At 67.5% G+C, this 56,619-nt stretch carries 56 protein-coding genes, 7 tRNA genes and 1 pseudogene (2 of these 64 running past the window's edge); 56 read left to right on the top strand and 8 right to left on the bottom strand.

What is annotated here, in order from left to right:
* From E3O47_RS12025 to E3O47_RS12010, 4 genes are all read left to right on the top strand, one after another.
* Positions 1–449, top strand: partial view of a LuxR C-terminal-related transcriptional regulator gene (locus tag E3O47_RS12025; RefSeq protein ID WP_198418031.1) — the final stretch only. Its footprint begins 940 nt before the window's first position; the window shows 449 of its 1,389 coding nt (coding positions 941–1,389); its start codon lies off the left edge, out of view; its stop codon occupies positions 447–449.
* A gap of 132 nt (positions 450–581) precedes the next feature.
* On the top strand, positions 582–2,027 hold the full coding sequence (locus tag E3O47_RS12020) for an SPFH domain-containing protein (RefSeq protein ID WP_166785387.1): 1,446 nt from the start codon (positions 582–584) through the stop codon (positions 2,025–2,027).
* Between the two features lie 152 nt (positions 2,028–2,179).
* A complete protein-coding gene (locus tag E3O47_RS12015; protein WP_134371507.1) occupies positions 2,180–2,911 on the top strand; it encodes a DUF2071 domain-containing protein in 732 nt (243 codons plus the stop codon).
* A gap of 339 nt (positions 2,912–3,250) precedes the next feature.
* Entirely contained in the window at positions 3,251–3,448 is a 198-nt protein-coding gene (locus E3O47_RS12010; RefSeq protein ID WP_134420625.1) for a hypothetical protein, read from the top strand.
* A gap of 37 nt (positions 3,449–3,485) precedes the next feature.
* Here the strand turns inward: E3O47_RS12010 and E3O47_RS16035 are convergent, their stop codons facing one another.
* Complete coding sequence (locus E3O47_RS16035) at positions 3,486–3,641, bottom strand: hypothetical protein (protein ID WP_166784710.1); 156 nt, start codon at positions 3,639–3,641, stop codon at positions 3,486–3,488.
* A gap of 533 nt (positions 3,642–4,174) precedes the next feature.
* Here E3O47_RS16035 and E3O47_RS12005 point away from each other — a divergent pair.
* The gene (locus E3O47_RS12005; RefSeq protein ID WP_134420623.1) at positions 4,175–4,678 is read left to right on the top strand and encodes a GNAT family N-acetyltransferase; all 504 of its coding nucleotides are present in this window, start codon (positions 4,175–4,177) and stop codon (positions 4,676–4,678) included.
* 24 nt (positions 4,679–4,702) lie between these two features.
* Here the strand turns inward: E3O47_RS12005 and E3O47_RS12000 are convergent, their stop codons facing one another.
* A complete protein-coding gene (locus E3O47_RS12000) occupies positions 4,703–5,413 on the bottom strand; it encodes a M50 family metallopeptidase (protein ID WP_104100479.1) in 711 nt (236 codons plus the stop codon).
* Between the two features lie 78 nt (positions 5,414–5,491).
* Here E3O47_RS12000 and E3O47_RS11995 point away from each other — a divergent pair, with 78 nt between their 5' ends.
* Both E3O47_RS11995 and E3O47_RS11990 read left to right on the top strand, forming a co-directional pair.
* Positions 5,492–5,665: a CsbD family protein gene (locus E3O47_RS11995; protein ID WP_104100480.1), complete on the top strand. Its 174-nt coding sequence runs from the start codon at positions 5,492–5,494 to the stop codon at positions 5,663–5,665.
* A 61-nt stretch (positions 5,666–5,726) separates the two neighbouring features.
* Positions 5,727–5,888: a hypothetical protein gene (locus tag E3O47_RS11990; protein ID WP_134371589.1), complete on the top strand. Its 162-nt coding sequence runs from the start codon at positions 5,727–5,729 to the stop codon at positions 5,886–5,888.
* Between the two features lie 76 nt (positions 5,889–5,964).
* On the opposite strand, the gene E3O47_RS11985 is transcribed toward E3O47_RS11990, so the two are convergent.
* Positions 5,965–6,037, bottom strand: a tRNA-Val gene (locus E3O47_RS11985).
* Positions 6,038–6,192: 155 nt separating this feature from the next.
* On the opposite strand from E3O47_RS11985, the gene E3O47_RS11980 reads away from it, so the two are divergent.
* The 19 genes from E3O47_RS11980 (at position 6,193) to E3O47_RS11890 (ending at position 20,622) form a co-directional block, all read left to right on the top strand.
* A tRNA-Gly gene (locus E3O47_RS11980) sits at positions 6,193–6,264 on the top strand.
* 49 nt (positions 6,265–6,313) lie between these two features.
* Positions 6,314–6,387 (top strand) — tRNA-Cys (locus E3O47_RS11975).
* A gap of 39 nt (positions 6,388–6,426) precedes the next feature.
* Positions 6,427–6,498 (top strand) — tRNA-Val (locus E3O47_RS11970).
* A gap of 178 nt (positions 6,499–6,676) precedes the next feature.
* A tRNA-Gly gene (locus E3O47_RS11965) sits at positions 6,677–6,748 on the top strand.
* Between the two features lie 49 nt (positions 6,749–6,797).
* A tRNA-Cys gene (locus E3O47_RS11960) sits at positions 6,798–6,871 on the top strand.
* Positions 6,872–6,896: 25 nt separating this feature from the next.
* A tRNA-Val gene (locus tag E3O47_RS11955) sits at positions 6,897–6,968 on the top strand.
* 162 nt (positions 6,969–7,130) lie between these two features.
* Complete coding sequence (gene thrS / locus E3O47_RS11950) at positions 7,131–9,053, top strand: threonine--tRNA ligase (RefSeq protein WP_233191359.1); 1,923 nt, start codon at positions 7,131–7,133, stop codon at positions 9,051–9,053.
* Between the two features lies 1 nt (position 9,054).
* Positions 9,055–9,618, top strand: coding sequence for an HIT domain-containing protein (locus tag E3O47_RS11945; protein ID WP_104100482.1), 564 nt, complete (start codon positions 9,055–9,057; stop codon positions 9,616–9,618).
* A gap of 68 nt (positions 9,619–9,686) precedes the next feature.
* Positions 9,687–10,583, top strand: a complete 897-nt coding sequence (pdxS, locus tag E3O47_RS11940; protein ID WP_104100483.1) for a pyridoxal 5'-phosphate synthase lyase subunit PdxS — start codon at positions 9,687–9,689, stop codon at positions 10,581–10,583.
* 10 nt (positions 10,584–10,593) lie between these two features.
* Positions 10,594–11,187, top strand: coding sequence for a pyridoxal 5'-phosphate synthase glutaminase subunit PdxT (pdxT, locus tag E3O47_RS11935; protein WP_104100484.1), 594 nt, complete (start codon positions 10,594–10,596; stop codon positions 11,185–11,187).
* Between the two features lie 9 nt (positions 11,188–11,196).
* Complete coding sequence (locus tag E3O47_RS11930; protein WP_134420621.1) at positions 11,197–11,736, top strand: DUF1697 domain-containing protein; 540 nt, start codon at positions 11,197–11,199, stop codon at positions 11,734–11,736.
* Between the two features lie 150 nt (positions 11,737–11,886).
* Positions 11,887–12,651 carry a YebC/PmpR family DNA-binding transcriptional regulator gene (locus tag E3O47_RS11925; protein ID WP_104100486.1) on the top strand — a complete coding sequence of 255 codons (765 nt, stop codon included), beginning with the start codon at positions 11,887–11,889 and terminating at the stop codon, positions 12,649–12,651.
* A gap of 6 nt (positions 12,652–12,657) precedes the next feature.
* Positions 12,658–13,260: a crossover junction endodeoxyribonuclease RuvC gene (ruvC, locus tag E3O47_RS11920; protein ID WP_134400855.1), complete on the top strand. Its 603-nt coding sequence runs from the start codon at positions 12,658–12,660 to the stop codon at positions 13,258–13,260.
* Positions 13,257–13,880: a Holliday junction branch migration protein RuvA gene (gene ruvA / locus E3O47_RS11915; protein ID WP_104100488.1), complete on the top strand. Its 624-nt coding sequence runs from the start codon at positions 13,257–13,259 to the stop codon at positions 13,878–13,880. Before ruvC ends, ruvA begins: the two co-directional genes overlap by 4 nt.
* A gap of 32 nt (positions 13,881–13,912) precedes the next feature.
* Positions 13,913–14,944, top strand: a complete 1,032-nt coding sequence (ruvB, locus tag E3O47_RS11910; RefSeq protein WP_104100564.1) for a Holliday junction branch migration DNA helicase RuvB — start codon at positions 13,913–13,915, stop codon at positions 14,942–14,944.
* 118 nt (positions 14,945–15,062) lie between these two features.
* On the top strand, positions 15,063–15,428 hold the full coding sequence (gene yajC / locus E3O47_RS11905) for a preprotein translocase subunit YajC (RefSeq protein ID WP_241986188.1): 366 nt from the start codon (positions 15,063–15,065) through the stop codon (positions 15,426–15,428).
* Positions 15,429–15,495: 67 nt separating this feature from the next.
* Entirely contained in the window at positions 15,496–17,232 is a 1,737-nt protein-coding gene (gene secD / locus E3O47_RS11900; protein WP_104100490.1) for a protein translocase subunit SecD, read from the top strand.
* Positions 17,232–18,245 (top strand): protein translocase subunit SecF, encoded by a 1,014-nt coding sequence (secF, locus tag E3O47_RS11895; protein ID WP_134420617.1) that lies wholly within the window; start codon positions 17,232–17,234, stop codon positions 18,243–18,245. Before secD ends, secF begins: the two co-directional genes overlap by 1 nt.
* A 103-nt stretch (positions 18,246–18,348) precedes the next feature.
* Entirely contained in the window at positions 18,349–20,622 is a 2,274-nt protein-coding gene (locus E3O47_RS11890) for a bifunctional (p)ppGpp synthetase/guanosine-3',5'-bis(diphosphate) 3'-pyrophosphohydrolase (protein ID WP_104100492.1), read from the top strand.
* A 38-nt stretch (positions 20,623–20,660) separates the two neighbouring features.
* On the opposite strand, the gene E3O47_RS11885 is transcribed toward E3O47_RS11890, so the two are convergent.
* The 3 genes from E3O47_RS11885 to E3O47_RS11875 form a co-directional block, all read right to left on the bottom strand.
* A complete protein-coding gene (locus E3O47_RS11885; protein WP_104100493.1) occupies positions 20,661–21,239 on the bottom strand; it encodes a hypothetical protein in 579 nt (192 codons plus the stop codon).
* 105 nt (positions 21,240–21,344) lie between these two features.
* Positions 21,345–22,577, bottom strand: coding sequence for a DUF349 domain-containing protein (locus E3O47_RS11880; RefSeq protein ID WP_134420615.1), 1,233 nt, complete (start codon positions 22,575–22,577; stop codon positions 21,345–21,347).
* Positions 22,578–22,666: 89 nt separating this feature from the next.
* On the bottom strand, positions 22,667–23,467 hold the full coding sequence (locus tag E3O47_RS11875; protein WP_134342471.1) for a peptidylprolyl isomerase: 801 nt from the start codon (positions 23,465–23,467) through the stop codon (positions 22,667–22,669).
* A 175-nt stretch (positions 23,468–23,642) separates the two neighbouring features.
* Here E3O47_RS11875 and E3O47_RS11870 point away from each other — a divergent pair, with 175 nt between their 5' ends.
* From E3O47_RS11870 to E3O47_RS11810, 13 genes and pseudogenes are all read left to right on the top strand, one after another.
* The gene (locus tag E3O47_RS11870) at positions 23,643–24,983 is read left to right on the top strand and encodes a replication-associated recombination protein A (protein WP_104100496.1); all 1,341 of its coding nucleotides are present in this window, start codon (positions 23,643–23,645) and stop codon (positions 24,981–24,983) included.
* A gap of 218 nt (positions 24,984–25,201) precedes the next feature.
* A complete protein-coding gene (gene rpsD / locus E3O47_RS11865; protein ID WP_104100497.1) occupies positions 25,202–25,831 on the top strand; it encodes a 30S ribosomal protein S4 in 630 nt (209 codons plus the stop codon).
* Positions 25,832–25,965: 134 nt separating this feature from the next.
* Positions 25,966–26,343 (top strand): DUF948 domain-containing protein, encoded by a 378-nt coding sequence (locus E3O47_RS11860; RefSeq protein ID WP_134342470.1) that lies wholly within the window; start codon positions 25,966–25,968, stop codon positions 26,341–26,343.
* A gap of 131 nt (positions 26,344–26,474) precedes the next feature.
* Positions 26,475–26,705, top strand: a complete 231-nt coding sequence (locus E3O47_RS11855) for a hypothetical protein (RefSeq protein WP_104100499.1) — start codon at positions 26,475–26,477, stop codon at positions 26,703–26,705.
* Positions 26,706–26,777: 72 nt separating this feature from the next.
* Entirely contained in the window at positions 26,778–29,432 is a 2,655-nt protein-coding gene (alaS, locus tag E3O47_RS11850) for an alanine--tRNA ligase (RefSeq protein ID WP_134342469.1), read from the top strand.
* A 3-nt stretch (positions 29,433–29,435) separates the two neighbouring features.
* Positions 29,436–29,960, top strand: a complete 525-nt coding sequence (gene ruvX / locus E3O47_RS11845) for a Holliday junction resolvase RuvX (RefSeq protein ID WP_174722149.1) — start codon at positions 29,436–29,438, stop codon at positions 29,958–29,960.
* Positions 29,957–31,198, top strand: a complete 1,242-nt coding sequence (mltG, locus tag E3O47_RS11840; protein ID WP_134420613.1) for an endolytic transglycosylase MltG — start codon at positions 29,957–29,959, stop codon at positions 31,196–31,198. Before ruvX ends, mltG begins: the two co-directional genes overlap by 4 nt.
* Entirely contained in the window at positions 31,191–32,096 is a 906-nt protein-coding gene (locus tag E3O47_RS11835) for a shikimate dehydrogenase (protein ID WP_104100502.1), read from the top strand. The genes mltG and E3O47_RS11835 overlap by 8 nt, the downstream gene beginning before the upstream one ends.
* Positions 32,097–32,101: 5 nt before the next feature.
* Positions 32,102–33,307 (top strand): chorismate synthase, encoded by a 1,206-nt coding sequence (gene aroC, locus E3O47_RS11830; RefSeq protein WP_104171053.1) that lies wholly within the window; start codon positions 32,102–32,104, stop codon positions 33,305–33,307.
* 18 nt (positions 33,308–33,325) lie between these two features.
* Positions 33,326–33,841, top strand: coding sequence for a shikimate kinase (locus E3O47_RS11825; protein WP_174720172.1), 516 nt, complete (start codon positions 33,326–33,328; stop codon positions 33,839–33,841).
* A complete protein-coding gene (gene aroB / locus E3O47_RS11820) occupies positions 33,838–34,944 on the top strand; it encodes a 3-dehydroquinate synthase (RefSeq protein WP_104100503.1) in 1,107 nt (368 codons plus the stop codon). The genes E3O47_RS11825 and aroB overlap by 4 nt, the downstream gene beginning before the upstream one ends.
* Positions 34,945–36,263: 1,319 nt before the next feature.
* Positions 36,264–37,232 (top strand): annotated as a pseudogene (locus E3O47_RS16600) (aldehyde dehydrogenase family protein); the annotation flags it as partial.
* Between the two features lie 593 nt (positions 37,233–37,825).
* The gene (locus tag E3O47_RS11810) at positions 37,826–38,326 is read left to right on the top strand and encodes a histidine phosphatase family protein (protein ID WP_134420611.1); all 501 of its coding nucleotides are present in this window, start codon (positions 37,826–37,828) and stop codon (positions 38,324–38,326) included.
* 455 nt (positions 38,327–38,781) lie between these two features.
* Here the strand turns inward: E3O47_RS11810 and lepB are convergent, their stop codons facing one another.
* Together lepB and E3O47_RS16030 are read right to left on the bottom strand one after the other, a co-directional pair.
* Entirely contained in the window at positions 38,782–39,516 is a 735-nt protein-coding gene (gene lepB / locus E3O47_RS11805; protein WP_134400847.1) for a signal peptidase I, read from the bottom strand.
* A 128-nt stretch (positions 39,517–39,644) separates the two neighbouring features.
* A complete protein-coding gene (locus E3O47_RS16030; RefSeq protein WP_166785386.1) occupies positions 39,645–39,821 on the bottom strand; it encodes a DUF1508 domain-containing protein in 177 nt (58 codons plus the stop codon).
* A gap of 185 nt (positions 39,822–40,006) precedes the next feature.
* Here E3O47_RS16030 and cyoE point away from each other — a divergent pair, with 185 nt between their 5' ends.
* The 17 genes from cyoE to E3O47_RS11715 all read left to right on the top strand — a co-directional run.
* The gene (cyoE, locus tag E3O47_RS11795) at positions 40,007–40,957 is read left to right on the top strand and encodes a heme o synthase (RefSeq protein ID WP_166784712.1); all 951 of its coding nucleotides are present in this window, start codon (positions 40,007–40,009) and stop codon (positions 40,955–40,957) included.
* A gap of 46 nt (positions 40,958–41,003) precedes the next feature.
* Positions 41,004–41,453 (top strand): type II 3-dehydroquinate dehydratase, encoded by a 450-nt coding sequence (locus E3O47_RS11790; protein ID WP_104100508.1) that lies wholly within the window; start codon positions 41,004–41,006, stop codon positions 41,451–41,453.
* A 110-nt stretch (positions 41,454–41,563) separates the two neighbouring features.
* A complete protein-coding gene (gene efp, locus E3O47_RS11785; RefSeq protein ID WP_104100509.1) occupies positions 41,564–42,124 on the top strand; it encodes an elongation factor P in 561 nt (186 codons plus the stop codon).
* Entirely contained in the window at positions 42,124–42,543 is a 420-nt protein-coding gene (nusB, locus tag E3O47_RS11780; RefSeq protein WP_104100510.1) for a transcription antitermination factor NusB, read from the top strand. Before efp ends, nusB begins: the two co-directional genes overlap by 1 nt.
* Before the next feature lie 24 nt (positions 42,544–42,567).
* Positions 42,568–43,557, top strand: coding sequence for a DUF4190 domain-containing protein (locus E3O47_RS11775; protein WP_134420605.1), 990 nt, complete (start codon positions 42,568–42,570; stop codon positions 43,555–43,557).
* Between the two features lie 397 nt (positions 43,558–43,954).
* Positions 43,955–44,521 carry a bifunctional pyr operon transcriptional regulator/uracil phosphoribosyltransferase PyrR gene (pyrR, locus tag E3O47_RS11770; RefSeq protein WP_134371539.1) on the top strand — a complete coding sequence of 189 codons (567 nt, stop codon included), beginning with the start codon at positions 43,955–43,957 and terminating at the stop codon, positions 44,519–44,521.
* The gene (locus E3O47_RS11765; protein ID WP_104171013.1) at positions 44,521–45,471 is read left to right on the top strand and encodes an aspartate carbamoyltransferase catalytic subunit; all 951 of its coding nucleotides are present in this window, start codon (positions 44,521–44,523) and stop codon (positions 45,469–45,471) included. Before pyrR ends, E3O47_RS11765 begins: the two co-directional genes overlap by 1 nt.
* On the top strand, positions 45,472–46,821 hold the full coding sequence (locus E3O47_RS11760; RefSeq protein ID WP_134420603.1) for a dihydroorotase: 1,350 nt from the start codon (positions 45,472–45,474) through the stop codon (positions 46,819–46,821).
* On the top strand, positions 46,814–47,347 hold the full coding sequence (locus E3O47_RS11755) for a hypothetical protein (RefSeq protein ID WP_104194880.1): 534 nt from the start codon (positions 46,814–46,816) through the stop codon (positions 47,345–47,347). Before E3O47_RS11760 ends, E3O47_RS11755 begins: the two co-directional genes overlap by 8 nt.
* A 1-nt stretch (position 47,348) precedes the next feature.
* A complete protein-coding gene (carA, locus tag E3O47_RS11750; protein WP_233191353.1) occupies positions 47,349–48,524 on the top strand; it encodes a glutamine-hydrolyzing carbamoyl-phosphate synthase small subunit in 1,176 nt (391 codons plus the stop codon).
* Positions 48,524–51,811, top strand: coding sequence for a carbamoyl-phosphate synthase large subunit (gene carB, locus E3O47_RS11745; protein ID WP_104100517.1), 3,288 nt, complete (start codon positions 48,524–48,526; stop codon positions 51,809–51,811). Before carA ends, carB begins: the two co-directional genes overlap by 1 nt.
* Entirely contained in the window at positions 51,808–52,722 is a 915-nt protein-coding gene (pyrF, locus tag E3O47_RS11740; protein WP_198418030.1) for an orotidine-5'-phosphate decarboxylase, read from the top strand. The genes carB and pyrF overlap by 4 nt, the downstream gene beginning before the upstream one ends.
* On the top strand, positions 52,715–53,635 hold the full coding sequence (gene gmk, locus E3O47_RS11735; RefSeq protein ID WP_134342458.1) for a guanylate kinase: 921 nt from the start codon (positions 52,715–52,717) through the stop codon (positions 53,633–53,635). Before pyrF ends, gmk begins: the two co-directional genes overlap by 8 nt.
* A gap of 61 nt (positions 53,636–53,696) precedes the next feature.
* Positions 53,697–53,954, top strand: a complete 258-nt coding sequence (gene rpoZ / locus E3O47_RS11730; protein WP_104100518.1) for a DNA-directed RNA polymerase subunit omega — start codon at positions 53,697–53,699, stop codon at positions 53,952–53,954.
* Positions 53,955–53,974: 20 nt separating this feature from the next.
* On the top strand, positions 53,975–55,189 hold the full coding sequence (gene coaBC, locus E3O47_RS11725) for a bifunctional phosphopantothenoylcysteine decarboxylase/phosphopantothenate--cysteine ligase CoaBC (protein WP_104100519.1): 1,215 nt from the start codon (positions 53,975–53,977) through the stop codon (positions 55,187–55,189).
* A gap of 167 nt (positions 55,190–55,356) precedes the next feature.
* Entirely contained in the window at positions 55,357–56,550 is a 1,194-nt protein-coding gene (metK, locus tag E3O47_RS11720; RefSeq protein WP_104100520.1) for a methionine adenosyltransferase, read from the top strand.
* Between the two features lie 19 nt (positions 56,551–56,569).
* Positions 56,570–56,619, top strand: the 5' end (the start) of a protein-coding gene (locus E3O47_RS11715) for a primosomal protein N' (RefSeq protein WP_134420601.1). Its footprint extends 2,041 nt past the window's final position; 50 of the gene's 2,091 nt are visible here — the first part of the coding sequence; the start codon lies at positions 56,570–56,572; its stop codon lies off the right edge, out of view.

Raw genomic sequence — 56,619 nt, 5'->3', positions numbered from 1 at the left:
AAGCCGCCGCAACGCCGGCCGCCCGGTGTTGGCGCGGGTCCACGCTCGTGAGCGCCTGGATCGTGCTCGCCGGCATCGCTGAGGAGAGTGAACGATCTGCCGAAGCGGATGCCCGTCTGGCTCGGGCGCCGCGCCTGGCTGAGCAGCTGCGGGACCTCGACGGTTTCGCAAGCCGGATTGTGACTCGGTCCGCTCAGGCGCCGGGGGAGAATTGCCCAGCCCCAGCCCCAGCCCCAGCCCCGGCCCCGGCCCCGGTCGCACCGCTCACCGAGCGGGAGCGGGTGCTGCTGCGCGAGCTGCCCTTCCATCAATCCGTGGCGGACATCGACCGCAAGCACAATGTGAGCCCGAACACCGTCAAAACTTATCTGCGCAACATCTATCAGAAGCTTGAGGACACCGACCGCACCCGGGCCGTGACTATTGCTCAGGAGCGCGGCCTGCTCTGACCTGCACCCCCCGAATGGGAATGGTTCCGCCTGACCCAGACCACTAGGCTTCGAGGGTCTCGTGCCCGCGCGCGCCGCGCGAAGTGCCAGGCCACGTGCATGATCTTCGTGCCGGCGGAACGGAAGGACCCCATGTTTGAATTCCTGCTCAGCCCCATCCCCGGTCTCATCATGCTGGGTATCGTCGTCTTCCTGATCGGCCTGTTCTATGCCAAGAGCGTCTACAAGAACGCCGGGCCGGACGAAGCCCTGATCATCACCGGCAAGAAATCGAAGAAGACCATCGTCGACGGCGCCACGCTGGAGGAATCCGGGCAACGCGTCGTGCACGGCCAGGGCGTGTTCATCACCCCGTTCTTCCAGAAGGCGTTCAAGATCAGCCTGCGCAGCCGGGCGATCGAGATCACGGCCGTCGCCCAGGACCAGAACGGCGTCACCCTCACCGTGGAAGCAGTCGCCATTGTGAAGGTCGGCGACGACCCGGCCGCCATTCGTGCCGCCGCGCAGAGGTTTCTCGGCCAGGACAAGAACATCGACGGCTTCGCACAGGAAGTACTGTCGGGATCCCTGCGGTCGTCGATCGGTGGCACGAACGTGATGACCATCATCCAGAAGCGCGACGAGCTCGGCTCCTCGGTGCTGGCGACCGCCCGGGAGTCCCTGGCCAACCAGGGCGTCGACGTGGACTCGTTCGAGATTAAGGGCATCACTGACGAGAACGACTACATCCGGGACCTCGGACGCGCCGAGCAGGCCAAGGTGCGGCGCCAGGCCGAGGTTGCCGAGCACGCGGCCAACCGGGAGGCACAGGAGGCCGCCATTCTGGCCGAGCAGGCCATCGCCGAGGCCCAGAACACGCTCGCACTTCGAAAAGCGGCGCTGCAGCTGGACACCGACAAGGCCGCCGCCGAAGCCGCCGCGGCCAAGCCGCTGGCCGAGGCCAAGGCCCAGCAGGCCATCGTGCAGGAGCAGGAGCTCACCGCCCAGCGGCGCGCATCTCTCCGCAAGGCCGAGCTTGAGTCCGAGGTCAACGCGATCGCCGACGCCGAGGCGTACCGCATCCGGGTGACCGCCATCGCGGCGGCGGAGGCCGCCGTGGCCGGCGCGAACGCCGACCGCGACAGCCGCATCGCCAACGCCGAGGCCCTCCGCGCGGAGGGGCAGGCCGAGGCCGACGCCATCCTCGCCCGCGGTACCGCTGAGGCGACCGCTACCCGGCTGTCCGCCGAGGCCGTCGCCGAGCAGAGTGAGGCGCTGATCCAGCTTCGCATGGTGGAAATGCTGCCCGAGATCGCCCGCGAGCTGGCCGCTCCGATGTCGAACATCGACAACCTGACGGTCATCTCCACGGATGGCGCCAGCCAACTGACCAAGAATGTCGCTTCCGGTATCACCGAGGTCGACGGCGTGCTCAAGTCGACCATGGGTATCGGCATCCGGGAACTGCTCGGCAACCTCGTCAGTGGAGCCGCTGTCGGAGCGGCCGCGACCAAAACCGCCAAGCCACAGGCCTCACTCACGACCGCCCAGCAGGCCGACGTCGACAGCGCTCTGGCCGCGCCGGCCGTCGAGGCATAGCACGCAGTCAGGTCGGACGCTGATTCAGGCCTTCGCGCCTGGATCGCTCGCATTTCGAGGGCGTCGACCTGGTCCCGGTGCGAGTAGCGTTGATGTTCACAGAATGCCGCAGTCCGGTCCGCATGGGCTCGGGAACAAGGGGAGATTTCCAGATGACGGATGCCGCGATGGACCCGGTCTCGGCCGTTGCGCCCCTGCTGGCCGGGCGAGCGTCCTCGAGCCAGCGCTGGTCGAATCTGATATTCGTGCACTGGCGCGTGGACGCCGCTCTCGTGGCTCCGCTGCTGCCGGACGGTCTCGTGCCCGACGAATTCGACGGCGCTAGCTGGGTTGGGCTGATCCCGTTCGTGCTGGACCGGGCCACCGTCTTCGGCAGTCCGCCCATTCCCTACTTCGGCACCTTCGTTGAGGTGAACGTGCGCCTGTACGCGGTGGATGCGAACGGGCACCGCGGCGTGGTCTTCGTCTCGCTGGAGGCCTCCCGGCTGGCGGCTGTGCTGGCGGCCCGGGCATTGTTCTCGATCCCGTACATGTGGTCCCGCACCAAGCTTGAGGTCGGGGCGGGGGAATACCGCTACACCGCGCGCCGACACCTGGCCGCCGGGGCGCACACCGAGATCGTGGTGCGGCCGACTGCCCGCCCGGTCTTCGGCGACCCGCTCGCCGATTTCCTGACCGCCCGCTGGGCTCTATTCACCCGTACGCGTGGCCGCACGGTGCACCTGCGCAACCACCATGAGCCGTGGGAGCTCTTCGAGGCCGAACTGGTGAGCCTTGACGACACCCTGCTCGCCGTGGCGGGGTTCCCCGGGCTGGCCGGACGCGAGCCGGATTCCGTGCTGTATTCGCCCGGGGTCACCACCTGGTTCGGCGCCGCCGGCTGAGTCGCGGGCCGACGCTATCGAGGCAAGGTAGGACGGGGCGTTCGCTCGGCGGGCGGAACCGGTCGAGGCGCGCGTCGCTTCGGGCTGGCCCGCGCCGCGTTGGAGTCGGGTGAGATCAGTTGTCAGCATGCGAGGGTGGTGATCGTTCAGGCGTGGTCGGTGCCGACGAGGTGAGGCCGGCGTTCGAGGTGGAGGTTCTGCGTTCGGCAGGCAGGTTGCCGGCGTCGAAGTTGACGTACCAGGCCCCGCGGCATGGCGTCGCGGACGCTCTACGACCGTGCTGAGAAGGTGGCGCTGCGGTCCGATCGCCGCGGAGACGGCCCGGCGGATCGCGGTCGGGTGCCGAGCTTCACCCGGATTCTGGTGCGTCCGGAGGCGGGGGCGGTGCTCTTGGTCGGCCGCGACCGGTACATGGTGCCGGAAGACCCGAAACGGTTCCTGCGGGTGTGGGTCAAACCTGCCGGTTTCCAGGCTGCAAACGGTCGGTCGCAAACTGCGATATCGAGCATTCCCTGGATTGATAGTTCGATGGGCTGACCGCGCACGACAATCTGGCACGTCTGTCTGCGGGCTGTCATGCGCCGACGAGCGAGACCGGTTGGCGGGTGTTGAACCGCGGCGGCGGCTTACGTGAGTGGACGTCGCCGACGGGGCGCAGGCTCGTGAGCGAGCCGGCCAGGGTCATCCGCTCGGCTTCGACCGAACCGTCGACCTCCTGGTGCGCCACCATGCCACGATCATGAGCGTAGTGCTGCTGGTCATCGGCGCGGCCCTGATCGGAGGGGGCCGGTCCGATCGGGGAAGCCCCCGGCCCGACCGCCTGCGCGGAGGATGTCGCCTGGGTCGCACTCTCCCGGGTGCAGCCCCACGATCGACATCTCGTGCGCATGCTCGCGCATGGAGTCGACCGCAACCGTCAAGCCGCGTTACGCGGACTCAACGCGGTCTGACACAGCGCGGACTTCATGAGCGTTGTCGTCGGCAGCGTGAGAGCGGCAGGCTCTCCCGAACGAATTCGACGGAGATTTTGTCAAAATCGGCCCTAAATCGTTTGGAAATCCCGTTTTTCCGGAGAATCTCCGTCGAATTGGTTCCGGCTGCTCACCCAGCGAGACCCCATGGCACAATCATGGGCTGGGGCTGGGGCTGGGGCTGGGGCTGGGGCTGGGGCTGGGGCTGGGGCTCGGGCTGGGGCTCGGGCCCAGACCCGGGCCCAGCTCACCCGAGCACAGACGCGAAGGCGGTATTTGGGATACTCGGAGAATGGTCGACGTCACCCTCACCCTTCCCGCCGGCGCTGTGCTCCTTCGGCGCGCCCTGTCCCAGGATCTGTCTGCAATCGTGGGGCTTCTCGCCGACGACTCCATCAGCGCTTCCCGAGGCGACGCCGACCGGCCGGAAGATCGCGTCGCCTACGAACGGGCATTCGCCGCAATCGACGCAGATCCGGCCCAACAGTTGCTGGTCGCGACGTCGCTTTTGGGCGAGGTGCTGGCCACCATGCAGCTCACCGTCATCCCTGGGCTCGCCCGTGTCGGGTCCACCCGGTTGCAGATCGAGGCCGTCCGGGTTCGCTCGGATCAGAGGAGCCGCGGGCTCGGCGGAGCCATGATTCGGTGGGCCGTGCAGAATGCCCCGGCCTTCGGGGTTCAACTCGTCCAGCTCACGTCGGACGCAGCGCGCGTCGACGCGCACCGGTTCTATGAACGGCTGGGCTTCACCGCGTCCCACGTGGGCTTCAAACACGCCGTGCCGACGGTCTCCTGACGGCAGCACCCCCGCGGGGCAGGATCAGGCAAGCAGGCCGAGGAGCCGTCCGGCGAACCCTGCGCACGCGATCGTCGCGGTGAAGAACACGGCCACCCAGACCACGCCCGGGATGTGGGTCAGACGGGCCAGCTGGTCGGCGTCGGAGGCGGTACCGCGGCTCCGCGACCGGGACCGCTGGAGCTCGACCACGGTGCGGACAGCCCCGAGCAGCAGAAACGCCGTGATCAGCAGGGCGAAGACGCTCTGCACCGGAGGAGTGCCGAACCAGGTGATGCCGAAGACCAGTCCAGCGGTAACGAGGACGGACCACAGTCCGAACCAGTTGCGGATCTGCACGAGCAGCAGTGCCAGGGCCGCCAGCGACAGCCACAACAGGCCGATGTCGTAGCCGAGGCTGAGCATCCGTGCCGCGCCGAGCCCCAGCAGGGCAGGGGCGGTATAGCCGGCCAGCAGGGTCAGCACCATGCCGGGTCCGCGCGGGCGTCCGCTGCTGACGGTCAACCCCGAGGTGTCGGAATGCAGACGGATACCGCCGAGCCGGCGACCGCTCACCGTCGCGACCACCGCATGGCCGCCCTCGTGCGCGATCGTGATGACGTGGCGGGTGACCCGCCACGCGGCCGGCACCAGCACGAGCACGGCAGCGGCCGCGATGGTCAGCCAGGCCGTGATCGCGGGCAGAGGCTCGTTTCGGGCGGAGAGTTGCCCCCAGAGATCGACAAGCCCGTCCATGGATTTCAGCCTAGATTACCTTGGGCGGGAGCTTTATACTGATCGCAAAAGCTGGATACGAGTGAAAGGACGGTCCCCATGAGTGCTTCGGACAAGATGAAGAACTCGGCCGAGGAAGCCGTGGGCAAGGCAAAGGAGGCCGCCGGCAAATTGACCGACAACGAGCGGCTGGAAGCCGAGGGCAAGGCTGAACAGGCCAGGGCAAACCTCAAGCAGGCCGGTGAGAACGTCAAGGACGCCGTCACTGATTGAGTCGAATCCGCATCTCCACACCATCAGTGCACGTCAATCAAAAGAAAGGACGGCGAGCAGGATGAACGTACTCCTCGTCATTGTTGCCATCATCGCCATCGCGCTTCTGTTCACCGGAGGGTTCGTCGAGTCGCTCAACTTCCTAATCTGGGTCGGCATCGTGCTCGTCGTGATCGCGCTGATCGTCTGGCTTGCCCGGACGATCTCCGGGAAGCGGGCCTGACCGGGCCGCGCATGTGGTCTCCAACCCGTACCGAGAAAAAGAAAAAGCCCCGACTTTCGGGGCTTTTTCTTGGCTGTGGGCGATACCGGACTCGAACCGATGACCTCTTCCGTGTGAAGGAAGCGCGCTACCAACTGCGCCAATCGCCCCTGTGGCCTCGTACTGTAGCCACAAGTCTCGATACTAACCCAGACCGGGTGGAAGGCGCACATCGTGGGGGCCTCAACACGCCGGAACGACTCGGTTTGAATATGAACAGGACTATCGGCTAGAGTCTTCCAAGCGCGCAGAAATGCGGGCAGTTGCGGATGTGGCGCAGTGGTAGCGCATCACCTTGCCAAGGTGAGGGTCGCGAGTTCGAATCTCGTCATCCGCTCGAATGGGATCGGCCGCGAGGCCGGTTTCTTTCGGTACGAATCCCAAGTGGTGGGTTGGCCGAGAGGCGAGGCAACGGCCTGCAAAGCCGTGTACACGGGTTCGAATCCCGTATCCACCTCCAATCCCGGAAGTCGCAATGCAGGAATGATTTTCAGGAAATGGGCGATTGGCGCAGCGGTAGCGCGCTTCCCTGACACGGAAGAGGTCACTGGTTCGATCCCAGTATCGCCCACAGAGTTGGGAAACAGATAACCCCCGGTAAAGCGGGGGTTTTTTTGCCCGCACAGCACCGGAAATCCAGGTGCAGTCGGGCCTTCCTCGGGCTCGCCGCGATGAATCGCCGGGGAGGGTGCGGCGGGTTCGGCCGGAATCGGCTAGAGTCTTTCAAGTCAGCGGAAACGTTGATAAGTGCGGATGTGGCGCAGTGGTAGCGCATCACCTTGCCAAGGTGAGGGTCGCGAGTTCGAATCTCGTCATCCGCTCGAATGGAATCGGCCGCAAAGCCGGTTCTTTTTGGTACGAATCGTATGTGGTGGGTTGGCCGAGAGGCGAGGCAGCGGCCTGCAAAGCCGTGTACACGGGTTCGAATCCCGTATCCACCTCCACTTCTGGATTGTCTTTTCAGAGAATGGGCGATTGGCGCAGCGGTAGCGCGCTTCCCTGACACGGAAGAGGTCACTGGTTCGATCCCAGTATCGCCCACAGGCAAACCCCCGGTAACTCGGGGGTTTTTCTTTGCCCAAAATGGCCGTGCCCGTCGTGGTCGAGGCGCGCCGCTAAAGTTATTGGGGTTCGAACAATACTGAAGGAGTAATACACGTGGCTGACGGCTTTGAGCTATTCACCGACCGGTCCGTTGTCGCAATGCGCGTCAACGGCGAGCTCAAGGATCTCGCCACGACGGTGACTCCGACGGATGTCGTCGAACCGGTGACCATCGGCTCGCCCGACGGCCTCAGCATCCTGCGCCACTCGGCCGCGCACGTGCTCGCACAGGCCGTGCAGACCGTGAACCCGGCGGCGCGTCTGGGCATCGGCCCGCCCGTCACCGATGGTTTCTACTACGACTTCGACGTTGAAGAGGCATTCACCCCCGAGGACATCAAGTCGCTCGAGAAGGCCATGGACCGCATCATCCGCCAGGGCCAGCGGTTCGTGCGCCGCGTCGTCACCGACGACCAGGCCCGGGACGAACTCGCCGCCGAGCCGTACAAGCTCGAACTGATCGGGCTCAAGGGCGGGGCCGCCGAGACCGTCGACAACGAGTCGGTCGAGGTCGGCGGCGCCGAACTCACCATTTACGACAACGTGGACCCGAAGACGGGGGAGACGCTCTGGAAAGACCTCTGCCGCGGTCCCCACCTGCCGAACACACGCATGATCGGCAACGGCTACTCCCTGACCCGTCTGGCCGCCGCCTACTGGCGCGGGTCCGAGAAGAACCCGCAGCTGCAGCGCATTTACGGCACCGCCTGGGCCACCAAGGACGAACTGCGGGCCTACCAAGCCCGCCAGGAGGAGGCCGCCAAGCGCGACCATCGCAAGCTCGGCGCCGAACTCGACCTCTTCAGCTTCCCCGAGGAGATCGGCTCCGGCCTGCCCGTCTTCCACCCCAGGGGCGGCATCATCCGTCAGGAGATGGAGAACTACTCCCGCAAGCGCCACACCGAGGCCGGCTACGACTTCGTCTACACGCCGCACATCACCAAGTCGAACCTGTTCGAGACGTCCGGTCACCTCGACTGGTACGCCGATGGCATGTTCCCGCCGATGAAACTCGACGCGGAGTACGACGCCGACGGCCACATGACCCGTCAGGGCGTCGACTACTACCTCAAGCCGATGAACTGCCCGTTCCACAACCTGATCTTCCGCTCCAGCGGCCGCAGCTACCGCGACCTGCCCATGCGCCTGTTCGAATTCGGCTCGGTCTACCGCTACGAGAAGTCCGGCGTCGTGCACGGCCTCACCCGCGTGCGCGGAATGACCCAGGACGACGCGCACATCTACACGACCCGCGAAGGCATGAAAGAGGAGCTCACCAGCACCCTCAACTTCGTGCTCAAGCTGCTCGCCGACTACGGCCTCGAGGACTACTACCTCGAGCTCTCCACGAAGGACCCGAAGAAGTTCGTCGGCACCGACGAGGCCTGGGCGGAAGCGACCGACACCTTGCGCGAAGTCGCCGAAGCATCCGGTCTCGAACTCGTGGCCGACCCGGGCGGCGCCGCCTTCTACGGCCCGAAGATCTCCGTGCAGGCCCGCGACGCGATCGGCCGCACCTGGCAGATGTCCACCATCCAGCTGGACTTCAACCTGCCGGAACGGTTCGACCTCGAGTACACCGCCTCCGACGGCTCCCGCCAGCGCCCGGTGATGATCCACCGGGCCCTGTTCGGTTCGATCGAACGCTTCTTCGCCGTGCTCACCGAGCACTACGCCGGGGCGTTCCCGGTGTGGCTGTCCCCGGTGCAGGTCGTCGGCATCCCCGTGTCCGAGCAATACGGTCCATACCTCGACGAAATCATCGGCCGGCTCGAGACGGCAGGCGTGCGCGCCCAGGTCGACCACTCCGACGACCGCATGCAGAAGAAGATCCGCAACCACACCAAGGCGAAGGTGCCCTTCCAGCTGATCGTCGGCGAGGATGACCGCTCCAATCGCTCGGTGAGCTTCCGGTTCCGCGACGGCACCCAGGAGAACGGCGTACCGGCCGACGAGGCCATCCGTCGCATCATCGCCGCGATCCATGCGCGCGCGCAGGTCACGACCCAGGGCCAGGTCTGAGATGGACACGCACAGCGACGAGTTCGAGGGGCTCGAGCAGTCGTCCGAGTTCGCCGCGGTTCCGGATGCCTTCCAACGGCTATGGACCCCGCACCGCCTGGTCTACATCCAGGACGGCCAGCAGCCGCACCCGGATGACTGCCCCTTCTGCCTGGCCCCGAGCATGACCGACGAGAAGGCACTGATTGTGGCCCGCGGCACGCACGCCTACGTGTTGCTGAACCTGTTCCCGTATAACAGCGGGCATCTGCTGGTCTGTCCGTACCGGCACGTCGCGACTTACGATGAGGCCAGTCCGGAGGAGGTCGCCGAGATCGGCAGTCTCACCCAGGTGGCCATGCGTGTGCTCAAGGCGGTGTCGCACTGCGACGGCTTCAACATCGGCATGAACCAAGGCCGAATTGCCGGCGCGGGCATTGCCGAGCACCTACACCAGCACATCGTTCCCCGCTGGGCGCTCGACTCGAATTTCTTCCCGATCATCGCCGGAACGAAGGCGATTCCCCGTCTTCTGGGCGATGTGCGGCGCGAAGTCGCCGAGGGCTGGCCCCAGGATGGCAACTAGCCGTATATACCCCTCCACCGGCACCCGCCGGGCGGAATCGACACCACCCAAGGAATAGAATCAAAGCTATGACTGAAACCACTTCCGCCTTTGGTTCGAGCCGCGTCAAGCGTGGTCTCGCCGACATGATGAAGGGCGGCGTCATCATGGACGTCGTCAACGCCGAGCAGGCTCGCATCGCCGAGGACGCCGGTGCTGTCGCCGTCATGGCCCTTGAGCGCGTTCCCGCCGACATCCGTTCCCAGGGTGGCGTTGCCCGCATGAGCGACCCCGACCTGATCGACAGCATCATCGCCGAGGTATCCATCCCGGTGATGGCCAAGGCGCGCATCGGCCACTTCGTCGAAGCTCAAATCCTTCAGGCCCTGAACGTCGATTACATCGACGAGTCCGAGGTGCTGAGCCCGGCTGACTACGTCAACCACATCGACAAGTGGAACTTCACGGTCCCGTTCGTCTGTGGCGCGACCAACCTGGGTGAGGCGCTTCGCCGCATCAACGAGGGCGCGGCCATGATCAGGTCCAAGGGCGAAGCCGGCACCGGCGACGTCTCGGAGGCCATGAAGCACATCCGCACCATCAAGGGTGAGGTCGCCCGCCTGTCGGCTCTGACCAAGGACGAACTGTACGTCGCCGCGAAGGAACTGCAGGCGCCGTACGAACTCGTCGCCGAGATCGCCGCCACCGGCAAGCTCCCCGTCGTGCTCTTCGTCGCGGGTGGCGTGGCCACCCCCGCCGACGCGGCCCTGATGATGCAGATGGGTGCGGACGGTGTATTCGTCGGCTCCGGCATCTTCAAGTCGGGCAACCCGCAGGCCCGCGCCAACGCCATCGTCAAGGCCGTCACCTTCTACGACGACCCCAGCGTCATCGCATCCGTCTCGCGCGGACTCGGCGAGGCCATGGTCGGCATCAACGTGTCCGATCTGGCTGCGCCGCACCGCCTCTCAGAGCGCGGCTGGTAGATACCCGTTCGTGAGCGTTGGAGTTCTCGCCCTGCAGGGTGACTTTCGTGAGCACGCCGAGGTACTGCGGTCCCTCGGCGCCGAAGTCGAACTCATCCGCCGCCCAGAGGAACTGGACCGCATCAGCGGGCTCGTGATCCCCGGCGGCGAATCCAGCGTCATGGACAAACTGGCCCGCGCGTTCGGCGTGGCGGGACCGCTGGCCGAGGCCGTGCGGGCCGGCCTTCCCGTCTACGGCACCTGCGCGGGCCTGATCATGCTCGCCGACACCGTCATCGACGGGATCGAAGGGCAGCAGAGCATCGGCGGCTTCGACATCGCCGTGCGTCGCAACGCCTTCGGTTCGCAGACGCTCTCTTTCGAGACCGACCTCGACGTGCCGGTGCTCGGTGAGCCGCCGGTGCACGCCATTTTCATCCGCGCCCCCGTGGTGGAGTCCGTCGGGACCCGGGCCCGCGCGATAGCCACGCTCTCGGACGGGCGCTGCGTCGCGGTCGAGCAGGACAACCTGCTCGGAACCTCATTCCACCCCGAGATCACCGGGGAGCACCGGTTCCACGACTATTTCCTGCAGAAGGTGGCCGCCGCCGGCTTCCGCTACTAGGCTCCGGTCATGGCCGGCTGGGTGGCGCTCCTGCGCGGAATCAACGTCAACGGGATCACGATCACGATGGCGGACCTGCGGGCCGTGTTCCGCGGGCTCGGCTACACGGATGTCCGCACGGTTCTGGCGAGCGGTAACGTGCTCTTCACGGCGGGCGAAACGGATGCCGCGGCCCTCAAGGCCACAATCGAACGCGCTCTCTCCGACAACTTCGGTTATCAGGCGTGGATCGTGCTGCTCGGCGTTGACGCACTCGACAGGGTGGCGCGGGCGTTCCCATTCGATGCGGAGCGGGACGGATGGCATCCGTATGTCGTGTTCGGATCGGCGCGGACCGCGCTCGACGAACTGCTCGAGGCGGCTGGGGAACCGGACCCGGAAACGGAGCAGGTTCGGCCCGGAACCGGCGTGCTCTACTGGCAGGTGCGCCGAAGCATCGGAAACAGTCCGTTCAGCAAGCTGAGCGGCAAGGCCCGCTACCGGTCGACCACCACCACCCGCAACCTCCGCACCCTGAACAAACTGATCGCCGCGGCCCCGGGCGCGTGAAGCCCGGCCCATCAGGCATCGCGGGTTAGAATGAGGCGCACCCCACGGTGCAGCGACCAATGGCACCAGTAGTGCAGCGACCAGCACGGCGGCGGCACCCCCGCGCCAATCGACAGCCACGTCACGACAGCCAAAGACAACGGGAGACTCATGTCCGGACATTCCAAGTGGGCGACAACAAAGCACCAGAAGGCGGTCACCGACTCGCGTCGGGCCAAGGCCTTCGCCAAGTTGATCAAGAACATCGAAGTCGCGGCCCGCATGGGTGGCGCCGACCTGTCGGGCAACCCGACCCTGGTCGACGCGATCCAGAAAGCCAAGAAGACCTCTGTTCCCAACGACAACATTGACCGTGCCGTCAAGCGCGGCGCCGGCCTGTCCGGCGAAGTAGTCGACTACACCACCATCATGTATGAGGGCTACGCCGCGCACGGCGTCGCCGTCATGATCGAGTGTTTGACCGACAACAAGAACCGCGCGGCCGCCGAGGTGCGCACCACCATGTCCAGAAACGGCGGCAACATGGCCGACCCCGGCAGCGTCGCGTACAACTTCCACCGCAAGGGCATCGTCGTCGTGCCGAAGAGCAACGGCCTCAGCGAAGATGACGTGCTCCTCGCCGTGCTCGACGCGGGCGCCGAAGAGGTCGTCGACGACGGCGAGAAGTTCGAGGTTTTCAGCGAAGCGCACGATCTCGTCGCGACCCGGACCGCCCTGCAGACCGCCGGGATCGACTACGACTCCGCCGACATCGCGTTCGTGCCCCAGCTCAAGGTAGAGGTCGACGCCGAGACCGCCCGCAAGGTGTTCCGGCTGATCGACGCCCTCGAAGAGCTCGACGACGTGCAGAACATCTACAGTAACTACGACGTGTCGCCCGAGGTCATCGCGGAGCTTCAGGCCGAAGCCGAGTAGCGCGCTGTGTCGGTCCGGGTTCTGGGCATCGATCCCGGGCTGACCCGCTGCGGCGTCGGAATCGTAGACGTCGCCGCCAACCGATCCGCGTCCCTGGTCGACGTGACCGTGCTGCGCAGCTCGCCGGACTTGCCGCTCGAGCAGAGGCTCCTGCTGATCAGCCGGGGCCTGGAAGACCTGCTCGACCGGCACAAGCCGGCGGTCGTCGCCATCGAGAGGGTGTTCGCTCAGGACAATGTCAGCACCGTGATGGGCACCGCCCAGCTGAGCGGCGTCGCGCTGCTCCTGGCCGCTCAGCGTGGGCTGACGGTCACCCTGCACACCCCGAGCGAGGTCAAGGCAGCCATCACCGGCTACGGGTCCGCCGACAAAGCCCAGGTCGGCGCCATGGTGGCGCGGGTGCTGGGCCTGGCCGAGGTGCCCAAGCCCGCGGATGCCGCGGACGCGCTGGCCATCGCGATCTGCCATGCCTGGCGCACCGGGGCGGCCGGCGGCACCCTGCCCACCAGCGCCGACGTGGTCCCCGGCACCCTGACCCCGGCCCAGAAGGCGTGGCGCACCGCCGAGCGCAGCGCAGTGTCGCCGGTGCCCCGTAGTCTGAAGCGGTGATTGCTTCCGTTCGTGGCCTTGTCCTGTCTGCCGTGGGTTCCACGGCCGTGATCGAGGTCGGGGGAGTCGGTCTGGCCGTACAGGTCACCCCGGCCACTGCGCTCTCCCTGCGCGTCGGCACGGAGGCCCGGCTTTCGACCACCCTTATCGTGCGCGAGGACTCGCTCACCCTCTTCGGATTCCCGTCCGCCGACGAACTCGAGGTCTTCGAGCTTTTGGTCGGCGTCACCGGGGTCGGCCCGAAATCGGCCCTCGGCGTACTCGCGGTGCTCAGCCCCGTCCAGATCGCGCAGGCCGTCTCGGCAGAAGACGACGGCGCTTTCCGCAAGGTCAGCGGCATCGGCCCGAAAACGGCCAAACTGATCGTGCTCTCCCTGGCCGGCAAGGTGTTCGTGACCGTCACGGCCGCGGCATCCGCCCGCCCGGAGCCCACCAGCGCGTCGGCGAACGTGCAGGCCGCCCTGATCGGGCTCGGCTGGTCGGAGAAGGTGGCCGCCGAGGCCGTCGACGAGACCCTCGCGGAGACCGTCGAACCCGGGCAGGTCGGCGTCGCAGCGCTCCTTCGCCTCGTACTCGTCAGGCTCGGCCCGGCCCAGCAGGCATCGGAGCGTCGCCCGTGACCGGCGCACAGGGTCTGGCCGGAGATCCCGGCGTGGAGCTCACCAAGCCGGAACTCGGGGGCGACGCCGAACTCGCCTTCGAGGGTGCCCTCCGTCCGCGCAGCCTCGGCGAGTTCGTCGGCCAGCAGAAGGTTCGCGGGCAGCTGCAGCTGCTCCTGACCGCCGCTACCATGCAGAGCCGCACTCCCGACCACATCCTTCTGGCCGGCCCGCCCGGACTCGGCAAGACCACTTTGGCCATGATCATCGCCTACGAGGGCAACCGCCCGCTGCGGATGTCCAGCGGCCCGGCCATCCAGCACGCCGGTGATCTGGCGGCGGTACTCTCCTCGCTGGTGCCCGGCGAGGTGCTGTTCATCGACGAGATCCACCGCATGGCCCGCTCCGCCGAGGAGATGCTCTATCTGGCGATGGAGGACTTCCGCATCGACATCATGGTCGGCAAAGGCGCCGGCGCCACCTCGGTTCCCCTCGACCTGGCACCGTTCACCCTGGTTGGCGCCACGACCCGGTCCGGACTGCTGCCCAACCCACTGCGCGACCGGTTCGGCTTCACCGCCCACCTCGAGTTCTACACCGACGACGAACTCGAGCAGGTGCTCGGCCGGGCAGCCAAGCTGCTCGACCTGTCGATCGACACGGCCGCCACCGCCGAGATCGCCGGTCGGTGCCGCGGCACGCCCAGAATCGCCAACCGCCTGCTCCGGCGGGTGCGGGACTACGCGCTGGTGCACGGTGGAGACGCCGATGTGGCCGCGGTGCACGCGGCTCTCGAGCTGTACGACGTCGACGCCATCGGGCTCGACCGGCTCGACCGGGAGGTGATGCGCATCATCCTGACCCGTTTTGGGGGAGGGCCGGTGGGTCTGAACACGCTCGCGGTGTCCGTGGGGGAGGAGTCCGAGACCATCGAGGCCGTCGTGGAGCCGTTCCTGGTGCGGATCGGCTTCCTGATGCGCACCCCGCGCGGCCGGGTGGCGACCGCGGAAGCGTGGCGGCATTTCGGCCTGACGGCGCCTCTGGTGGGCGGGCCGCCAATCCCTCTTATGCTGGATGACCTATAATTCGAGTTGGTTCGCTTCGAACCACTCGTGCTGGTTCCCCCGAGCCAGACGCACAGACTTCGGCCCTCGCGCCGCAACCGGAAGGTCCCACAGTTTTATGGATCCGTTGACTCTCGTCATGCTCGCCGTTCTCGCGGCGCTCGTGTTCTTCATGTTCCGCAACAGCCGCAAACGCCAGAAGGACCTCGCTGCCCTGCAGGCCCAGATGGTCGTCGGCGCCGAGGTCATGACCAACTTCGGCATGTACGGAACCATTCTCGCGATTGACGAGGAGGCGAACAAGGTTGCCCTCGAGATCGCCCCCGGAACCGTCGTGCAGCTGCACCGTCAGACCATCGCCCGCGTGGTGGAACCGATCGTGGCCGAGCCCGAAGATGAGGGCGACGCCGAGTTGAACCAGGGCAGCGCCACCGTTATGGGCGAACCTGACTTCGGTCAGCGCGTCGCCGACACCGACGAAGAGCCTAAAAAGGGCGACGCCTAACCAATCCCTCTCCATGCCCGCGCCTCGGCGCGGGCATGAGCATGAGCATAGAAAGCTGAGTTCTCTGGTGGCAAAGTCGTCTCCGGCCAAGAAGGCCTGGCGTTCCCTCACGTGGCTGGGTGTGATCATCGTCGGCCTGATTGCGCTCAACACGGCCGGCGTGCTCACCGGCGGCGGATCCTGGACGCCCAAGCTGGCCCTGGACCTCGAGGGCGGCACGCAGATCATCCTCGCGCCGAAGCTCGAGTCCGGGCAGTCCGTCTCCTCGGAGCAGCTCAACGAGGCCGTGAAGATCATTCGGCAGCGCATCGACTCGGCAGGCGTCTCCGAGGCGGAGATCAACACCCAGGGCGGCCAGAACATCGTCGTGTCCATCCCCGGCGTGCCGGACGACGCGACGATAAACCGAATCGAGTCCTCAGCCAAGCTCGAGTTCCGACCGGTGCTCGTGGCCGGTGCCCCGTCCGCGGCCAGCGTCGGTGAAAACGTTGTCGGAGAGGACGGGGTCGCGACCCCGGTACCGACCCCCACGGTCGACCCGAGTCTGGAAAGCACCCCGACCGCGGTGCCCACCGACGGGAGCGACCTGAACTGGATCACCCCCGCGCTCCAGGCCCAGTACGAGGCCTTCGATTGCAGCAAGATCGATACCACCAATGTGGCACCGGCGGCGGAGCCGCTTGTCACCTGTGAGGCCGACGGCTCCATCAAGTACATCCTCGGCCCGGTCGAAGTCAGCGGCGAGAACGTCTCCGACGCGACCAACGGCCAGCAGACCACGCAGAGCGGCGCCACGACCGGTGAATGGGTCGTCAACATCACCTTCGACGGAACCGGAACCAAGGCCTTCGCCGACGTCAGCACCCGGCTGAACGCGCTCACCGCAGCGCAGAACCAGTTCGCGATCGTGCTCGACGGCAACGTCATCTCGGCCCCGCGCACCCTGGCGGCCATCACCGACGGCAACGCGCAGATCAGCGGTGACTTCGACCAGGACTCGTCGAAGGCCCTCGCCGACCAGCTCAAGTTCGGCGCCCTGCCGATCAGCTTCACCGTGCAGAGCCAGGACACCATCTCGGCGACCCTGGGCTCGAGCCAGCTCACCGGCGGCCTGATCGCAGGCCTGATCGGACTCGTACTGGTCGTGCTCTACTCGCTGATCCAGTATCGCCTGCTCGGCCTCGTCACCGTGGCGTCGCTCACGGTCGCCGCGATCATCACCTACCTGCTGATCACGATCCTGTCCTGGCGCGAGGGCTACCGGCTGTCGTTGGCCGGCGTCGCGGGTCTGATCGTCGCGATCGGCATCACCGCCGACTCCTTCATCGTCTACTTCGAGCGGGTGCGTGATGAGCTGCGGGACGGACGAGGGCTCGAATCCTCCGTCGAGGCCGGCTGGAAGCGCGCCCTGCGCACCATCCTCGCCTCCGACGCGGTCAACATCTTGGCCGCCGGCGTCCTGTTCATCGTCGCCGTCGGCAACGTCAAGGGCTTCGCCCTCACCCTGGGGCTGACCACCCTCGTCGACGTGCTCGTGGTCATGCTCTTCACCCACCCGATGCTCCAGCTGCTGGCGCGCACGAAGTTCTTCAGCGACGGACACAAGTTCAGCGGCCTCGACCCGCGGGCCCTGGGCGCGACCTACCGCGGGCGGGCGAAATTCCGTCCCTCGGATGACCTCCCTTCCGCCAAACTGTCCTCGGCCAGCCGTGAGGCAGCCAAGCGCCAGACCATCGCCGAGCGCAAGGCGTCAGAACTCGTCGGTTCCAGTGCGGATCGAACGACCGACGGGAAGGATTCCTAATGGCTAGCTTTTCCCAGTTCGGCAACGACCTGCACACCGGCAAGCGCTCGTTCGACATCGTCGGGCGGCGCAAGACCTGGTACCTGGTCGCGGTCGTGGCACTCTTCGTGGCCATCGTCGTTCCCCAGCTGCGTGGCGGCTTCGTCTTCGGCATCGAGTTCACGGGAGGCTCCGAGTTCAAGATCTCCCAGGTCGCCGACCAGGACCAGCGAGCTGCCGCCGATGCCGTGACCGAGGTCGTCCCGTTGGCGACGCCCAGGGTGTCGAGCGTCAGCACCACCGGCATCCGCGTGCAGACCGACCAGCTCACCAGCGACGAGACCCGGGAGATTCGCGCCGCGCTGGCGGATGCCTACGCCGTGCCGATCGAGCAGGTCACCGCGTCCTTCATCGGTCCGGTCTGGGGCCAGGACATCACCGGCCAGGCCGTGCGCGGACTCCTCATCTTCCTCGTGCTCGCCGCCATCGGCATGGCACTGTACTTCCGCACCTGGAAGATGTCGGTCGCGGCCATGACCGCGCTGATGCACGACCTCGTCATCACCGCCGGGATCTACGGCATCACCGGTTTCGAAATCACCCCGGCCGCCGTGATCGGATTTCTCACGATCCTCGGCTACTCGCTCTACGACACGGTCGTGGTCTTCGACAAGATCCGCGAGAACACCTCGGAGGCGGGCGCCGAGACGCGCACGTTGGCCGAATCCGTGAACCTGGCCGTCAACCAGACCCTGGTGCGCTCGATCAACACCTCCGTCGTCGCGGTGCTGCCGGTCGCCTCGATCCTCTTCATCGGAACGCTCGTGCTCGGGGCAGGAACCCTTCGCGACATCTCGTTGGCACTTCTGATCGGCATCGTCGCCGGCGCCTACTCGACGATCTTCATCGCGTCGCCGCTGTACGCTCAAATCCGCTCCGCGGAGCCGGCCGTGCGCCGGGCCGACCAGAAGGTTCTCGCCCAGCGGGCGAAGGCCGGCCCCGCGCTGAAGGTGGCCGCCGCAGTCAGCACCTAGTCGGCCCTGATCACCGCCGGAGGAGGCCCGCACCCGAGCCGGAAGTGGTACCCGATCCGGCTCGGGAGCAGTAATAATTGATTAAGCGGATGGAGGTGGCCAGATGACCGAACTGACGACTCCTCCTGCCTACCCGGCTCCGCTCCCGCCGGCATCCTTGCGGCGCCTCGTGCCTCGGATCTTTTCCCGGGCCCAGCCGGTCGGCGCGGTCGACACGCTGCTGAAGACCGTGCGGATGCACCATCCCAAGGTGGACCTCTCGATCATCGAGCGGGCCTACGTCACCGCGGAGCAGGCGCATGAGGGCCAATTTCGCCGCAGCGGAGAGCCGTACGTCACACATCCGGTCGCGGTCGCGCAGATCCTGGCGGATCTGGGCATCGGCCCCAAGACCGTCTCGGCGGCACTGCTGCACGACACCGTGGAGGACACCGAGTACACTCTCGACCAGCTGAGGCACGATTTCGGCGACGAGATCACCATGCTGGTCGACGGCGTCACCAAGCTGGACAAGGTCAAGTACGGCGACAGCACCCAGGCCGAGACCGTGCGCAAGATGATCGTGGCGATGTCTAAGGACATTCGTGTGCTGATCATCAAGCTCGCCGACCGGCTGCACAACGCGCGCACCTGGGGATTCGTGCCTGCCGAGTCCGCGGTTCGGAAGGCGACCGAGACGCTGGAGATTTACGCGCCGCTCGCGCATCGCCTGGGCATCCAGGCCATCAAGTGGGAGCTCGAAGACCTCTCGTTCGCGGTGCTGTACCCCAAGCTCTACGCCGAGATCGACAGTCTTGTCAAGCAGCGCACTCCGCAGCGCGAAGAGTTCGTGCAGCACGTCATCGACTCGATCGTCGACGACCTGAAGGCCGCCCGCATCCGGGGCAAGGTCGCCGGCCGGCCCAAGCAGTACTACTCGATCTACCAGAAGATGGTCGTGCGCGGGCGCGAGTTCGACGACATCTACGACCTGGTCGGCATTCGAGTTCTCGTCAACTCGGTGCGGGACTGCTACGCGGTTCTCGGCGCAATCCACGCCCGGTGGACGCCGCTTCCCGGCCGGTTCAAGGACTACATCGCCACCCCCAAATTCAACCTGTACCAGTCGCTGCACACCACGGTTCTCGGCCCGAGCGGGCGCGCCGTGGAGATCCAGATCCGCACCCAGGAAATGCACCAGCGCGCCGAATTCGGCGTGGCCTCGCACTGGAAGTACAAGGAGCAGACCACCGGCAAGAGTTCCGGTCCGGGCCCGCAGAGCGACACCGACATGGCTTGGCTCGCCCACATCTCCGACTGGCAGGCCGAAACGGCCGACCCGGGAGAGTTCCTCGACTCGCTGCGCTACGAGATCGGCGCCAAAGAGGTCTACGTCTTCACCCCCAAGGGCCGGGTGATCGGTCTGCCGGCCGACGCCACCCCGGTCGACTTCGCCTACGCCGTGCACACCGAGGTCGGCCATCGCACCATGGGCGCCAAGGTCAACGGGCGCCTCGTCCCGCTGGAGAGCCCTCTCGTCACCGGTGACGTCGTCGAGGTGTTCACGTCGAAGAATCCCGACTCCGGGCCGAGCAAGGACTGGCTGAACTTCGTCAAGAGCCCCAGGGCTCGCAACAAGATCCGCCAGTGGTTCACCAAGGAGCGCCGCGACGAGGCGATCGAGCAGGGCCGCGACGCCATCGCACGCGCTATGCGCAAGCAGAACCTGCCGCTGCAGAAACTGATGAACCAGGACTCCTTCGCCGAGGTTGCCGCGGTGATGAAGTATGAAGACGTCTCTGCGCTGTACGCCGCCGTCGGCGAGGGGCATGTGTCGACGCAGTCGGTGCTGGAGAAGGTGGTTGCCACCCTGCAGAGCGTCGAGGAGAGCGACGCCACGGACCTGCCGTTCGCGCCCCACGGCCGCACCCAGACGCTCCGCAACAGCGACTCGGGCATCCTCGTGCGCGGCGCCCCCGACATCCTGGTGAAGCTTGCCCGGTGCTGCACTCCCGTGCCGGGCGACAAAGTCGTGGGGTTTATCACGCGCGGCGCTGGGGTATCGGTGCACCAGGCATCCTGTCGCAACGTGCAGTCCCTGCTCAAGGAACCCGAGCGCATGATCGACGTCGATTGGGCGCCCACTTCCAAGAGCCTGTTCCTGGTGCAGATCCAGATCGAGGCTCTCGACCGCTCCGGGCTGCTCTCCGACGTCACCCGGGTGCTGTCGGAGCATCACGTCAACATCCTGTCGGCGACGGTGCACACCTCCTCCGACCGACTCGCGATCAGCCGGTTCGTCTTCGAGATGGGCGACACCACGCACCTCGATCGCGTGCTCAATGCGGTGCGCCGTATCGACGCCGTTTATGACGTCTATCGCGTCAACGAGGGCTGAGCGGCCATTCAGCTCGCATTGGCCTCCCGGTAGAGACATCAGGTGGGGCGCGGATGCTCGTCGAGGTACCGTTGCACCTCCCGCAGTCGGGTGAGGGCCGGAGCCTTGAACGGCAGGTTGGGTGCCGCGCATAGGCGACTCGCCGGGTCGGTGCTGGTGCAGCCGGCCAGGCGCAGCAGGGCGGCGATCAGGGCAACCCGGTCACCGTCGGTGGGCTCGTCGTGCCAGCGGACGAGGTCGACGGCGGTGCGCAGGGGCAGCGTGACCCGGAGGCCGGAGATCGCCTGAAGCTGGTCGGACGGGCAGCTCACCTCGCGGATCTGCATTCGGGGTGACGGGACCAGTTTCATTCGGGCGGAACTCTGCACGCAGAAGTGGTGGCGGCGAGGTTCCGGCGCCAGACCGTAGATCCAGGCAGCGGTCATCCGCTCGGCGATGGCCCTTGGGGACGCAAGCAGCAACCCGACGGCTCGGGCGCGTCGCACCCGGTCATCGACCTCGTCGACCGGGCACCAAAAGTCGCCCAGGGTGAAGAGTTCCCCGTCGAGACGGGCGCCGCACAGCTCCGCAAGCGGCAGGTCCTGGGCAGAGAGCACCACGGGAAGGCGTGAGTTCATCGATTGTGGGTTCATCGACTCAGCGTGCGCCGGGCGTGTTCTCCCGCCCACAAAAAGCGGGGATCTGTGGACAGATCCCCGCTGGTCGTGCTGTGGACGGCCGGGCTACTGGCCGATGGCCTTCAGCCACGCCTTGCGGGTCTCGAGAGCCTCGGTGGCTTCCGTGATCGCCGCGGCATCCCCGCCGGCTTGCGCCGCGGCCAGTTCGGCCTCGAGCTTGACGATGGCATCGTTCAGCTGACCGGCCAAACCCTCGGCGCGAGCCTTGGTCTCCGGGTTGTTGCGCTTCCAGTGGTCGTCGTCGAGCTTGCGCACGGCTGCCTCAACCTTGCGCATGCGGTCCTCGATGGACTTGACCGAGTCGCGCGGAACCTTGCCGATGGCGTCCCACCGGCGCTGGATGGAGCTCAGCGCGCTGCGCGCCTTGGCGCGGTCCGTCTCGGCCAGCAGAAGTTCGGCTTCGGTGAGCAGCTCGACCTTAAGAGTCAGGTTTCCCGCGAACTCCTCGTCGTCGTGCGCGTCGATTTCGGACTTGACCGAGTAAAGCACGTCGCCGGCTGCCTTGAACTTGGCCCACATGGCGTCGTCCTGCTTCTTGCCGCTGCGACCCGCGAGCTTCCACTCGTCGAGCAGATTGCGGTAGCCCGGGATGCCATCGGCGCCCTTGGGGGCGAGGGCCTCGGCCTGTTCGATCAGGTGTTGCTTGCGGTTGCGAACGTCCTTGTGGGCGCTGTCCAACTCGGCGAAGAATGCCTTGCGGTTCTGCTCGATCGTGGTGCGGGCCGCGCGGAACCGCTTCCAGAGGTCATTGGCCTCGCCCTTGGGAATGCGCGGAGCATCGTGCTGGTGGGCCTGCCATTTCGCGAACAGGGCTTCCAGAGCAGCGCTGGTCTGCTTCCACTGCGTCTTAGCCGGGTCTTCGGCGGCGAGAGCCTCGGCCTCGGCGACGATCGCGGCACGCTCGGCGACGGCGGCGGTCGCTGCGGCCTTCGCTTCGGCGCCCTGCTGCTCGGTGAGCTCGGTCACCGCGCCGCCGAGGGCACCCAGGCGGGTGGCCAGGGCTGCCAGGTTGCCGACCGCGTTGGCGTTCGCCACGGCCTCGGTCAGATGTTTGACGGACTTCGCGATATCTGCGGCAGGTGCGCCACCCTTGGCGCGCTGTTCGAGAAGCGTGACCTGGCCGTTGAGCTCAACGTATTTCCGTTCGAAGTAGGCAAGCGCCTCTTCCGGCGTCGCGTCGGGATACTGTCCCACGGCGCGCTCGCCTGTCGCTTCGCGCACGTAAACCGTGCCGGTTTCGTCTACGCGACCCCATGGTTGCTGATCTGTCGGAGTCAAGAGCCTCACCTTATCGATGTCGTTGTGTGCTCACAAGTGAGCCAATACCCGGTCAAGCCTATTGCAAGCCCGCGCGCTGTTCGTCTGTTCTACTGAACTGATACCTGAGTGATGCTGGTCGGCACCTGAGGGGTGCCGTCCGAAGAGCCGTCGGCGACGCCGGCAGCCGTGATCTGCGCTTTGATTTCGTCCAGTCCATCGGTCACCCGGCCGAGCACCGTGTAGCCGCCGACCGCGTCGGCGGGGATGGTCGTGTCGTCGTAGACGATGAAGAACTGGCTGCCCATACTGTAGGCGTTGCCGCCCTGGCGGGCCATGGCCAGTGTGCCAGCCGGGTACACATCGTCGGCCGGGGCGTTTTCAATCGGTCCATAACTGTAGCCGGGGCCACCCGATCCCGTTCCGGTCGGGTCCCCGCACTGCAGCACGAAGAAACCGCCGTCGGTGAGCCGGTGGCAGGTCACGTCCTGGTAGAAGCCGGTGGTGATCAGGTTGATGGTCGAGGACACCGCCTGAGGGGCGAGGGCTCCATCGAGCTCGATCTCGAGCGGAATGCCGTTGAGGGCCAGCGTGCCGGTCCAGGTGCGGTCTTCCGCCAGGGTGCTGGGCGGCACCTCGCCGCTGTTCGCGCTGTCGGACGGTGCGGCCGACGCGGAGGGGGAAGCGGTGTCGGCCACGGAGGGTGCCGGGCTGCCGGGGCCTCCGGTGAAGAACAGCACCTGGGCGCCGACGGCCAGCGCCACGACCACGGCCACGCTGACGCCGGCGATGAGGTTGTCCCGCCGGCGCCGCTTCACTTGGTGCGCATTCACCGAACGCCGGGCCTGAAAGGCGCGTACACGCACGCGCGCCTCGCGGGCTTCACGTTCTTGCTTCTTGTTCGGTACCACGTCGTAGCCTCCAGGCGGCCTCCATCGGAAGGCCCGATCGAACGGGGACGGCTCCAGCGTCTGGCGCCCGAACCATGTTGAACTCTACGCAACCCGGAGAGGGCAAACAAACATCCGCTCCGGGCAGCACCGGTTCAGGATCGGCCCGGTCACCGGCACAAACTACGCTGGACCCATGGTGGATTCACAACCGGGACTGCGCAGCGGGGCCACACCCCTCGCCGTACGGATGCGCCCGACGAGCCTCGAGGAGGTCGCCGGTCAGAAGCATCTGCTCACACCGGGCTCCCCGCTGGTCAGCCTGGCCAGTGACAAGACAGGGGAGCAGGGCGCGATCTCCGTCATCCTGTGGGGCCCGCCCGGCACCGGCAAGACCACCCTGGCCCAGGCCATCGCGCGCAGCTCGGGCCGCCGGTTCGTCGAGCTGTCCGCCGTGTCGGCCGGAGTGCGGGACGTGCGCCAGGTAATGGAAGAGGCGCGCACCAGCCGGGACCTCTACGGACTCTCCACCGTGCTCTTCCTGGACGAGATCCACCGGTTCAGCAAGGCGCAGCAGGACGCTCTCCTGCCCGGGGTGGAGAACGGGGTCATCATCCTCGTGGCCGCCACCACCGAGAACCCGTCCTTCTCCGTCATCTCGCCGCTGCTGTCCCGCTCCCTACTGCTCACCCTCGAAACGCTCAGCGACGACGACCTCGCTGTCGTTGTCGACCGGGCCGTGGTCGACCCGCGCGGCCTGGCCGACCGGTTCGTGCTCGACCCCGAAGCCAGGGCCGCGATCATCCGGCTCGCGTCCGGTGACGCCCGACGGGCGCTGACCGCCCTGGAAGCTGGGTCGGTGGCGGCGGCGTCCTCCGTCGACGCCGAGTCCGACGCGAAGCCGGTCATCACCACCGAGGTGGTCGCCCTCGCTGTCGACCGTGCGCTTCTGCGCTACGATCGCAACGGCGACGAGCACTACGACGTCATCAGCGCCTTCATCAAATCGGTACGCGGCTCGGATGTCGACGCGTCCCTCCACTATCTCGCGCGCATGATCGAGGCCGGCGAAGATCCCCGGTTCATCTGCCGCCGCATCATCGTGCTGGCCTCCGAAGACATCGGCATGGCCGACCCGCAGGCGCTGGTGATCGCCATCGCCGCCGCCGACGCCGTGCAATACATCGGCATGCCCGAGGGCCGCATCCCGCTCGCCCAGGCCGTCGTGCACCTGGCCACCGCACCCAAGTCCAACGCGGCCTACATGGCCCTGGATGCGGCGATCGCCGACGTGCGGAACGGCAAGACCGGCCGGGTGCCCAAACCGTTGCGGGATGCGCACTACCCAGGCGCCAAACGCCTCGGCCACGGCAAGGGCTACAAGTATCCCCACGACGACGCCCTCGGCGTGCTGGCCCAGCAGTACCCGCCGGACGAGCTCGCCGAGGTGCGCTATTACGAGCCCACCGAGCATGGCCACGAGCGCGAGGTCTCGGCCCGCCTCGCCAAGTTGCGCAAGATCATCCGTGCCCGCTGAACGGAACGGCCGAACAACCCGATGTGCTAACCTGAACGCTGCCTACAAATGGAATCGGCATGCGGCTGCGTCCGATTCCGGATTTGATGGTTTCGCCCTGTAGCCGGGCGTCCCGTGGCACCACCCCTCTGAACTCCCATGACGTTGAGCCCGTGCTGTCTCATCGCGCGGCCGCCGCCCTGGTTTCCCCTTGTTTGCAGTTCCATCGAAAGGACACCGTGTCTACCAAGTCACGTACCCGCAGTAAGACCCGCCTCTCGCGGGCCCTGGGCATCGCCCTGACCCCGAAGGCCGCGCGCTATCTGGAGAAGCGTCCGTACGCCCCGGGCGAGCACGGTCGCACCAAGCGCAAGACCGACTCCGACTACGCTGTCCGCCTCCGCGAAAAGCAGCGCTTACGCGCCCAGTACGGCATCCGCGAAGCCCAGCTCAAGATCGCGTTCGAGGAAGCTCGCCGCGCCCAGGGACTGACCGGTGAGAACCTCGTCGAGATCCTCGAGACCCGTCTCGACGCTCTTCTCGTTCGCTCCGCGATCGCCCGCACCACCGCCCAGGCCCGTCAGATGATCGTGCACCGTCACATCCTGATCGACGGCCAGCTGGTCGATCGTCCCTCCTTCCGCGTGAAGCCGGGACAGCTCATCCACGTCAAGCCCAAGAGCGAGGCCATGGAGCCGTTCCAGGTCGCAGCCGCCGGCGGTCACGTCGACGTTCTGCCCAAGCTCCCCGCCTACCTCGAGGTCGAGATCGACAAGCTGCAGGCCCGCCTCGTGCGCCGCCCGAAGCGCATCGAAATCCCCGTGACCTGTGAAGTCCAGCTCGTCGTCGAGTACTACGCGGCCCGCTAGGCTCCTTTTCACCCGCACCGCCGTCAGGCGCTGCAACTGAACTACGCTGGAGAGCGGATCACCCTGGGGTGGTCCGCTCTTTGCGTACGCGCACCAAGCTCGTGAATGTCGAATCTGGAATGGATGGTTGGTCAATGTCTGGTGGAGATATTGTCGGGCTCGTGTTCGCCGCTGCCTTCCTGATGTTGGTCGGGTTCCTGGCCCTGCCCCTGGTCAAGCTCGGCCGCGTCTTCGACGAGACGACGGTGGCCATCCGCGACCTGACCCACACCGTCACCCCACTGCTCGAGGAATCCACCAAGACCATTCAGGAGACCAACGCGCAGTTGGCCCGGGTGGACACCATCACCTCGAACGTGGCGGATGTCACGGGCAACGTCTCCGCCCTGGTCGCCCTCGTCGCGGCGACCGTCGGCGGCCCGCTGGTCAAACTGGCCGGCTTCTCCGCGGGGGTTCGCGCGGCGCTGAGGGCTGCCCGCCCGGGCGGCACCCGCCGCCGCCGCCACAGGTAGTCGGGTACTCTGGAACGGAGCCGGCCCGTCAGGGATTCGCCGGTCAGACGGTCGTTCCAGACGTTCAACCGCCGTGAACCGACCTTTTCACCACTTTTCAGGGTCTCCACACATATTCAGGGAGCATTGCTATGAAGAATTTCATCTGGTTTGTCGTCGGTGTCACCACGGGGCTGCTCATCGCCCGCGAAGCCGGCAAGACGCGTCAGGGGAAGCAATTCTTCGCCGATCTGGACACCAAAGCGCGCGAGTTCGGTGAGGCCATCTCGGACGGCTACCGCAAGCGTGAGGCCGAGCTGCGGGATGCCATCGGCGACATCGAGTCGGAGACCGAAATCACGATCGAAAAACTTGCCAAGTAAGTACTCGCCAAGTACGTGCTCGCCAGGTAGGTATAATCCATATCTTTTTCACTACAACGAACTACGGAACTAATGCAGACTGCTGAAATTCGCGGGCGCTGGCTCGACTTCTTTGCCGATCGCGGTCACACCGTCGTCCCCTCCGCTTCGCTTGTCAGCGACGACCCCACACTCCTGTTCACGGTGGCCGGGATGGTTCCGTTCGTACCGTATTTGACCGGTCTCGTGCCGCCCCCCTACCCGCGAGCGACGAGTGTTCAGAAATGCATCCGCACCAACGACATCGAAGAGGTCGGCAAGACCCCGCGTCACGGCACCTTCTTCCAGATGAACGGCAACTTCTCGTTCGGCGACTACTTCAAGGAACAGGCGATCGGTTACGCCTGGGAGCTACTCACCAGCTCGGATGCCGACGGCGGCTACGGCTTCGCCGAGAAGGACCTCTGGGTCACCGTCTACGAGGACGACGACGAGGCCTTTCGGTACTGGCGCGCCCTCGGCCTGCCCGAGCACCGCATCCAGCGTCTCGGCATGGACTCCAACTACTGGTCGACCGGTCAGCCCGGGCCCGCCGGACCCTGCTCCGAGATCTTCTTCGACCGCGGCCCGGCCTACGGCATCGACGGCGGCCCGGCCACCGACGACGACCGGTACGTCGAAATCTGGAACCTCGTCTTCATGCAGTACCTCCGCGGCGAGGGCACCAGCAAGAACGACTTTGTCATCCTCGGCGACCTGCCGAAGAAGAACATCGACACCGGCATGGGGCTCGAACGTGTCGCCTTCCTCAAACAGGGCGTTCAGAACATGTACGAGATCGACCAGGTGCGCCCGGTCCTCGACCGGGCCGCGGAACTGTCCGGTCGCCGCTACGGGGCCGTCCACGACGACGACGTGCGGATGCGCATCGTCGCCGACCATGTGCGGTCGTCCCTGATGCTGATGAGCGACGGAGTGATGCCGTCCAACGAGGGCCGCGGGTACATCCTGCGCCGCTTGATGCGCCGCAGCGTGCGCGCCATGCGCCTCCTCGGCGTCGACGCCGCGACCTTTCCCGAATTGTTTCCGGCCTCGCGCGACGCCATGGCCGGCGCGTACCCCGAGATCAAGGCGGACTACGCCCGCATCAGCCAGGCTGCGTATGCCGAAGAGGAGACCTTCCTGCGCACCCTCGCCAGTGGCAGCGCAGTGCTCGACCTCGCCGTCGCGAAGACCAAGAAGGCCGACAAGGTCGTTCTGCCGGGCGACACCGCGTTCCTCCTGCATGACACCTACGGCTTCCCGATCGAGATCACCCTCGAGATGGCCGAGGAGGCCGGGCTCAGCGTCAACCGCGAGGCCTTCGACACGCTGATGGCCAAGCAGCGCGCGATGGCCAAGGCCGACGCCAAGGCCAAGAAGACGCACCTCGCCGACCTGTCGGTCTACAGCGCATTCCGCGCGGCGGGGGAGACCGTCTTCACGGGCTACGACGCTCTGCAGACCGAATCCAGCGTGCTTGGGATCATCGTCAACGGTCTCTCCGTCGACCGCGCCGTCTCCGGTGACATCGCCGAGGTGATCCTCGCCGAGACGGCCCTGTACGCGGAGTCCGGCGGCCAGGAGGCCGATGCCGGTTTGATCGTGGGCACCGGCTACGAGCTCGAGGTGCTCGACGTGCAGAAGCCCGTCAAGGGCCTGATCAGTCACAAGGTTCAGGTGCGGACCGGCGAAGTCGGCGTCGGGGACTCCGCCACCAGCGTCGTCGACCCCGACTGGCGCCGCGGTGCCCGACAGGCGCACTCCGGCACACACGTGCTGCATGCCGCCCTCCGCCAGGTGCTCGGCCCGAACGCCCACCAGTCCGGCTCGTACAACAAGGCCGGCTTCTTCCGCCTCGACTTCTCCTGGAACCAGGCACTGTCCCCGGCGACCCGAAGCGAGATCGAAGAGATCTCCAACAACGCCATCCGGGACAACCTGCCCGTGCTCACCCGGGAGCTGCCCCTGGCCGAGGCGAAGGCGCTCGGCGCGATGGCCCTGTTCAGCGAGAAGTACGGCGACCGAGTGCGCGTCGTCGATATCGGCGGCCCCTGGTCTCGCGAACTCTGCGCGGGAACCCACGTCGCCTCCAGCGCCGAGATCGGCATGATCAACCTTGTCAGCGAGGGTTCTGTCGGTTCCACGAACCGCCGGGTGGAGTCGTTGGTCGGCCTCGAGGCCTTCCGCGACCTGGCCACCGAGCGCGCCCTCGTCTCCCAGCTGACCTCACACCTGAAGACGCCGCGGGAGCAGTTGCCAGAGCGCATCAACGAGCTCGTGCAGAGCCTCAAGGCCGCCGAGAAGAAGATCGCCGCGTTCGAGGCGCGGGCCCTCTCCGACAGGGTGCCGGCCCTCGTCGCCTCGGCAAAGCTGGCCGGTTCCGTCAATGTCGTGGCCGAGCAGGTCGGCACGCTGGGCTCCGCTGACGACCTGCGGATGCTGGTCATGGCCACCCGCACGCAGCTCGGCAGCACGCCGGCGGTCGTAGCCCTCGCGGCCGTGGTCGCCGACAAGCCCGTCGTCATCGTGGCCACCAACCCCGCGGCCCGGGAGGCCGGCCAGCGTGCGGGAGCCCTGGCGAAGCAGGTCGCCGGCATCCTCGGCGGCGGCGGCGGCGGCAAGGACGACCTCGCCCAGGGCGGCGGCACCGACGCAGCAGCCATCCCGAACGCCCTCGCGGCCGTTCGATCCGCCGTAGCAGGCTGAACCATGCGTCACGGTGTGCGGGTGGGAGTCGACGTCGGGAAAGCCCGGATCGGCCTGGCCCGCAGCGACGCGCACGGCCTGCTGGCAATCCCGGTCGAGACCGTGGGCCGCGACCACTCCGGCAGCCTGGACGTGGCCCGGATCGTGGCCGTGGTGGCCGAGCTCGACGCCGTTGAGGTGGTGGTCGGGCTGCCGCTCGCGCTCTCCGGCAACCGCACGGCGTCGACCAACGATGCGGTGGGGTTCGCCGAGCTGCTGGCCCGGTCCCTGACCGTTCCGGTTCGCCTGGTCGATGAGCGCCTTTCCACCGTCGCGGCGCAGTCGGCCCTGCGCTCCGCGGGGCGGAAGGCCAAAACCCAAAAACCCGTGATCGACCAAGTCGCCGCGGTCATCATCCTCCAGCATGCCCTCGACACCGAACGCACCCTGGGCACACCCGCCGGCACCGCCGTCGATCTCGTGCGCGACCAGTTTCCAGCCGGGTCCCCGCCAGCTGCCGCACCGAATGAAGGGCAGCCTCAACGATGACACCGCCTCCCGCCGACAGCACCGGAGCCCCGGCCGAGCCGGGCGACCCGACAAGCCCCATCGACCCGGCGGACCCCCTCAGTTCGCGTCGGGCCATCCGTGAGTCACGGGGCGAAGGCACCCGGTCCAGTCGTCGCGCCCTGCTGGACTCCGCTCCGGTGCCGCAGAAGAGGGGCCGCCGGGGCGCCTGGGGCTGCCTGATCGTCTTCCTGATCCTGGCCGGACTCGCCGGTGCCGCCGCCCTCCTGCTCCAGGAGCCGATCGGTACCGTGATCGGCATGGTGCAGGGCCCGGCGGACTACGACGGCGCCGGAGGCGACGAGGTCATCGTGATGATCCACGACGGTGAAACCGGTCAGGACGTCGCGAACTCCCTCCTCGCCCAGGACGTGGTGAAGAGCTACGACGCGTTCTACGAGGTGCTCCGCGCGGAGAGCCCGGCACCCGTCTTCCAGCCCGGCGCCTATCGTTTGGCCGGCAAGATGAGCGGCCGTGCCGCCCTCGACGCCCTGCTCGACCCGGAAAACAAGCTCGAACAGACCGTGGTGATACCCGAGGGAACCACGACCGCCTCGGTGCTCCAGCTGATCAGCGAGGGCACCAGCATTCCCTTGGTCGATCTCGAGGCCGCGGCCGCCGACGTCGAGCCCTACGGCCTGCCGGGCGAGGCAACCACCCTCGAGGGGTTCCTGTTCCCGGCCACCTACACGTTCCCCCCGGAGACCACGGCGCCCGAGGCCATCCGCACGCTCGTCGACCGACAGTTCGAGGCTCTCGACGCTGCCGAGGTCGCGCCCGAGAACCGCTGGAAGACCATCGTTGTCGCGGCCCTGATCCAACGCGAAGCGGGGCTCACGGAGGATTTCTACAAGGTTTCGCGCGTGTTCCTGAACCGGCTCGACCCGGCAAAGTGGCAGAGCGGGCTCCTGCAGTCCGACGCTACCGTGGCCTACGGGACCGGGGCGACCGACCGGGTGAAGACAACGGATGCCGAACGCGCCGACGCCGCCAACGCCTACAACACCTATGTGCACCCCGGGCTTCCCGTGGGGCCGATCTCGAACCCCGGCGACATCGCGATCGACGCCGCCGTGAACCCCGCCGACGGCACCTGGCTGTACTTCGTGTCCTGGAACCTCGACACGGGGGAGACGATCTTCTCCACCACGATCGCGGAGCACGACGCCGCCGTGAACAAATGGCTGGCCTGGATGGACGAGCACCCCGAATATGGTTGAGCCCGAAGCATCCGTGCCGGCCCCCGCCCGTGACTCTGCCCGCGTGCGCCGTCTCGCGGTGCTGGGCTCGCCCGTCGAGCATTCCCTCTCCCCGGCACTGCACCGGGCCGCGTACCAGGCGCTCGGCCTGGACTGGCGCTACGACGCCGTGCGGGTGCCGGCGGGCGGACTGCCGGACTTCCTCGCGTCCCGGGGCGCAGACTGGCGCGGCCTCTCCCTCACGATGCCCCTCAAGCACGAGGTCCAGGCGCAGCTCGACGGCATCGACCGGGTCGCCGCTCAGACCGGCTCCGTCAACACGGTGCTGTTCGGTGAAGCCGACGGCAGGCGAACGTTGCAGGGTTTCAACACGGACGTCACCGGCCTGGTGCGTGCCCTTGCCGAAGCCGGAGTGCGCCGCGCGGTGCACGTGTGCCTGCTCGGCGCCGGCGCCACCGCGGCATCCGCCCTGGTCGCCGCGGCTGAGCTGGGCGCGGAGCTGGTCGACGTGCTCGTGCGTACCCCGGCGAAGGCGGCCGATCTGGTCGAACTGGGGCAGAGCCTCGGGGTCGTGGTACGGGTATACCCGCTCACCGACCTGCCCGACCCTGCCCGCGTCAGCGAGCTGGTGATCAGCACCCTGCCCGGGGGCAGCGACCCGGGCGCCGAGTTTCCCGCCGGGCTGCGCCGGCAGGCGCTCCTGTTCGACGTCAGCTATTCCCCCTGGCCCAGCGCCCTCGCCCGGTCCTGGTCGTCGGTGGGCGGCACCGCGGTGTCCGGAGAGGGGATGCTGCTGCACCAGGCCCTGATCCAGGTGCGCATCTTCGTCTCCGGCAACCCGTTCGAGCCGCTCCCGAATGAGGACGTGGTGCTGCACGCCATGCGCGGCGCCCTGACCGGGAAGGCTGTGACAGGATAGTGGTCATGCTTCGTTGGCTCACCGCCGGAGAGTCCCACGGCCCCGAACTCATCGCCATTGTCGAGGGTTTGCCCGCTGGAATCCCGGTTACTCTAGATGCGATCCGCCTCGACTTGGCACGCCGCAAACTCGGCTACGGCCGAGGCGCGCGCCAGAAGTTCGAGCAGGACGAACTGAACATCTCGGGCGGCGTGCGCCACGGCCTCACCATGGGCGGACCGGTTGCCCTGCGGATCGGCAACACTGAATGGCCCAAGTGGGCCGAGGTGATGAGTCCCGCACCGGTGGAGACCACGTCCGCGCGCGGACGCGGCGCCCCCCTGACCCGTCCCCGGCCCGGCCACGCCGATCTGGTCGGCATGCAGAAGTACGGCTTCGGCGAGGCCCGCCCGGTACTGGAGCGCGCCAGCGCCCGGGAGACCGCGGCACGCGTCGCGCTCGGCGCCGTCGCCCGGTCGTTCCTGGCCGAGCTCGGCATCACCCTGGTCAGCCACACCCTGTCGATCGGGCCGGTTCGCGTGCCCGTCGACGCCCCGCTACCGCTACCCGGCGACGTCGACGCCCTCGACGCCGACCCGCTGCGCTGCTTCGACGCCGTCACCTCCGCCCGGATGGTGGCCGAGGTCGACCTGGCCCACAAGGAGGGCGACACCCTCGGCGGGGTCGTCGAGGTGCTGGCCTACAACCTTCCTCCCGGACTCGGTTCGTTCGTGCACTGGGATCGCCGCCTCGATTCGCAGCTGGCGGCCGCGCTGATGGGCATCCAGGCCATCAAGGGGGTCGAGGTCGGGGACGGTTTCCTGACCACCACCCGGCGCGGCTCGGAGGCGCACGACGAGCTTGTGCAGGCCGACGGTCGCATCCAGCGGGTCAGCGACCGGGCCGGCGGCACCGAAGGCGGCATGAGCACCGGAACCGTGTTGCGCGTGCGCGCCGGCATGAAGCCCATCTCCACGATCCCGCGCGCCCTCCGCACGGTTGACGTGGCCACGAGCGAGGCTGCCCCCGCGCACCACCAGCGGTCGGATGTCTGTGCCGTGCCGGCCGCCGGCGTGGTCGCGGAAGCCATGGTCGCTCTGGTGCTGGCCAACTCGGTCCTGGAGAAGTTCGGTGGTGACTCCATCGTGGAGACGCGCCGCAACCTGGATTCCTACCTGGCCGGAATGCCGGCGAATCTCCAGACGGGCGCGTCCAGCGACGCTTCCCTTTAGAGGCGCCGGAGAATCACAATGGCCGCGCCGACGCATCCGATCCTGCCCCTCGTCTTCATCGGTCCCATGGCCGCCGGCAAGACCAAGATCGGCCGGAAAGTGGCGAAGTCCCTCGATGTGCCGTTCATCGACACCGACCACCGGATCGTCGCCCTGCACGGGCCGATCACGGACCTCTTCGGGCAGCACGGTGAAGAGCACTTCCGGGTGCTCGAACGCCAGGCCGTGGTGCAGGCCCTCACCGAGCAGGCCGTGGTCTCGCTCGGCGGGGGAGCCGTGCTCGACGAGGAGACTCAGGCCGACCTTGCTGAGTGCTCCGTGGTGTACCTGAGCGTGTCTGCTCGAGCCGTCGGGGCCCGGATCGGCGGGGCGAAACGGCCGCTGCTCACGGGCGGAATCGCCGATTGGAAGCGCATCTACGCCCTCCGGCGCCCGATCTATGAGGCGCTGGCCGGCATCCGTTTCGACACCTCGCACCGTCCCCTGGGCGCCATCGCTGATGACGTCGTGAAATGGACCAAGAAAAGATCATGACCGGAGCACCTGTGCCTGATTCCACCGAGCCCGCCACCACCGTTATCACGGTTGCCGGCGCCGACAGCTACCCCGTTCTGATCGGTCGCGGCCTCGTCGACGACGTCGTCGAACAGCTCGGCCCGAAGGTGGCGAAGGTGCTCATCGTGCACACCTCACACCTGGGCGCCCGCGCCGTCGCCCTGCGCGAGAGCCTGCTCGGCAGATTCGAGGTGCTGATCGCCGAGGTGCCCGACGCCGAGGCTGCCAAGCGCGTCGAGGTGGCCGCGTTCTGCTGGCAGGTCATGGGTCAGGCCGACTTCAGTCGTACGGATGCCGTGATCGGCTTCGGCGGCGGCGCCGTCACCGACCTGGCCGGCTTCGTCGCCGCGACCTGGCTCCGTGGCGTGCGCCTGGTGCAGATCCCGACCAGCGTGCTCGGCATGGTCGACGCCGCCGTCGGCGGCAAGAACGGCATCAACACCGCCGAGGGCAAGAACCTTGTCGGCACCTTCTACGCGCCCGCCGCCGTCATCTGCGATTTGGACGTGCTCGACGACCTGCCGCGTAACGAGATCCTGGCCGGCTTCGCCGAGATCGTGAAGGCCGGGTTCATCCAGCTGCCCGAGATCCTGGACATCGTCGAAGCGGATGTCACGGCCGTCACCGACCCGCACACCCCGCAGTTCCGGCGCGTGCTCGAACTCGCGATCGGGATGAAGGCCCGGGTCGTGGGGGAAGACTTCAGGGAGTCCGGTCTGCGTGAGATTCTGAACTACGGGCACACCCTCGGCCACGCCGTCGAGCACGCCGAACGCTATGGCTGGCGGCACGGGGCGGCCGTTGCCGTCGGCATGATGTTCGCGGCGGAGGTCGCCCGGCTGAGCGGCCGGCTCTCGGACGAGGCCGTCGACCGGCACCGTCGCATCCTCGAATCGCTCACCCTGCCCACCACCTATCCGGTCGGCCGCTGGAGCACCCTGCTCGCCACCATGCAGCGCGACAAGAAGACCCGCAGCGGCATGCTGCGATTCATCGTGCTCGACGACATCGGGAAGCCGACCGTGCTCGAAGGACCGGACTCGTCGTTGTTGTTCGCCGCCTACCAGGAGATCGGCTCCTAACCATTCGCGCCGCATCCGTGGGCCCAGACTGATTCCCAGACCGGCGCAGCCGGTCGCCGCTGACCGAAGCTGTTCGGAGGCTTCAGGACGAGTCCGTGGATCGTCCGTGCGGCCGGCGAGAGCGGAGGCGGAGACTTCGCGGACCTGACGGCGGCCCAGGAGGCGGCAGTCACGGAACGGTTCGTCGGTCCGGGCGTGCGCAAGCTGGTGCAGGAGTCCTGGCAACGGTCGCTCGCCCTCAGCCTTGATTCGCTGAGGCTCGTTCACTAACACGAACTCAGCTCCGACGAGCTGCGCGACCGGCATCCGCTGGCCGCCGTGCTCCCGGTCGTGCACAACCTGCTCATCCGGCACGCCTTTCACTCCGGCCTGATCGTGGCCATCGGTGACGAGTTCGGTCGCCCGCTCTGGATCGACGGTGACCGAACCGTGCGGAGTAAGACGGAGGGGATGCTGTTCGTCGAGGGGTCGGACTGGTCCGAGCGCCGGGTCGGCACGAGCGCGCCGGGCACGGCCCTGGCCCTCGATCACGGAATCCAGATTCAGCGGGCCGAGTATTTCAACCAGTTGGCGCATCCGTGGAGTTGCACGGCCGTGCGCATCCCCGACCCGCATTCCGGCTCCATCCTCGGCGTCATCGACATCACGGGCGGCGACGAGGCGGTGGCCCCGCAGACTCTCCCGCTCGTGGCGGCGGCCGTCGCGGCCCTGGAAGCGGAACTGCGCATCCAACGACCGGCTCTCGCTGCTGCTCACCGACCAAACCAACGCGGTCGACAACCTGCGTGCCGAGATGGTGCGGCTGCGCGGGGTGCTGTAGCAGACCAGCCCCCGTGGCGGCATCGCCTCCCGGCCCTACCGGCTCGAGACATCCGTCGAACTGGACGCCCAGCGCGTGCTGGCATCCCTGGAGCCCGGCACGCACCGGGTGGCGTTGGGGGCCTACCGGGGGCCCGTGCTACCGAGCTCGACCGCGCCGGGAATCGTCCAGATCCGCGCCGGGATCTCTGCGCGACTGCGGCAGGCCATGCTCAGCGACGCGTCCGCCGAACTCCTGCTGGAGTACGCCCGCACCGACGAGGCGACCTACGACGCTGAGGTCTGGCGCGCGTGCCTCGAACTGCTGCCGGCGCGGTCGCCGAAGCGGGCATCCGTGGTCGCCCGGTTGAACCGGATCGCGGACGAGTTGCGCCGCGACGGCTCCGCGGCCCCGCCCGCAATATCCCGCAACGCTGAAGCAACGTTCTCCTTCCTCGGATCAAGGTCCAGGTCCGCGTCCCGCGGTTCCACACCGACGACGTCGTCGACGAGGAGACATCATGACCGTCTATTCCAACCCCGGAACACCGGGCGCCCTCGTCACCTTCAAGCCCCGCTACGAGAACTGGATCGGCGGCGAGTGGGTCAAGCCCGTCAGGGGCCAGCACTTCGAAGACATCTCACCCGTCAACCGGAAGCCGTTCGCCGAGGTGGCCCGCGGCACCGCGGAGGATATCGAACTGGCCCAGGACGCCGCGCATAGTGCAGCGCCGGTGTGGGGCAAGACCTCGTCGACCGAGCGCGCGGCCGTGCTCAAGAAGATCGCCGACATCATCGGTGCGAACCTCGACCTGCTCTCGGTCGACGAGACCTGGGAGAACGGCAAGCCGGTGCGCGAGACGTTGAACGCGGATATCCCGCTCTGTTCCGACGACTTCCGCTATTTCGCTGCCGCCATCCGCGCCTAGGATGGCGACCACGCCGAGCTGGGCGGCGACATGGTCTCCGACCAGTTCCACGAGCCGCTCGGCGTCGTCGGGCAGATCATCCCGTGGGACTTCCCACTCCTGATGGCCGTCTGGAAGCTGGCCCCGGCCCTGGCCGCCGGCAACGCGATCGTGCTGAAGCCGGCCGATCAGACCCCGGTGTCGATCCTCGTGCTGAACGAACTGATCGGCGATGTGCTGCCGACGGGAGGGCTCAACGTCGTCAACGGTTTCGGCATCGAGGCCGGCAAGCCGCTCGCGTCGTCCAACCGTATCCGCAAGATCGCGTTCATGGGAGAGACCTCGACCGGGCGTCGGATCATGCAGTACGCGAGCTCCAATATCATCCCGTCGACCATGAAGCTCGGCAGAAAGAGCCCCAACATCTTCTTCGGCGACGTCGCCCAAGAGAAGGATGCGTTCTACGACAAGGCCCTGGAAGGGTTCGTGCTCTTCGCGTTCAACCAGGGCGAGGTGTGCACCGCGCCCAGCCGGGCGGTGCTGCAGAAGCCGATCTACGATGACTCCCTGAGCGACGCCGTCGAGTTCACTCTCCTCCACCGCTCCCTCCCGAGCCCGGCCCTGTGGACGGGGACCGCGACGGATGTCCGCGCGTCCAGTCTGGGTGGCATGACAACCCCTCTGCGCGTCGAAGACGCTGCCCCAGTGACCACGACCGAGCAGGCGCGAGACCGGGTGGCCGACCTCGTCGGCCACGCGATTAGCCGCCAGCTCTGGTTCATGCTGCTCGACGCCTGCGGGCGGCAGATTCCCCTGCTGATTCCCGTCGACGACATCCCGCTCCGTCCGAAACCCGGCGGTGCCGCCGTCATGGCCGCGGCGGTCGGTCGGCTCTTGTCCGAGCACGGCCCGTGCGGCAGCGTCATCCTCACCCTCGAGCGACCGGGCACCGCGGCGCTGACCGCGCCCGACCAGGCCTGGGCCCGGGAACTCGCCGAATCCTTCGGCAAAGTGGTGCGCATCACGGGCATGTTCGTCGCCCACGACGAGGGCGTCTGCGAACTCCCGGCCACCGTCGTGGATGCAGTGGCAGACTGACAGGATGATGATCAGCGGTGAGCGATTGGAAAGTGTCAACGTCTGTGTTGCCGGCCGGGTGGGCGCGGGGCCGGGCGATGCCTGAACGCACCCTGATCCTGTTGCGGCACGCCAAGTCGGACTGGGCGGGCGGCCAGGCCGACGTCGACCGGCCGCTGGCAAAACGTGGGGTACGGCAGGCGCCGCTCACCGGAGCGTGGCTGTCCCACAGCGGCTACCGCATCGATCTCGCGGTCGTGTCACCGGCGGAGCGCGCGCGGGCCACCTGGGACCTCGTGGCGGCCGAGTTCGAGAGCACTCCGCCGATCCGTGTCGAACATGCGGTGTATGCCACCTCGGCCGGCGAACTGCAGAGCATTGTTCGGGCGCTGCCGGGCACCATGCACACCGTCGTCCTGGTGGGCCACAATCCCGGCCTCGAGGATCTGGCCACCGCTCTCGCCGGCACGACCGTGTCCCTGCCGACCTCGGCTTTCGCCGTGATCGGCTGGGAGGGTCCCTGGTCGTCCGCCGGAGAGTCCCCGGCGGCCCTCCTGGCCCAGGGCCGGCCGCCCAGGGTGAACGCGCCTCCTCGCTAGCGGCGCAGGGCTGCCTGAACGCGCCGAGAAAGAGGACGACCGCGGAGGCAACCGATCCCGTGGTCAGGCCGCGGGGCACGCCACGACGTTCCAGGGCGTTGCGGAGCGTCGGGAAGCGCTGGGGAGCGCGCCAACGGATGCCGGTGCTCTCGCGCCGGGAGGCACTCGAGGGTGCCAGCGCTGGCATCTGCTTTTGACTCGTCGTCTCGTCGTATCCGGCTTGTGCGACTCTGGCCAGAGGGCGCTTTTTCGCCGACGTAGTCCCACGCAGCGCGGCCGAATGGAACGAACGAATTCGACGGAGATTTTGCGCAATCTGGCACGGTTTGGCCGGTTTGGGACGCGTGGGGCCAAAATCTCCGTCGAATTCGCCCGAGACTGGGGGTCTGGTATTGGGGCGGGGGCGGGGGCGGGGGCGGGAACGGGATCGGCGGGGGCGGTGTCGGGGCGGCGGGTCAGCCGCCGAGCCAGGACCAGTGGCTGAGCGGCCAGTTGATCACGAACGCCCGGCCGACCACATGGGAGACGGGCACGAATCCGTTGCCGGGTGTGTCTGTGTGCAGCCGGCTGTCCGCCGAGTTGTAACGGTTGTCGCCCTCGACCCAGAGACCGCCGGCCGGCACGGTCACGGAAAAGTCGTACTCCGACGTTCGGATGGCCCCGGGCGGCAGCTTGAGGTAGGGCTCGGTGATCGGCTCGCCGTTGACGGTGGTGCTGCCCGCCGCGTCGCAACAGGCCACATCGTCGCCGGGGAGGCCGATGACGCGTTTCACGAGGTGGTCATCGGAATCCGGAACCCGGAGGCCGGCCTCAGCGGCGAGCCACTGGATGCCGTCGACAACGGTGTTCCCTGCCTCGATCGGGGCCGGAGCGACCGGACCGAGCCATCCGCCGGGATCCCTGAAAACGACGATGTCGCCGCGATCGATGTCGACGACGTCGGGGACGAGCTCGTTCACGATAATGCGGTCGTCGATCTGCAGGGTGTCCTGCATCGATCCGGTCGGGATGTAGAACGTGCGGATCAGGAAGGCCTCGGTCAGAAACGAGACGACCAGGGCGCTGGCCAGGATGACGAGGAGGTTTCGGAGGACGCGACGCCTCCGTGGTGTGCGGGCGTTGGCGCTACCGGACGCAGATCCTCGCCAGGCGGCGCGGGGCCGACGACCCGCGCTTTCGTGGTCTGTCAATTTCTCCCCTGACGTGACGCGTGGTGGGCCAATTCGACCGATGCAGGGCGACTGCAAGGCCAGGGTGAGTAGAACGCGGTTGCACCCCTGTCGCCACGGGGATGACGGTTCGGAGACAGGCGCTGGCCTCAGTGCGTGGGGCGGCTGCGTGGGCTGACGTTGAAGCGCAGAGAGTCAACCATTTTCCGGGCCTCGTCCTCCGTGCAATAGGTCTCCGGCGACGGGATGCTCTGCCCGTTGTCCGCGGAGAAACAGAATCGGTAGCGGCCCGACTGGTCCCGATAGATGGTGAATCTTCCGGCCATGTCACACCCTTGTTCTTGGCCTGGCGCCGACCAAACGACCGGCTTCGACACCCTACCGCCCTGGATCAGCGCCGGATAGAGGCGCCGCGACGCGCGCCAGTGTGATGTCGGCCGGCACGGGTCGTGCACAGATTCGGCGGCATATGATTGATCACGACCGACGACCCGATGGGACCCCTTACCGCATGACTGCGCGCGTACCATTCTTCGTTCGCAATCGGGTGGACGGCACCGACGGGGCTCTCGCCGGCCGGGCCGACGGCACGGGCATCCGTGACACGGTCACGCTGTACTACTCCCTGACCAAACCCGGCGTTCTCTACGGCAACGCGTTGACAGCCGCGGCGGGCTTTCTACTCGCGGCCCGGGGCCAGGTGGATCTTTTCCTGTTTGCGGCTCTCTGCCTGGGCACCACGCTCGTGATTGCTTCGGCCACCGTGCTCAACAACGTACTCGACCGCGACATCGACACGGTGATGGAACGCACGAAGAAGCGGGCCACGGTCACCGGCCGCATCGGCGTGCGGAACGCGGTCACCTTCTCAAGCCTGCTGTTCGTTTTCGGCATGGCGACGCTCATCGCCTGGACGAACTGGCTCGTCGTCGCCGTCGGCCTGGTCGGCTTCCTCGTCTATGTCGTGCTCTACGGCATGCTGTCCAAGCGCATGTCGATCCACGGCACCCTGGTCGGCAGCGTCTCGGGCGCAGCGCCCATTCTGGCCGGCTACGTCGCCGTCACCGGCGCCATCGACATCGCAGCCGTGCTCGCCTTCCTGGCCGTGTTCCTCTGGCAGATGCCCGAGTTCTACTCCATCGCCATCTACCGCCACGACGAATACGCCCGTGCCGGCGTGCCCGTCATTTCCGTGGTGCGGGGCGTCCCGAACACCACAGTTCAGATCCTCGTCTACACGGTCGGATTCGTTGTCTCCACGCTCCTCTTGTCGGTATTCGGCTACGTGGGCTACGTCTATACGGCGGTCATGGGCGTGCTCGGCGCTTACTGGATCTGGCTGGGTGTCATCGGCCTGCGCGCCGCCGATCCCGCCGCCTGGGCCAGGCGGATGTTCCGCTACTCGCTGGTGATGATCCTGGTGTACTGCGTGATGATCTCGGTCGGGCCGATCCTGCCCTGATCCTGCCCTGGCCTTCGGCGCCCGCGTACTCCCTTAGGCTGTGGGAATGAGTACAGTTCTCGTTCTGAACGGCCCGAACCTGGGGCGGCTCGGCAGTCGCGAACCCGACGTTTACGGGTCGGCCGATCTCGATCAGCTGCGCGCGATGCTGACGCGGGCCGCCCCGGCGGGGACGACGGTCGACGTGCGCCAGACGGATGACGAGGCCGAGCTCATCCACTGGCTGTACGAGGCCGTCGACGAGCGCATCCCCGTCATCCTGAACCCGGCGGCGTTCACGCACTACAGCTACGCGCTGCGGGATGCCGCCGCTCTCGTGACGAAGGCCGGCGTCACCCTGGTCGAGGTGCACCTGTCCAACCCGCACGCCCGGGAAACGTTCCGCCACACGAGCGTCGTCAGCGCCGTGGCCACCGGGGTGATCGCCGGGTTCGGCTTCGATTCCTACCGTCTGGCCCTGGACTTCATCGCGAGGTCGGTGCCGGCAACCGCCTGACCGGCCGGGTCTCGCGCCTTTGGTGCGCGGGCTGCGGGCAACTACACTCGATGATGGCCGATTCGGCCGCGCACCTTTCTAATTGAACCCAGTGAACGGAACACATTTTCATGGCATCAACCGCCGATATCCGGAATGGCGTCGTGCTCAACATCGATGGCCAGCTGTGGGCAGTCACCGATTTCCAGCACGTCAAGCCGGGCAAGGGCGGCGCCTTCGTCCGCACCAAGCTGAAGAACGTCGTGACGGGCAAGACCGTCGACCGCACCTTCAACGCCGGCGCCAAGATCGAGACCGAGAACGTCGACCGCCAGGACTTCCAGTACCTGTACGCGGACGGCGACTCCTACGTCTTCATGGACGTGTCCGATTTCGATCAGCTGCACGTTCCGGCCGTCGTTGTGGGCGACGCCGTCAACTTCATGCTCGAGAACCAGAACGTGACGATCGCCCTGCACAACGGCAACCCCCTCTACGTCGAGCTGCCGGCCTCCGTCGTTCTCGAAATCACCTACACCGAGCCGGGCCTTCAGGGCGACCGCTCAACCGGCGGCACCAAGCCCGCCACCGTCGAAACGGGCTTCCAGATCCAGGTTCCCCTGTTCCTCGAGCAGGGCACCCGAGTCAAGGTCGACACCCGCACCGGGGACTACCTGGGCCGCGTCAACTAGTGAGCGCTCGGACCAAGGCGCGCAAGCGTGCGATCGACATCCTGTATGCCGCAGACGTGCGGCAGAGCACCATCCCGGAGTCGCTCGCCCTCGAGGCGCAGCGCGCTGCGAGCGAGCCGGCCCGGATGGCCTCCTGGCTCTACGCCCGGGACATCATCGACGGCGTCGTGGATCACCGCGAGGAGATCGACGAACTCATCGAGACGTACTCGCAGGGCTGGACGCTGGCTCGCATGCCCGTCCTCGACCGCGCCATCCTGCGCATCGGCATCTGGGAGATCCTCTTCAACGACGCCGTCCCGCACGCTGTCGCCATCGACGAGGCGGTCGAGGCCGCCAAAATCCTGTCGACGGATGACTCGGCCGGATTCGTGAACGGACTCCTCGGGCGCATCGCCCAGACCGCACCATCCGCGTAATCCGTTCTGCCAGGGGGGGAACGCATGACCAACACCGAGCCCGCCCCGCCCCGCGCCCCGGAGCCGTATCCGCCCGCCTACGGACAGTCGCCCTTCCCGGCGGCGCCGAAGACGAACACACTGGCGATCATCTCCCTGGTGTCGGCGTTCTTCGTGTCCCTGGCGGCCGTGATCACCGGGCACCTCGCCCTGGGGCAGATCAGGCGCACCCATGAGGGCGGCCGAGGTCTGGCGATCACCGGGCTCGTTCTCGGCTACGTGGGCATCGCCGCCACCACCCTGGCGCTCGTGATCGCCCTCGTCGTCACCGCGACCGTGATTCCGCTCATCGCGGCGGCCGTGAACGGAGCCGTGGGCGACCAGCCGTGGAGTTCGTCCACGAGCGAGCCGCAGGCGGATGAGGCGAACGGGGATGCGTCGCAGGAAGCCCTGCCCACCGGCACCGTCGGTGCGGCCCACTTCGACGACGGCTACCTGTCGGTCGGCACCGGCGCCGCGCTCGTCGACGTCTACTTCGACCCGATGTGCCCGTACTGCCGGCAGTTCGAGGAGACGAACGGCGGCGAGCTGGCTGCCTTCGCCTCTGACGGGACCATCACCCTGCGGCTGCACTCGCTCACTTTCCTCGACCGGGTCTCGCAGGGAACGTCCTACTCGACCAGGGCATCCGCCGCGCTTACCTGCCAGGCCACCCTCAACCCGGAGAACCTGCTCGCCTACCAGGCGGCCCTGTTTGCGAACCAGCCCGCCGAGAACACCGTGGGGCTCGGCGATCCGGAGCTTGCGGCCCTCGTCGACAACCCCGTCGACATCGACGACTGCCTCGCGGCCGGCGAGTACCAGGCCTGGTCCCGGGCCAACACCGAGCAAGCCCTGAACGGCGTGATTGCGGATGCCGAGATCACCCGGATCCGGGGCACGCCGACCGTGCTCGTCAACGGCAGGGTCTACGACGGCGGACTGACCGACCCGGCGGAATTCCTGGACTTCCTCAGCAGCAACTCGGTCGGCTGAGCTCAGCCGCGAAGGTCTCAGGTGGAGACCGTGATGCCGGCAACGGTGCCGGCGATGAAGGATGGCCAGGCCGGGCGCATAGGGGTGGTCCCTGCAGCTGCAGGATGACGTCGAGGTCCGTGAATGCCCAACGCTGGCTGCTGACGGCCGGGGCGCTCACCTCGGACGCGGACGGGGATGGGCCCGGGGACCTCTCGATGTTCTTCTCGCTGCCATGGGGCGACATGGCGTCGTCCTCCCTCGCCTGGGGCCGGCAACCAATCAAGGTCGGCAGCCACTTCGGCGCCCCTGGGGGGCGGTTAGGCCCAGCACGAGGGAGCCCGCGTCGGGTGCTAGTGTAAAACCCGGAAATGACATCCTTTAACAGCCGTCCGGTGAGGCGGGGAAGGAGGTCGGGTTGATGGCACGCACCGTGTTGAACCAGGCTGATATCGCTCGAGCGTTGACTCGGATCTCCCACGAGATCCTGGAGTCCAATCGAGGCGCCGAGAACCTTGTGATCCTCGGCATCCCCACTCGCGGGGTCGTTCTGGCCCGGCGCATCGCCGAGACCATCGCGCGCATCGAGCCCACGGCGACGGATGTCCGGGTCGGCTCCCTCGACGTCACCATGTACCGCGATGACCTCGGCCACACCCGCACCCGCACGCCGACCCGCACCCTGGTGCCCGGCAGCGTCGACGGCGTCACGGTGGTGCTCGTTGACGATGTGCTCTACTCGGGCCGCACCATCCGCGCCGCCCTCGACGCACTCGGCGACCACGGGCGGCCGACCGTCGTGCGCCTGGCCGTGCTCGTGGACCGCGGCCACCGCGAACTGCCGATCCGGGCCGACTTCGTGGGCAAGAACCTGCCCAGCTCCACCGCGGAACGCATCAACCTGCACCTGCTCGAGGTCGACGGCGACGAGTTCGTCAGCATCGACGGCGGACCCCTCGAAGGCGCTGACGAGGGGGTCGCGTGATGAGGCACCTCCTCTCGACCAAGGGCATGAGTCGCGACGAGGCGATCCTGCTGCTCGACATCGCCGAGGACATGGCTGATGTCGCCAACCGCGAGGTGAAGAAGCTGCCCACCCTGCGCGGCAAGACCGTGGTCAACCTGTTCTTCGAGGATTCGACGCGGACCCGGATCTCCTTCGAGGCCGCCGCGAAACGGCTGAGCGCGGACGTGATCAACTTCAGCGCCAAGGGCTCGAGCGTGTCGAAGGGCGAAAGCCTCAAGGACACCGCTCAAACCCTCGCCGCGATGGGTGCCGACGGGGTCGTCATCCGCCATCCGGCCTCCGGGGCACCCCACGTGCTGGCCGAAAGCGGCTGGATCGACGCCGGCATCATCAACGCGGGCGACGGCACCCATGAGCATCCGACCCAGGCGCTGCTGGACGCGTTCACCATCCGTCGTCGGCTGCACCAGGGTGCCGCGCGCGGTCGGGGCCTGGACGGCGTCACGGTCACCATCGTCGGTGACATCCTGCACTCCCGGGTGGCCCGCTCGAACCTCTGGCTGCTCACCACGCTCGGCGCGCACGTGAGCCTGATCGCTCCGCCCACCCTGCTGCCGATGGACATGAGCGGTTGGCCGGCCGAGTCGGGCTTCGACCTGGACGCGGCCATCGACGCCGGGCCCGACGTGGTGATGATGCTGCGCATCCAGCAGGAACGCATGGACGCCGCTTTCTTCCCGAACAGCCGCGAGTACTCGCGCCGCTGGGGCCTGGACGATGAGCGCTTCGGCCGTCTGGCCCCGACTACCATTGTGATGCACCCCGGCCCCATGAATCGCGGCTTGGAAATATCTTCAGCGGCGGCCGATTCGGCCGGCTCAACCGTGCGCGAACAGGTCGCAAACGGGGTTTCAGTGCGGATGGCGGCACTGTACCTGCTGTTGTCCGGCGATCGGGAGGATTCATAGATGTCCAGCGACAGCGCGGCCAGCACGCCGTACCTGATTCGAGGTGCGACACTCGCGGACGGCACCCGCGCTGACCTTGTCCTCGCCGACGGCAAGATTGTGGAGATCGGTTCCGGGCTTTCTGGTGCCGGCGCAACCGTCGTCGACGCGGCCGGCCTGATCGCTCTGCCCGGCCTGGTCGACCTGCACACGCACCTGCGCGAACCGGGCTTCGAACAGAGTGAAACCATCCTGACCGGCAGTCAGGCCGCGGCCGTGGGCGGCTTCACCAGCGTGTTTGCGATGGCCAACACCTCGCCCGTGCAGGACACCGCCGGCGTCGTCGACCAGGTTCTCGCCCTCGGTGAGCGCGCCGGCTATGTCACCGTGCAGCCGATCGGCGCCGTCACCGTCGGGCTTGCGGGGGAGCGCCTGGCCGAACTGGGCGCCATGGCCACCAGTCGTGCCCGGGTTCGGGTCTTCTCCGACGACGGCTTCTGCGTCTCCGACCCGCTGTTGATGCGCCGGGCCCTCGAGTACGTGAAGGCGTTCGACGGCGTTGTCGCCCAGCACTCCCAGGAACCGCGCCTGACCGAGAAGGCGCAGATGAACGAGGGGGCACTCTCAAGCGAACTCGGGATGGTCGGCTGGCCCGCGGTCGCCGAGGAGTCGATCATCGCCCGCGATGTGCTGCTCGCCGAGCACGTCGGGTCGCGTCTGCACGTGTGCCACGTGTCGACGGCCGGCTCGGTCGACGTCATCCGCTGGGCCAAGGCCCGCGGCATCCAGGTGACCGCCGAGGCCACCCCGCACCACCTGCTGCTCACCGAGGACTTGGTCGTCGGCTACGACGCCCGGTTCAAAGTCAACCCGCCGCTCCGCCGCCGCGAAGACGTCGAAGCCCTGCGCGCCGGCCTCGCCGACGGCACCATCGACATCGTCGCCACCGACCACGCCCCGCACCCGGTCGAGGCGAAGGACTGCGAGTGGGACGCCGCGGCGAACGGCATGGTCGGCCTCGAATCCGCCCTCTCCGTGGTGCACGCGGCCGTCGTCAACACCGGGCTGCTCGACTGGACGGACATCGCTCGCGTGCTTTCCAGCAGCCCCGCCCGGATCGGCCGGCTCGCCGGCCAGGGCCAGGGTCTGCTCGTCGGGGCTCCCGCCGAGCTCACCCTCTACGATCCCGCCGCGAGCCGCGTCTTCGAGCGCGGCAACCTGGCCGGCAGGAGCGCCAACTCGCCCTACCTGGCGATGACCCTGCCGGGTCGGGTGCTGGCCACATTCCACCGGGGCTACGCCACGGTTCTGGACGGTGCGCTGCGGCCCGCCGACGAGATCGCGGCACTCGAGGAGCGAACCCATGGCTAGGACCATCGCCACCGTCATCACCGTCGCCGTGCTGCTTGGCCTGCTCGGCCTCATGCTGCGCAGCTGGCGGGGCCGCAGCCGCCGGGACGCCGCCCTGCCGGCCGGCTACCCGCTGCCCGTCGACGCGGCACTAGAGCTGGCCTCCGCCGCCGTGTTCTACGTCGCCACGACCCTCCGCGCCCAGCCGCTCGAACGCCTGAACATCCCTGGCCTGGGTTTCCGGGCCCGGGCCCGCCTGACCGTGACCGACGCGGGTCTGATCCTGGCCCTGGCCGGCGAGGAGGCGGTGTTCATCCCTGCCTCGGCCATCGCCGTGCTGGAAGACGCCACCGTGGCAATCGACCGCGCCGTCGAGACCGACGGCCTGCTGCTGCTCGGCTGGCGGCTGCCCGGCGCCGACAGACAGATCGTCGACAGCTATTTCCGAATCCTTGACCCATCCGACCGCGTCAGCGTGAACGACGCCATTCGAACCATTGCGGCCGACGCCCGGCGCCCGGCCGCGCGCGATGAAAGCGAGGCGTAGCGTGAGCAACGCAACGACCCCCGACCGACCGACTCCTGCCGTGCTCGTACTCGAGGACGGCCGCCGCTACGAAGGCCGTTCCTACGGCAGCGTGGGGCAGACCCTCGGCGAGATCGTCTTCGCCACCGGCATGACCGGCTACCAGGAGACCCTCACCGACCCGTCCTACGCCGGGCAGATCGTGCTGATGACGGCGCCGCACATCGGCAACACGGGTGCCAACGACGAGGACATGGAATCCCGCCGCATCTGGGTCTCCGGCTTCGTCGTGCGCGAGCCTGCCCGCATGGCCTCCAACTTCCGGTCCACCCGCAGCCTCGATGACGACCTGACGGGCGGGGGAGTGGTCGGGATCAGCGGTGTCGACACGCGTGCGATCACCCGTCACATCCGCTCGTCCGGGGCCATGAAGAGCGGGATCTTCTCCGGCGACCGTTTCGGCCTCTCCGATGGCGAGCAGCTCGAGCTGGTGCGTGCCGGCGCCGGCATGCGTGGCCGCAACCTGTCCGATGAGGTCTCCACGGTCGAACCGTTCTCGGTGCCCGCGCAGGGCGAGCGCATCGGCTCGGTCGCCGTGCTCGACCTCGGGGTCAAGACCTCCACCCTGGGCCACCTCGCCGCGCGCGGCTTCGAGGTGCTGGTGCTGCCCCAGTCGGTCACCGCCGAGCACGTGCTGTCCCTCACCCCGTCGGCCCTGTTCTTCTCCAACGGCCCCGGCGACCCGGCAGCCTCCGACCTACACGTGAACCTCCTACAGGAGGTGCTGCGAGCCGGTGTGCCCTACTTCGGGATCTGCTTCGGCAACCAGCTGCTCGGCCGCGCCCTCGGCTTCCGCACCTACAAGCTGCCCTTCGGGCACCGGGGAATCAACCAGCCCGTGCTCGACAAGACCACCGGCCGGGTGGAAATCACCTCGCAGAACCACGGGTTCGCCGTGGACATGCCCATCGAGGGAGTGCATGAGTCCCGCACCGGCTTCGGCCGGGTGGAGGTGAGCCACTACAGCCTCAACGACCAGGTGGTCGAGGGCATCCGCTGCCTCGATATCCCCGCTTTCTCGGTGCAGTACCACCCGGAGTCGGCGGCCGGCCCACACGACGCCGAGTACCTTTTCGATCGGTTCAGGGATGTGGTGGTCGCGCATCGTGCGGCCACCGGAGCAGGAGACGCCAAGTAATGCCCAAGCGCGACGACATCAACAGCGTTCTCGTCATCGGATCGGGTCCGATCGTGATCGGCCAGGCCTGCGAGTTCGACTATTCCGGAACTCAGGCCTGCCGGGTGCTGCGGGCCGAGGGGGTCAGGGTCATCCTGGTCAACTCCAACCCGGCCACGATCATGACCGACCCCGACTTCGCCGACGCCACCTACATCGAGCCGATCACCCCGGAGATCCTCGAGACGATCATCGCCAAGGAACGCCCCGACGCGATTCTGCCGACCCTCGGCGGGCAGACAGCGCTGAACGCCGCCATCCAGCTTCACGAGCGCGGCATCCTGGCCAGGTACGACGTCGAACTCATCGGTGCCTCCTTCGACGCCATCCAGAAGGGTGAGGACCGCCAGATCTTCAAGCAACTGGTGCTGGACACGGGCGCCGGCGTCGCCCGGTCCTACATCGCCCACACGGTCGAGGAGGCCGTCGGCTTCGCCGAGGACCTCGGCTACCCGCTCGTCGTGCGCCCCTCCTTCACCATGGGCGGCCTCGGCTCCGGCTTCGCCTACACCGAGCCGGAACTGCGCCGCATCGTCGGCGACGGGCTGCACCAGAGCCCCACCAGCGAGGTCCTGCTCGAGGAATCCATCCTCGGCTGGAAGGAATTCGAGCTCGAGATGATGCGCGACACGGCCGACAACACGGTCGTCGTGTGCTCGATCGAGAACGTCGACCCGGTCGGCGTACACACCGGCGACTCGATCACCGTCGCCCCGGCGCTGACCCTGACCGACCGTGAGTACCAGAAGTTGCGCGACATCAGCATCGACATCATCCGCGCCGTGGGAGTGGACACCGGCGGCTGCAACATCCAGTTCGCGATCAACCCGGCCGACGGTCGCATCATCGTGATCGAGATGAACCCACGCGTGTCCCGCTCCTCCGCCCTGGCGAGCAAGGCGACGGGCTTCCCGATCGCCAAAATCGCCGCGAAGCTCGCGCTCGGATACCGGCTCGACGAGATCCCGAACGACATCACCGGTGTCACCCCGGCCAGCTTTGAACCCACCCTCGACTACGTCGTGGTCAAGGTGCCCCGGTTCGCGTTCGAGAAGTTTCCCGCCGCCGACCAGCGTCTGACCACCACCATGAAGTCCGTGGGCGAGGCGATGGCCATCGGCCGCAGTTACGCCTCCGCGCTGCAGAAGGCGCTCCGCTCGCTCGAGAAGCGCGGTTCGTCGTTCCACTGGGGAGCCGAGACCCGCACGGTCGACGAGTTGCTCACGGTCGCCGAAGTACCCACCGACGGCCGGATCGTCACCGTGCAGCAGGCGCTCCGCAAGGGTGCCACCACCGAGCAGGTTTTCGACGCCACCAAGATCGACCCGTGGTTCATCGACCAGATCGTGCTGATCAACGAGATCGCGGACGAGATCGCCGCCGCCGAGCGCCTCGACACAGACATCCTCCGCACCGCCAAAGACCACGGCTTCTCCGACGCCCAGATCGGCGAGCTTCGCGGCTTCGGCGAAGCGGATGTGCGCACGGTGCGCCACATCCTCGGCGTGCGCCCGGTCTTCAAGACCGTCGACACGTGCGCGGGGGAGTTCCCCGCACTCACGCCGTACCACTACTCCAGCTACGACCAGGAGACCGAGGTCGTGCCCAGTGACCGCAAAAAGGTCGTCATCATCGGCTCCGGCCCGAACCGCATCGGCCAGGGCGTCGAGTTCGACTACTCCTGCGTGCACGCCTCGTTTGCCCTCTCCGAGGCTGGCTACGAGACCATCATGATCAACTGCAACCCGGAGACGGTCTCGACCGACTACGACACCTCCGACCGGCTCTACTTCGAGCCGCTCACCCTCGAGGACGTGCTCGAGGTCATTCACGCAGAAAGCCAGAGCGGCGAGCTCGTCGGCGTGGTCGTGCAGCTGGGAGGCCAGACCGCGCTCGGCCTCGCCAAGGGCCTCGAGGCCGAGGGCATCCCGATACTCGGCACCACCCCGGAGGCCATCGACCTGGCGGAGGAGCGCGGACTTTTCTCCGGCATCCTCGACCAGGCCGGCCTGCTCGCCCCCCGCAACGGCGTCGCCACCGACTACGCCGGCGCTGTGGTCGTTGCCGAGGAGATCGGCTATCCCGTGCTCGTGCGCCCGAGCTACGTGCTCGGCGGCCGCGGCATGGAGATCGTCTACGACTCCGCAGCGTTGGCCGACTACTTCAACCGGATGGCCGGACAGGGCATCATCGGCCCGTCGCATCCGCTGCTCGTGGACCGGTTTCTCGACGACGCCATCGAGATCGACGTGGACGCCATCTACGACGGCACCGAGCTCTACATCGGCGGCGTGATGGAGCATATCGAGGAGGCCGGGATCCACTCCGGCGACTCGAGCTGCACCCTGCCTCCGGTCACCCTCGGCCGTGCGGAGATCGACCGCGTGCGCGAGGCGACGCTGGGCATCGCCCGCGGCATCGGCGTGCGCGGCCTGCTCAACGTGCAGTTCGCGATCGGCGCCGGCGTGCTCTACGTGCTCGAAGCGAACCCGCGCGCCTCGCGTACGGTACCGTTCGTGGCCAAGGCCCTTGGCATCACCTTGGCCAAGGCCGCCGCGCTGATCATGGTCGGCAAGACCATCGCCGAACTCAAGGCCGAGGGCAAGCTACCTCTGATCGACGGCTCGCGGGTGCCGATGGATGCTCCGGTCGCCGTGAAGGAAGCCGTGCTGCCGTTCAACCGGTTCCGCACGCCCGAGGGTCTCGTCGTGGACTCCGTGCTCGGCCCGGAGATGCGCTCAACCGGTGAGGTCATGGGCATCGACCGCGACTTCCCGCGGGCCTTCGCCAAGAGCCAGCTCGCCGCCTACGGCGGAATCCCGCTCACCGGCACCGTGTTCGTGTCGGTCTCCGACCGGGACAAGCGCGCGATCATCCTGCCCATGCTGCGCCTCCAGCAGCTCGGCTACTCGATCACCGCCACGGAGGGGACCGCCGAAGTTCTGCAACGCAACGGCATCCGCGCCGCCATCGTCACCAAGTTCAGTGAGAAGGCCGACGAGGCGGACGTGTCGATCGTGGAACTGATCCGCCGCGAAGAGGTGCAGATCGTCATCAACACCCCCGGCGGTCGCACCGCCCGAGCCGACGGCTACGAGATCCGCGCGGCCGCGGTCGCCGCGGACCTGCCGCTGTTCACCACCATCGCCGAGTTGAGCGCCGCAGTGGCCTCGATCGACGCGATTCGCGGCGGCTTCGAGGTGACCTCGCTGCAGGACTACGCCCTCACCCGGACGGCGGCCCTGTGAGCCGCGCGCACGAACAGGACGGGTCGACCGCAGCGGTCGGCCCGGCCGCACCGGCCGCCTTCGGCGACCGGCTGGGTGATGTCTTCTCGGTCCGGGGACAAGTCTGCGTCGGCATCGACCCGCACACCTGGCTCCTGATCGACTGGGGTCTGCCGGACACGGCCGCCGGGGCGGAGTCTTTCGGCCGCCAGGTCGTGGCCGCCGCTGCCGGCCAGGTCGGCCTGGTGAAGCCCCAGGTGGCCTTCTACGAGCGTTTCGGCTCCGCCGGGTACCTCGCCCTGGAACGGGTGCTGGCGGATGCCCGCGCCGCCGGACTGCTCACGATCGCGGACGTCAAGCGCGGCGACCTCGGTACCAGCGTGGAGGCGTACGGCCAGGCCTGGCTGAGCGAGGAGTCCCCCCTGGAGGTCGACGCCATCACCGTGAACGCGTATATGGGCGTCGGGTCGCTGGAACCGGTGTTCCGCCTTGCAGCCCAGACCGGCAAGGGGATCTTTGTGCTGGCCGCCACCTCGAACCCCGAGGCGGCGGCGCTTCAGCGGGCCGTGATCGCCGAGGGGAATCAGACCGGCCAAAGCGTCGCCCAATCCGTCTTCGGCGCTGTGACCGAGCGGAATGCCCGGTCCGGGGCTTCCTCTCTCGGCTCGGTCGGGGTGGTGCTCGGCGCCACACTGGACCTGGCCACGTTCGGACTGGACCTCTCCGTGGCGCCCGCCCGCGGTCTCACCCCCATCCTCGCTCCCGGCTTCGGCCACCAGGGCGCGCAGGTCGCCGATCTGAAGAACTTGTACGGGGGGTACGCGGAAGGCGTTATCGTGAGTGAATCGCGCAGCGTTCTAGAGGTCGGCCCCGACCGAATCAAACAAGCGATTGCGCGCCGAGTAGTTGAAGCAGGAGCTGCCCGTGGCTGAGAATCGCCCCACCCCACCCGACGTCGATCGGGTTGCCGCCTCGCGCGCCGCCGTGGCGGCTCGCCGCGCACGCGCCGCAGTTAAAAGCCAGATTGCGCAGGGAAAACGTAGCGCGCTCGACGTGTTGTCCGCCGCGACCGAGAGCCCGGACGGCGTCGAAGGGCGCCTGCGGGTGACCGAGTTCCTGATCAGCATTCCGGCGATCGGCGTCACCAAGATGCACCGAATCATGGGGCGGCTTGAGATCTCGCCGTCGAAGCGATTGGGGGGGCTGGGCAAGCACCAACGCGATCGGTTGCGAGATTTTCTCACCACGCGCACCGTCGCGAGGCGCGGCGATTCCTCCGCGAAGCTTGTCGTGCTGGCCGGTCCCACCGCGGTCGGCAAGGGAACCGTCGCGGCGCACATCCGTCAGCATCACCCGGGCGTGCACCTGTCGGTGTCGGCCACGACCCGGGCACCTCGCCCAGGCGAGACCGCGGGCGTGAGCTACTTCTTCGTCGACGACGCCGAATTCGACCGGATGGTCGCGGCCGGCGACCTGCTCGAGTGGGCGACCGTGCACAACGCGCACCGCTACGGCACCCCGCGGGGTCCAGTCACGGAGGCCTTGAACGAGGGTCACAGCGTGCTCCTCGAGATCGACATCCAAGGAGCCCGGGCCGTTCGCCGGGCCATGCCGGAGGCCAGACTGGTCTTCCTGCTTCCGCCGAGCTGGGACGAACTGGTGCGCCGGCTGATCGGCCGGGACACCGAGGCGCCCGCCGAACAGGCCCGCCGGCTCGAGACGGCCAAACTCGAATTGGCCGCCCAGGGGGAGTTCGATTATCGGGTCGTAAACCACGACGTGGGCGAAGCGGCGCGCGAGGTCGTAGACTTGATGAATCTGCGTACGGCGCCGTTGCTGCCGTAGCGCCCGTTTTCCGTGATTCTGCGCGTCCCGCAGCACAAACCGCTCTGAAGGAGTGACACCAATGGCTACCAAGCTCACTGGCATCATTGACCCGCCCATCGACGACCTGCTCACCAAGGCCGACTCCAAGTACGCCCTCGTGGTCTTCGCCTCCAAGCGCGCGCGTCAGATCAACGACTACTATGCGGACCTGCACGAAGGCAGCCTGTTCGACAATGTCGGCCCGCTCGTCGACTCGACCGTCGACGACAAGCCGCTGTCCGTCGCCCTCCGCGAGATCAACGAAGACAAGCTCACCTCCCGCCCCATCGCCGAGTAACGCACCCACAAGCGCGCAGGATGTCGTCAGGTCGCACGATCGTCGTCGGGATAACCGGCGGCATTGCTGCCTACAAGGCCGTGAACGTCGTGCGCGCTTTCGTGTTGCGGGGGGACTGCGTGCACGTCGTGGCGACGCCGGCGGCGCTGCGATTCGTCGGCAAGCCCACCCTCGAGGCTATCTCCCGCAACCCCGTGCACACGGATCTCTATGAGGGCGTCGCCGAGGTGCGGCACGTGGCCATCGGCCAATCCGCCGACCTGATCGTCGTGGCCCCGGCCACCGCGAACACCATCGCGAAGCTCGCCACCGGCCTCGCCGACGACCTGCTCGGCAACACCATCCTGGCCAGCACCGCCCCGCTCGTGATCGCCCCGGCGATGCACACGGAGATGTGGAACAACGCGGCCACGGTCGCCAATGTGGCCACCCTCCGCGCCCGCGGCGTCATCGTCGTCGGGCCTGGGGTCGGCCAGCTCACCGGCGCCGACGCCGGAGCCGGCCGGATGGAAGAGCCCGACACCATCGTCGCCGCGGCCCTCGCCGCCCTTGCCTTGGCCGACCGCACCGATGGGCCAGGGGCCGACCTGGTCGGCAAGCACGTCGTGATCACCGCTGGCGGCACTCGCGAGCCCCTCGACCCCGTGCGCTTCCTCGGCAACCGTTCCAGCGGTAAGCAGGGGGTCGCCCTGGCGCAGGCCGCCCTGGCTCGGGGTGCGTCCGTGACCCTGATCGCCGCGAATCTCGAGGTTGCCGCACCAACAGCGGTGGAACTGCGGCTCGTGGGCACCGCGCTCGAGCTCGAGGCGGCCGTCACGGATGCCGCCGCCGGGGCCGACGCCGTGATCATGGCGGCCGCGGTCGCCGACTACCGGCCGGTGCAGGTGAGCGCCGGCAAGATCAAGAAAGACGAGACCGGCGACACCCTGCTGCTCGAACTGACCCGCAATCCCGATATCCTCGCCGGGCTCGCCCGGACGAAGCGCACGGGCCAGGTACTGATCGGGTTCGCCGCGGAGACGGAGCCGGATCCGGTTCGCCTGCTTGTACTCGGCCGCGAGAAAATGGCGCGCAAGGGCTGCGACTTCCTGGTGGTCAACCGCGTGGGCTGGGCGGAGGGTTTCGCCTCGGACCGTAACGCGATCACGGTGCTCGATCACGACGGAGATATAGTGTGTGAGGTCTCCGGAACCAAAATGTCGGTGGCCGGGCGCATCCTTGACCTGATCGGCTGAGACCGCTCGGGCATCCGGTCACCTGGGTTGCCGTCGCCGGCAAGGGCAGGGTCTCCGGCGCTTCCCGACCGGCACGACCGGGTGCCCGGTCGGCTCGGCCCGGTCTCAGCGGAGAATTTTTCACGTTCATTTCTTCTACACGTTGTTCTGCAACAGAGACGGGCAAGATGCGCGATCTACGCCTTTTCACTTCGGAGTCGGTAACCGAAGGTCACCCCGACAAGATCTGCGACCAGATCTCCGACAGCATTCTGGATGCGCTCCTGACGGAAGACCCGCACAGCCGGGTCGCCGTCGAGACCCTCGTCACCACCGGGCTCGTACACGTCGCCGGCGAGGTCAGCACCGAGGCCTACGTCGAGATCCCCTCAATCGTGCGCAAGTGCATCACCGATATCGGCTACGACTCTTCGGACGTCTGGTTCGACGGCCGCTCCTGCGGCGTGGAGATCTCCATCGGCGGCCAGTCGCCCGACATCGCGCAGGGCGTGGACAACGCCTTCGAGCGTCGGGAAGAGTCCAGTGTCGAGGACTTCGACCGCCAGGGGGCCGGCGACCAGGGCATCATGTTCGGATACGCCACCCGGGAGACCCCCCAGCTGATGCCGATCCCGATCTGGATCGCACACCGCCTCGCCGAACGCCTCGCCGAGGTGCGCAAGTCCGGCGAACTCGACTACCTTCGGCCCGACGGCAAGACCCAGGTCACCATCGGCTACGACGGCATCACGCCGCGCTCGGTCGAGACCGTCGTGCTGTCGACCCAGCACTCGCCGAAGGTGTCCAACGAGCAGCTGCGTGCGGAGGTCGAGGAACTCGTCATCCGCCCGGTGCTCGACCGCGTGGAACTGGACTCGTCTGAACTGAATACGCTGATCAACCCGACCGGGCGGTTCGAGATCGGCGGCCCTCAGGGCGACGCCGGCCTCACCGGGCGCAAGATCATCATCGACACCTACGGCGGTTCCAGCCGGCACGGCGGGGGTGCGTTCAGCGGCAAGGACCCGTCGAAGGTCGACCGCTCCGCAGCGTACGCGATGCGCTGGGTGGCCAAGAACGCCGTGGCCGCCGGGCTGGCTGACCGTCTCGAGATTCAGGTGGCCTACGCCATCGGCAAGGCCTCGCCCGTCGGGCTCTACGTGGAGACCTTCGGCACCGGGGTGATGGCCGACCGGGACATCACCGCGGCGATCCGCGCGGTCTTCGACCTGCGCCCGGCCGCGATCATCCATTCCCTTGACCTGCTGCGCCCGATCTACGCGCAGACCGCCGTCTACGGCCACTTCGGCCGCGAGCTTCCCGACTTCACCTGGGAGCGCCTCGACCGGGTCGACGAGCTGAGAAGCGCTGCCGGACTGTGACCGGGCAGGCGCGGCGCCGATGACCCGCTCCGGCCTCGTGGCCCGGGTGCTCATCGACTCGCCGCTGCC

Origin of the sequence: Cryobacterium sp. TMT2-17-1, assembly GCF_004402765.1 — a bacterium.
Taxonomy (GTDB): Bacteria; Actinomycetota; Actinomycetes; order Actinomycetales; family Microbacteriaceae; genus Cryobacterium; species Cryobacterium sandaracinum.
The sequence above is the reverse complement of the archived record's forward strand: the minus strand, read 5'-3'. Positions and strand labels throughout refer to the sequence as shown.

Excerpts from the sequence above, each read along its gene's own strand:
- E3O47_RS12020 (WP_166785387.1), top strand. The coding sequence starts at position 582 with ATGTTTGAATTCCTGCTCAGCCCCATCCCCGGTCTCATCATGCTGGGT.
- E3O47_RS12015 (WP_134371507.1), top strand. The coding sequence starts at position 2,180 with ATGACGGATGCCGCGATGGACCCGGTCTCGGCCGTTGCGCCCCTGCTG.
- E3O47_RS16035 (WP_166784710.1), bottom strand. The coding sequence starts at position 3,641 with ATGGTGGCGCACCAGGAGGTCGACGGTTCGGTCGAAGCCGAGCGGATG.
- E3O47_RS12005 (WP_134420623.1), top strand. The coding sequence starts at position 4,175 with ATGGTCGACGTCACCCTCACCCTTCCCGCCGGCGCTGTGCTCCTTCGG.
- E3O47_RS12000 (WP_104100479.1), bottom strand. The coding sequence starts at position 5,413 with ATGGACGGGCTTGTCGATCTCTGGGGGCAACTCTCCGCCCGAAACGAG.
- E3O47_RS11995 (WP_104100480.1), top strand. The coding sequence starts at position 5,492 with ATGAGTGCTTCGGACAAGATGAAGAACTCGGCCGAGGAAGCCGTGGGC.
- E3O47_RS11990 (WP_134371589.1), top strand. The coding sequence starts at position 5,727 with ATGAACGTACTCCTCGTCATTGTTGCCATCATCGCCATCGCGCTTCTG.
- thrS (WP_233191359.1), top strand. The coding sequence starts at position 7,131 with ATGCGCGTCAACGGCGAGCTCAAGGATCTCGCCACGACGGTGACTCCG.
- E3O47_RS11945 (WP_104100482.1), top strand. The coding sequence starts at position 9,055 with ATGGACACGCACAGCGACGAGTTCGAGGGGCTCGAGCAGTCGTCCGAG.
- pdxS (WP_104100483.1), top strand. The coding sequence starts at position 9,687 with ATGACTGAAACCACTTCCGCCTTTGGTTCGAGCCGCGTCAAGCGTGGT.
- E3O47_RS11930 (WP_134420621.1), top strand. The coding sequence starts at position 11,197 with ATGGCCGGCTGGGTGGCGCTCCTGCGCGGAATCAACGTCAACGGGATC.
- E3O47_RS11925 (WP_104100486.1), top strand. The coding sequence starts at position 11,887 with ATGTCCGGACATTCCAAGTGGGCGACAACAAAGCACCAGAAGGCGGTC.
- yajC (WP_241986188.1), top strand. The coding sequence starts at position 15,063 with ATGCTCGCCGTTCTCGCGGCGCTCGTGTTCTTCATGTTCCGCAACAGC.
- secF (WP_134420617.1), top strand. The coding sequence starts at position 17,232 with ATGGCTAGCTTTTCCCAGTTCGGCAACGACCTGCACACCGGCAAGCGC.
- E3O47_RS11890 (WP_104100492.1), top strand. The coding sequence starts at position 18,349 with ATGACCGAACTGACGACTCCTCCTGCCTACCCGGCTCCGCTCCCGCCG.
- E3O47_RS11885 (WP_104100493.1), bottom strand. The coding sequence starts at position 21,239 with ATGAACTCACGCCTTCCCGTGGTGCTCTCTGCCCAGGACCTGCCGCTT.
- E3O47_RS11870 (WP_104100496.1), top strand. The coding sequence starts at position 23,643 with ATGGTGGATTCACAACCGGGACTGCGCAGCGGGGCCACACCCCTCGCC.
- E3O47_RS11860 (WP_134342470.1), top strand. The coding sequence starts at position 25,966 with ATGTCTGGTGGAGATATTGTCGGGCTCGTGTTCGCCGCTGCCTTCCTG.
- E3O47_RS11855 (WP_104100499.1), top strand. The coding sequence starts at position 26,475 with ATGAAGAATTTCATCTGGTTTGTCGTCGGTGTCACCACGGGGCTGCTC.
- alaS (WP_134342469.1), top strand. The coding sequence starts at position 26,778 with ATGCAGACTGCTGAAATTCGCGGGCGCTGGCTCGACTTCTTTGCCGAT.
- ruvX (WP_174722149.1), top strand. The coding sequence starts at position 29,436 with ATGCGTCACGGTGTGCGGGTGGGAGTCGACGTCGGGAAAGCCCGGATC.
- mltG (WP_134420613.1), top strand. The coding sequence starts at position 29,957 with ATGACACCGCCTCCCGCCGACAGCACCGGAGCCCCGGCCGAGCCGGGC.
- E3O47_RS11835 (WP_104100502.1), top strand. The coding sequence starts at position 31,191 with ATGGTTGAGCCCGAAGCATCCGTGCCGGCCCCCGCCCGTGACTCTGCC.
- aroC (WP_104171053.1), top strand. The coding sequence starts at position 32,102 with ATGCTTCGTTGGCTCACCGCCGGAGAGTCCCACGGCCCCGAACTCATC.
- E3O47_RS11825 (WP_174720172.1), top strand. The coding sequence starts at position 33,326 with ATGGCCGCGCCGACGCATCCGATCCTGCCCCTCGTCTTCATCGGTCCC.
- aroB (WP_104100503.1), top strand. The coding sequence starts at position 33,838 with ATGACCGGAGCACCTGTGCCTGATTCCACCGAGCCCGCCACCACCGTT.
- E3O47_RS11810 (WP_134420611.1), top strand. The coding sequence starts at position 37,826 with ATGCCTGAACGCACCCTGATCCTGTTGCGGCACGCCAAGTCGGACTGG.
- E3O47_RS16030 (WP_166785386.1), bottom strand. The coding sequence starts at position 39,821 with ATGGCCGGAAGATTCACCATCTATCGGGACCAGTCGGGCCGCTACCGA.
- cyoE (WP_166784712.1), top strand. The coding sequence starts at position 40,007 with ATGACTGCGCGCGTACCATTCTTCGTTCGCAATCGGGTGGACGGCACC.
- E3O47_RS11790 (WP_104100508.1), top strand. The coding sequence starts at position 41,004 with ATGAGTACAGTTCTCGTTCTGAACGGCCCGAACCTGGGGCGGCTCGGC.
- efp (WP_104100509.1), top strand. The coding sequence starts at position 41,564 with ATGGCATCAACCGCCGATATCCGGAATGGCGTCGTGCTCAACATCGAT.
- E3O47_RS11775 (WP_134420605.1), top strand. The coding sequence starts at position 42,568 with ATGACCAACACCGAGCCCGCCCCGCCCCGCGCCCCGGAGCCGTATCCG.
- E3O47_RS11765 (WP_104171013.1), top strand. The coding sequence starts at position 44,521 with ATGAGGCACCTCCTCTCGACCAAGGGCATGAGTCGCGACGAGGCGATC.
- E3O47_RS11760 (WP_134420603.1), top strand. The coding sequence starts at position 45,472 with ATGTCCAGCGACAGCGCGGCCAGCACGCCGTACCTGATTCGAGGTGCG.
- E3O47_RS11755 (WP_104194880.1), top strand. The coding sequence starts at position 46,814 with ATGGCTAGGACCATCGCCACCGTCATCACCGTCGCCGTGCTGCTTGGC.
- carB (WP_104100517.1), top strand. The coding sequence starts at position 48,524 with ATGCCCAAGCGCGACGACATCAACAGCGTTCTCGTCATCGGATCGGGT.
- rpoZ (WP_104100518.1), top strand. The coding sequence starts at position 53,697 with ATGGCTACCAAGCTCACTGGCATCATTGACCCGCCCATCGACGACCTG.
- coaBC (WP_104100519.1), top strand. The coding sequence starts at position 53,975 with ATGTCGTCAGGTCGCACGATCGTCGTCGGGATAACCGGCGGCATTGCT.
- metK (WP_104100520.1), top strand. The coding sequence starts at position 55,357 with ATGCGCGATCTACGCCTTTTCACTTCGGAGTCGGTAACCGAAGGTCAC.